Source organism: Shouchella sp. JSM 1781072, from assembly GCF_041949915.1.
Taxonomy (GTDB): Bacteria; Bacillota; Bacilli; order Bacillales; family Bacillaceae_D; genus Shouchella.
In genome coordinates, this window is sequence record NZ_JBHFQE010000001.1 from 1,265,705 (window position 1) to 1,323,375 (window position 57,671).

A 57,671-nucleotide genomic window follows, 5' to 3' on the forward strand; every position below is an offset into this window, starting at 1 on the left:
GACCGATTCAACGGATAATACCTCCGTAATGACGAGAAATGCAACGAGCCCACTTAAAGCTGCTGCTCCATCTTTGTCTTTCGATAAACCAAGGGCAACACCTAGCGCAAATAACATGCCCATATTGCCTATAATTGAATCTCCTGCTGCAATCATAAAGGCCGAAACAACGCTATCCTCTCCCCAAGAAAATTGACCGATCCACGCCCCAACACCAAGAAGAACAGCTGCTGCGGGAAGTACGGCGACCGGAAGCATCAATGACCGTCCGAGCCGCTGTAAATAATTCATCATCTTCTTTCACTCCTTCGTCCAATTTTTATAAAAAAAGACATAAAAAACCCAAACAACAGCTAGCGTTCATCTGAATAAAAGCTAGTTGCTATTTGGGTTATGCCTGTTTTACCAGTAACACGCCAAATGCGTTATAAAAGTAATCGATTAATATGAAGTGTTAAATAAATTTTTTCATTTTGCGTAATATCCCAACTATAGTGCTTATTTAGGATACGAGCAATCTTATTCGCACATCCAAATGCTTTCTGATACTTTGCTTTAATCATTTCAATAAGGTCATCATCCATATCATTTTGATCTAGATTCTCCCCGTGTATTTGGCGCAATAAAAAGTAGCGCAAGTGGGTGAGAAGGCGCAAATAATTTAGCGACTGTTCATTTAATTCCAGCTCATAATGGTACTCAATGACCGTAATCACTTGGTTAATCGCCTCGGTCATTTTCATTGTTTCTGAAAGCTGTGCCGAACGCCCTTGAGCGTTTACAAAATGATACGTTAAAAAGGTTTCTTCGCTTTTCGGCAAAATGATATCAGATGTATCATACACGACGCGAATGGCTTCAACGGCCGCTTGGTGTTCTTTCGGATAAAGCTTTTGCAGCTCCCACCGATTTGTATGCGGATAGTCTACGTTTTCATGAACCCGCTTGACCGCATGATGGACATGATCTGCGAGCGCTAAAAACAATTGTTGATTGAGTGTTGCACCAATCACCGCTTCAGCTGTTTGAATCATTTTTTCCGTTGTTTCAAAGATCGAGATGGGAATTTCTTCAATCATGTCGACAAAAGGACGTCGTGAAGCAGCGATGAATTTCTTCTTTATTTTTTCTTCATTAATTAAAGATCCTTTTTCCTTCCCAAAGCCTACACCGTTCCCCAGAACGACCCACTCTGTTCCAGAAGCATCTTCAACCAATGCAACATTATTATTAAATGACTTAATGAGGTTCATAGCGCGTCCCCTCCGGAAAATCCAAAACCTAGAATTAATGCCTAATCGCGTTAGTAACACCTTCTAATGAGGTCATTATAGTACATGTTTCACAAGGCGTAAATGTTTATTTTGTCGTTCGCGATAAAAACTCTGTCTATGATTTTTAAGATAACGGTTGCTATTTTAAAAAATACAGCTCATCTAGTTTATAGTAAAAAATCTTCAATAATTGTTGCGCCATGTAAACTGTAGAATTCGCGTAATCACTCTTAATCCATTCAATTACTAAACCATAAAGGCCATAAGCTCTGAACTGTACAAATAACTCACGATCAATTTCTTTATGTTTTTGTAATAAAAAGTGCAAATCCTCTTCAAACAGTGCAATAAACTTGGACAACACTCGCTCCCGAAATTCACTCAAGAAGGATGATGTGACCATCAATGAAAAAAATACTTTATTTTCTTCGATGTACGCAAACAGCAAAATGTCATTTGCTGAAACCGACATTAAGTTTTGGTGATGATGATTGCGATAAGGAGTTCGAAAGGCGTAGGTTAACCCTTCGAACATATCTCCAATTAATTCATTCATCACGTCTTCCTTCCCATGAAAATGAAGGTAAAACGTTCCTCGATTATAACCAGCATGTTCAACAATATTCTTTACCGTAATCGTTTCATATGGATTGTTTTCCATTAAAATTAATAAGCTATTCTTCAAATCTTTTTTTGTCCGTACTACTCGTTTATCAACCAAAAGAACGCCTCCACTTACGTTAATCAACATATAGAGATAATCTGTCTATTAAGCACACACTCCACTTAGTTATGCACATTGTTTCGTTCACATAATCGTATTAAGTTGAGAGTATCACATATAAAGGGGTACTGAGAAATGAAACAAGCTAAAATGAAAGCGTATCGCATCACAGAATTAGGGAAAGCACCTCATTTACAAACGATTGATATTCCTCAGCCGAAATATGGTGAAGTACTAATTCGCATGGCTGGCGCAGGAATTTGTCATACCGACTTAGAAGTAATTGATCACGGGTCTCCTGTTCTTCCTTGGGAAGGTCCCTTTACGTTAGGCCATGAAAATGCAGGTTATATTGAAAAACGTGGTGAAGGCGTAACTGATTTTGAAATCGGCGAATCCGTTATCGTTTCAACAATCCATTCTTGCGGCTACTGTGAGTACTGTTTATCAGGTAACGATAACTACTGTGAAAATGTCAGTTCGCGTGGATTAAGAGAAGATGGCGGCATGGCAGAATACATGATTGCTGACCAACGAGAACTTGTCTCATTAGGTGAGCTTAAACCTAGCGATTATGTTGCGATTGCCGATGCAGGTTTAACACCTTATGCTTCCGTTAAATATGCGCGTGAAAAAATTCCTGGCGACGGTTATGCTGTAGTTATTGGCACAGGTGGACTTGGCTTTTTCGCGATTCAATTTCTTAAAAGCTTAACGTCAGCTACCGTCATTGCTTTAGACATTAACGAAGATCGATTGGAAGAAATGAAAACATACGGAGCGGACGTTGTCTTTAAATCCGATGAGCATGCCAAAGACAAGATTAAGGAGCTGACAGATGGAAAAGGCGTTCACGCAGTGTTTGATTTTGTCGGCATTGACGCGACGTTAAAATTAGCTGCAGAAATTACAAAGGGGCTTGGCATTATTAGTTTAGTTGGTTTAGGCGGAGGCTCGCTTCCATTCCAATGGGGTTCGGTTAAACCAGGCGTAGAGTTACGAATTTCTCAAGGCGGGACATTAAGTCATTTACGCGAGATCATTAACTTAGCGAAACGCGGACAAGTGAAGATGCAAACGCAAAAATATGACTTTGAAAACTTGAGTGAAGCATTAGACGATTTACGAAACGGAAACGTCAAAGGACGAGCGGTACTAACATTTAAGTAAAGGAGAAAGAGACCGGGAGAAGCAGACCCAGTCTCTTTTTTTGACTGTGTTACTCACAGTCGCCGTAGCCATACACCGGATTCTAATAACGAAAAGCGCAAGTTCGGAACTAACCCGCTATCCGTTTTCGGCGGCACGAGAATATTCGGGTTTTGCAGGTCGCGCCATAGATTACGTGGCCCTCGGTCAACGCCCCCTGCTCCGTCGCTTCGAATCGGCTGGGGAATGTGACGGTTTTCATTCGCTTGATTGTCCATAGATCTCCTCCTGCAGCTATTAAGCTTCTTTATATCTATTCGTAATTAAAAAGCGAATGACAACTATAAAAAAGCATGCAGCGGTTGGTTGGCGGCATGCTTACGAATTGTTTAGATGATTAGCTTTCTTTATTCGGAATGCTAGATAACCGCCGATACTGAACGGAATTAATTGCAAAAGAGAAAAGAAACCTAAAGCCGACGAGACAGTAAACGGTTTGAAAAACGAATCCCAGTAAGGATCAGCAGGTAACCATACAAGCACGTAGGATAAGAGTAGTGATGGCAGTGGAACAAGAAAAACCCATTTCCACGATAACCAGCTCTTAGCCAAAAAGCCACTGGCGAGTGAAGCAATAATCCATATCCCGTAACCCATTATTGTGCGTCCAACAAAGTCCCAGTACATCGCTAAGAATCCGAATGGAATGAGCGAAAAGAGAATTAAGAGCAGGGTTCGGAAGGGTTGTTTCATCAAGAAGCCTCCTTATGAAATTCCAGTTATCAGAGTTCTCCACATGATCTAGTAAATCAGTAAGCTTTTAATTATATGAAAGATGTGGATTTCCAGCAAAAATCCCTTCAAAAGGATCAGTATTATTACCATGAATTTGAACAATAACTACCTCATTAATGTAGACACCTTTCTTTAAGGGTAACATTGACTTTAAATTCTCATAAGAGGATTTTCATTAATATTTATAAAATAATCTTTAAGTTTTCTTTAAACTCGTCTAATTCTTCAGTTATCGCAACAAAAGGAGCAACAAAATCTCCCCGAACCTACATAATTCTGAAACTCCATGATGTTTAACAATAGTATTTTGATGATGAAAGAGATTGCATGACCGGAAGAAAAATGGATGAACAACGCTTTTCTTTTCACCTTCCGTAAAAAAAAGATTTTCAATCGAGCGTTTTTTTGTTATGCTACCTTCTTATGTATGACTTGGCCATTTTTTCGTCATGCTACAAACTGACAAAAGAATTTGGCTTTTATTTTTAGCTTAGAATCTGCCTCAACGATCACGTTGAGCAAGACTGTTATTAATTTTTATTTAGGGGTGTGCACGCATCAATGATTAAACCGAATCCATGGGCATTAACCCCCTTTCTCATTTTCTTGAGTTTATTTATCGGGGCAGGAATCGTAACCGGGGATTTTTATGCGTTTCCGGTTATTGTCGCCATTGTAATCGCTAGTGCGTTTGCGCTTGCAATGAACCGACAAGAATCTTTTTCAAAAAAAATCGATCATTTTAGTAAGGGCGCCGGGCATCCAAATGTCATGCTGATGGTGCTGATCTTCTTATTAGCTGGCGCCTTTTCTGGCATAACAAATGCCATGGGTGCCGTGGATTCCACTGTTCAGCTTGCGCTAGCAGTCGTTCCTCAAGACTTACTTGCTGTTGGTTTGTTTGTCATCGCTTGTTTTATTTCGTTAGCGATGGGAACATCGGTCGGGACGATTGTCGCATTAGCACCAATCGGCGTTGGCATTAGCGAGATCACAGATATTCCTACAGCGTTAATCATCGCCGCCATTATTGGAGGAGCCATGTTCGGCGACAACCTTTCGTTCATTTCTGACACCACCATAACAGCAGTTCGTTCCCAAGGTGCACAAATGAAGGACAAGTTTAAAGTGAATTTCTGGATTGTCTTGCCAGCTACAATTATCACGTGCATCCTCTTATGGACATTAACTTCCGGCGAAAGCGCGCCAATTGAATACACGAGCTTCAGCTGGTATAAAATCGTGCCATATGTGCTGGTTATCGCTTTTGCGATTGCCGGAATGAACGTCTTTATTGTTTTGACTCTCGGGATTGTATTGGCAGGAATCATCGGCTTAGTAGATGGGAGCTTTCAACTGTTGCAACTCTTGCAAAGCATTGGTGAAGGTATGGAAGGCATGTATGAAATGGCGTTCCTTGCTATTCTAATCGCTGGAATGATGGAATTGATTCGGTTAAACGGAGGCATTGAATTTCTACTGCAACTCGTCACAAAACGAGTAAAATCTAGAAAAAGCGCAGAATTTGGGATTGCCGGTTTAGTTGGCCTTACGAATCTCTCGACTGCCAATAACACAATCGCCATTATGATCGCTGGACCACTTGCGAAAAACATTGCCAATCAATATGAGATTGAGCCTAGGAAATCCGCAAGTGTATTAGATCTATTTTCATGCACTGTCCAAGGACTGATTCCATATGGCGCTCAGCTCTTAATTGCCGCAGGTGTGGCAGGCATTTCGCCAGTGAGCATTGTTCCCTATTCCTTTTATCCGATGCTCATCGCCATTTGCGGAAGTGTTGCGATTTTAATTGGTTATCCGAAAAAGAAAGAAAAGAGTAGACCGTAAAGAGTGGCACCCCAACTGTTAGAGTGAACATCTAGCAGTTGGGGTGTTTTTTATGACAAAGCATATGGATGATTGATGAAATTACTCTTTCTTTTGATGGACTTTTGCAAGCAGCTGCTCAAACGTCTTCAAATCGTTCTCTATGTGAAACAGCTCTTTGACCGCGTACTGCTGATACCACTCGATTGCCTCTTTCACCTCATGATGCAGCTTCGTATCATAACTTTTCCATGTACCTTGTCCTGATTGAAGAATGGTTTCCGCTTGTTTCGTTAAGAATGCAAGGTTGTGAATAATCCCAGTGTACAAACATGACCTGACGCCGTAAGGGATTTGTGGCATGCAGAGGCTCCTTTCGAGTGAATTTGGTTACTTTAGTAATAAAAAATTAGTTATTGTTTACTTTAATAACCATAATATCAATTTATTATCACTTTAGCAACCATTTTTAACGAACAATTTTGTACTTTAGTAACCATGATCAATATAATTATCTTTAGGTGATTTTATATGAGAGCAGAAGAATTTGGTTTATATATTAGAAGTCTCAGAAAAGAAAAACAGATGACAATTAGACAACTTGAATTATATTCAGGTGTCTCCCATTCGTACCTTTCACAATTAGAAAATGGAAAAAAAGACATCCCCTCTGCGAATGTCCTTAACAAAATAAGTAAAGCATTAAAACTTCCTCAAGAGCTATTAATGCAAAAAGCCGGTTATATTGAAGGAGATCAATTGGTTGATCTTAAACAAAATAAATTTCAAGATTTGACTGATGATGAGATTAGATATCTTGAGGAACAGCTGGAGCTTTTTCGGCGGTTGAAGGGGAAGAAATAGAATGTAAAACAACAGAGAGACATTCTCTGTTGTTCACTCTAACAGTCTTTACTTTTCTAACTTCTAAAGAGATATTCAACTCGATAATTGATTGTCAATTAATAGAAGACTAATCTCATTCTAAAATCTCAAGTACAGAAACTAGTTCATTGTAACTATATTTAGACATATTATTAATAGACAATTCTAAAATTATTTCTCTTCTCTCAATTAATAAGTTAATTAGTTGATTCTTATTTTCATAATAAAAATGAAATTGATTCGCGACTTTAGAAATGAAAATTACTATTTCTCTATTGTTAGTAAATGAGCTATGAAGATCAAGCTGTATTTTTTCGCTATAACCATGAGATAAAAAACGTGGCCAACTTAAAATCGATTCACTAAGGGCTTTATCATTCTCCACTAATAGGTTTTCCGCTATTTTTATTATTCCTGTACTTATATTTTGAAAACTGTTTAACACTGTGTTGAATAATCTTAAGACCTTATCCACACTTAAATTCATTTCTAAACTTATCTCTCCATACCAATAACCCTTTAGCCACAAATCTATTATCTTCATAAAGTCTTCTCTTGTAAGGTTACAGTTATTTCTATCATTAAATAGTACAAGTTCAATGTTTATTTGAGGAATATTAAAAACCATTTGGGTTATTAATTCTATCCATTCTCTCATAACAGGTGTATCTGTTGTAAACCAAATATCATTATCAAGATCTAAATAATTTCTAACTTGTTCATAAAACCTAACATTTACGTTACTTTTCTTTAGTATTATATAATCATTAGATTTGACATAATTTTTTATTTTTTTCCCTCTTTCATTAAATACTGTTTTAAGTATTTCTTTTTCGTTTGAATTTAGTCGCAAATAAGCGTAAGTTTGTTTTATAAGCTCATTTATTATATCCTCTAGTTCATCTTCTTTTATTTCCTCAGCTAATATACTAATAATAGACGAATCTATGTCATCTATAATTTTTAAGATATTCTCATTTTGGTTTTCTAGTAATGTATTAGTTAATTTAATCTGCTTAGTGTAAATTGTTCTAGCAATAGCCCTAATTATTTCTGATAATGGTCCATCAGTGTCATCAATTCCTTTATTGAGCATGGTTTCTTCAACGATATCAAAATCTTTATGATTTGGAACAATTATTAACCCTTTTATAGTGATACCTGCTCTTCCAGCTCTTCCAATTAAATTTTTTAAATTCCTTTTAGGAATATTTATATCTTGGTAATATTTACCATTAAAGGATTTTATTCTTGTTGTATGAATTAAGAGAGTTTTAATTGGCAGGTTTACACCTTCAGAGATTGTGCTAGTGCATATCATCATGCTTACATCTTTATTTCTAATGGCTTCTTCTATAAGTTCTCTAACATTTTGAGGTAAATCACCATGGTGATAAACCATTCCGATACTTGTTGATCTTGTCAGTAAATATTCAGAACCAAATATCACCTCAAAAAAAGTACTTAAATTATGCATTTTTTCCATTCTTGCATATTTTGAAGGTTTAGGTAAATTTATAAAATTGTGTCGTAGCTGTTTTTCTAATTCAATCGCAAGGCCTTCAATGCCATTACTCCCTTTTGTTGGTGTGAAAATTGCAACAGGGCCCATATTTAAAGATTTAACAGCAATCGCTATTGTTCTAGATTTAATTGAATTAAATTTATAAGTATTTAGTCTTCCAGTGCTATTATTTAAAAATATAAAATCATTCTTAGTTAGAAGATTACCTACCTGATAATTTAATATTTTATTATTAAACGTTTTTATTTCAAGATTGAAGTTATTAAATTGATTAGGAGTCAGAAACCCAATATCTACTTCTGTTGGTTTATAATTCGAAGTTACCAACGTATTCTGATCACCTCCAAGCCATTGATTTACATTATCAATGTTAGGTAAGATCGCAGAAAGATAGATAAATCTTACTGGGTCTTTTTTATTTTTCATCTTTGATAATAAGAGTTCATATTTTATACCCCGTTGATTGTCTATTAGTAAATGACCCTCATCGCAAATAACTAGATTAATCATGTTTTCAATATCTGGTAACAAGCTACTTATAGATAAGAAGCTCTCTGGTGTTGCGATAATTAAATTTACATCTTCTATAGATTCATAATCACTAGCAATTGAATGACTTCCCCCATAAAGTACTTTACTAATTATGCCTAAATTTTTAATTTTAGGCACTAAATTTTTCTTTAATTCAAATGCTAATGCTCGAAATGGGACAAGAAATAACATTTTTTTATCTTGTTGCTTTAGAAAGTGCTGATAAATAATGATCTCGCAGATAGCAGTTTTTCCAGCGCTAGTTGGCATCTTTAATGTATAAGATTGTTCGTTACTCAAAATACCTTTAGATAAGGCTTCTCTTTGAGAATGAAAAAAAGACCAAATAGAAGGATTTTGAAACAATTTTCTACTAATGTAATTATTCCAAGGGTCTAAATCTTCATCCGGTTTAAGGTTTTGTTTTATATCAGTCCAAATATTATTACATTTAAATTCCCTAATTAAATATAAACTAATTTTAAAATAAACATAATCTTCAGGATCGCTTTGCATCGACAACTCTTTCATCTTTCTAAACACATTGATTAATTCAATTAATCTAGTTTGATTACCAGTGTTTAAATATTCATATAAATAACTGGTGTAAGTATTTTCTATATACATGTTTCTACTAAGGAAACAATAAAGAAATTTTTGAATTTCTGTTTTAAATTGTTTGACTTCAAATAACCTCATAAGGATAAAGGATGTAGTGGGGTAACCTGATATATAATACAAAGATGCTACTAAAAGCATATTTGTAGAATAATCTACTCCTTTAAAAGCGTCTCTAGTATTTTCTAATGAATAAATTTCTAATCCTTTTCCTAAAAGAAAGATTTCTTTTTTATCATTTATATCTAAAGATATATTTTCATCTAACACATCAAATAATTTACTAACTAATGATATATAGAAATCATCAGATCTATCTAAGAAATTATAATTAAATGATTGATCTTTTAATTCAAAATTTATATGTGTGTGCCATGATTCTGAATCAGCTATCCAACTAATTAATTCCTCATCAAGCAAGAAATTCCCCTCCCTTATCATAAATCCCCATGTATGTGTTCTCATAGGTGTCTTTAAGCATATCTATAGAAATTACAATTATTTCCAAACCATTAAATACATCAATCTCTCTTGTTTTTTTAAACTCATCTATTTCAAAGGATTTATCTATAACTGCAATAGCTTTATATAATGTAGTGAATTCGCCAAATTTCACAGGATTTCTAAATCTCTTTAAAGTATTTATTTTTTCAACATTAATTTCTTTTACATATTTGTCATTTAACCAATTCATTGTAATTGCTAATCTTTTTAAATAATCATCTTTCGCACCCTCTACTGCATCTTTTATTGGATCACGGTTACTTTTTGTAGACTTACATTTAACTTCTGCAGAGATAAGAACATCTTCACTGCTAACAACTTCATTTCTATGAAATAAAATGACATCTGTTTTTTGAACAGGTTTATTTTTATCATCCTTCCATAACCATTTTTTAGGACCCCATAAATTTAAATGATGATGTTTCTCTTTTAATAAAAAAAATGAAAGTATCTCCCCAAATTCCCCTGCTTTTACATTACCTTCATCCGGTAAATAAGAGTTCATAATTTCTTTATAATCCAACGAAAGAGCTTTCATAGAATCTAAAAGCTTATCGTCTTCAATATAGCAAGCTCTAAATAAATTTGGTAATGTATCTTTTAAATTTTCAGCAATTGATTCTTTTAGTCTGAAGATCAGATAATCTTCATCACTCTCATCAAAATGGAATAATACACTCATGTAAATATCTCCTTTGTAAACTATAATGTTATTAAAATATAAACAGACTTTAATTATGGTCATTCCTGATTGTATACTGATATTTTATTGGACAACTTATAGCTCACGCTAACGTTCTCACTGTTTCTTGCGCACTTCTTACCTTTAAAATTTATTTGATTTATACAAAGTCAACCTTGAATATTTACTTAAATCATTTCTAAGATGCTCCCAATTATTTTGCGTTTCTGTTACGTAATTATTATAATCTTTACTATTCATGGTTTCTTCTAAACAACTATACTTTGTATAAAAACGCTCATTATATTGATTTTCGGCAAATAAGAATCCTTTAACTATGTATGCTAACAATTTTTCTTTATTGTCACCAGTTCTATAATGTATATTATACACCCCCCCATCAATAATATTTAATATTGTGCCTAGTATTAAAACCCAACGCGCTACACTAGGTAAATGTTTTTTATCGGTACTATATTCTTCGTCATTTAAAATCTTTTGTGTGATTAGAAAATTACTTCTAATTGCAAATGACCACCAATAAAATAACTCTATAGGTTCTATATTTAAATCCTTCTCAACCATATCTTCAAATTTCCCATAAATTAAGAGTAAATTTCTAAAATTATCAGTTGCGGCAAATGCATCTGCATCCATTTCTAAAGTTCTAAAATCTAATGATGAAACATTTTTTATATTTTTACTATTATCTTTTTCAAACATTTGAATATGCTGCATATCATTCTGATCTTTCGAATTTAAATATTCACAATGCCCATTAAATAGATGACCTAGCTCATGGGTAATAATAAAACGAGAAACAAAAATGGTAAGTAATCCAGCTAATTTGTAATCTATAACTTTACTATCGAAATAATTAGGATTACCATGCTTATCAAATTTTATAAACTCATAAGATGATTCTTCCATATCTTCAATATGTAATTTATCCAAGAAATCAGCTGTTTGCATTTTTGTAAATCCATAAAAGTAATCAAAATAATTATCTATCACCCCTTTATTTATTTGAATATTATCTAAATTATCTTTAAACCAGGCTTTTCCTCCTAAGCTTGAATCTTCTTTAATATTAAATTCCAAACTATAGTTTGATGTATTAGTTTTAAGAGATTTTAATACAAGATACTGATATTGTTCATAGATATTCTTTGCCCTATTTTTAATATCAATATAAAAATCCTTTTTATTAACCATTTCAACCAATTAAGTCACCCTCACAACATTATATTATTTTTATTGATTATTTCCCATAAACGTATTTTAACTATTAGAATTGATAAAAGAGCATTTAATCTAATCAGTAGAAATGTACATTCCTTAAAACTCGATTAATAATTCTTGGTAAGAGATCTTTCTAATTATATTCACAAGCTACCTCCATTTACAAAATAAAAATTAAAAATTTTTCTGTGACATATGAGATTACTATTAACTTCTTTTAGGTATCGATTGCTTTATAATAACATAACGAATCACTTCTTTTTAGAGTATAAAAAAAAGGAGAATCTTACAATGATCGTCAGTAATGATGTTTATAAATTAGCACTTACATCAAAAAGCTGTTCACATTGAGGGCTATAAAAGACCTCAATGTGAACAGCTAATTGTACTACTATTCTTTAAATTACTCCCTAAAGAACTTTAATTATAAATTCACCAAAACAAAACTCCCACAAAACCCTAATCTACTAATCCTTCCCTTCCTCACTTCAACGGAATCCAAATCTCCGCATAAGAATCTTCTTTCATAGAATCTTCATCTACATAGACTTCAAGCTCAGGAGTGCCCGCGTGCTCGTAGGGATTTGACGGAAACCATTCTGAAAAAATCTCTTTCCACACTTTTTGAATCGCGCTTGGAGCTGGTCCGTGTACTTCGAATACACCCCACGTTGATGCTGGTAAAACAAGCTTCTCGAACTCATCTGATTCACTCGCAGAGGACTCTGCTGCAATCCAATATTCTACCTTTTCTAGACTTGTATTCACTTGATGGTCTACGCATACGCCCATCAAAGCTTTGATTTCTCCGTTGTTTAACTGGGCCAAGGTTGCGATCGTTCCATCCTTTGCAGCTTGATCCCACATCTTTGGTATTTCCCTCGTATTCTCATCGTTCTTAAGTGAGTATGTCCTCCTTGTTCCAATTACTTGAAATTCGTCTCGTTCTACTACCCGATAGCGCATTGGATTTGCTCCCTTCAATTTTACGTGCACGACAAGCCGATTGTACGCATTTACTTTGCCTAGTCCTTTTCGAATAGCACTTGGTGTAACCCCGTGTTGCTTACGGAAGGATTTTGTAAATGCTTCTGGAGTTTCGTACTGGTATTTGTACGCAAGATCAATGATTTTCAGATCTGAACGGACCAACTCTTGTGCTGCCAGCGTTAAGCGCCGTTTGCGTAAGTAATCTCCAACAGACATATCCGTTAACACGGCAAACAACCGTTGAAAATGAAACGGGGAGACATTGGCTTGTTTCGCGATCTCGCCGATTGTGAGCGGCTCACATAAATGTGTCTCCATATAGTCAATCGTTTCTTGCAATACATCAATCATTGCCATACCCTCAACTCCTTAGCTTTATCTTAAAACGATTCCTCAACATAATCTGGTCTATTTGTGCGCGGTTGTAACCGATTTTTATACAGATTTATTATACCGTAATGCCATAATAAATCGGTCTAGATTCGACTCAAATAACGATTACCTTTACAGACGAGAGAGAAGTAAATGAGGTGCGACCTCTTCTTGTTCTTTTTCTCATCAAATTCTAACTTGTCATGCTTCCTTTTTTTGTGTACGCTACGTTCAACAATAGAACTCCTGAAAGGAACGTTAATATGGAGAAAAAGAGCCATATCCTTGTCGTTGAGGATGAGCAACGAATTGCCCGAGTGCTCCAATTAGAGTTAACTTATGAAGGGTATACGACAACCATTGTTCACGATGGATTAGATGCTTGGCAAACGCTCCAAGCTCAATCGTTTGATTTATTGCTTCTCGATGTCATGCTTCCTAATTTGAGCGGCATCGAATTGTTGCGCCGAGTTCGGAGCCGTGGCGATGCAACGCCTGTTATTATGCTAACAGCAAGAGATGCAACTGTTGATAAGGTGACCGGGCTTGATTTAGGGGCAAATGATTACATGACAAAACCGTTTGAAATTGAAGAATTACTTGCACGCATTCGTGTGTCTCTACGGCAAGCACCCATAGCTAAAAAACACTCATCTCGTTCTCTATTAACCGCTGGCTCTCTGCATGTTGATACCGCATCCCATGATGTACACGTTGAAAACAAGCACGTCGCTCTCACAAATCGTGAATATACACTACTTTGCTATCTGCTTGAACATCCAAATCAAGTGTTGTCACGAGATCAACTATTAGAGAACGTGTGGGGCTATGATTTCTATGGTGAAACAAATGTTGTAGATGTTTACATTCGTTATTTGCGTAACAAGCTAGAAAAACCGTTTGGTTTATCTTTTATTCAAACTGTTCGTGGAGCTGGCTACATGTTCAAGGAGTCAAGCTTATGACGTTGTCTTGGCGTATAACCCTGCTTTCGACTGGTCTTATCACGATCTTGCTTCTCGTCGTTAATCTATCTGTGTATGCGCTGTTCAAAGAAAATCTAACAAACAGTGAATTAGAGCGGCTTTCTACTCAAGCGGTCTCGATTGCGACAGGTCTCGACCAGGCAAATGCGAGTCCTGAGTCACGTAACCAATTTATTAACGCATACGCACCAGAAAGCGGGATGTTACGGCTTGTGGATAAAACGGATACGGTAATCGTAACAGCTACACGAAACGATGATTTGCTTGAATTACCTAGTTCGTTCTCTTCCCAAGAATCAAGTGATCTAGTGAGCATTGACGATGAATCGTATGCAACAGCCTCTACCCCTGTAATTTGGACAGACGGTCGAGTTGTTTCCCTTCAACTTACTCAGCGGCTTGATTATTTGGATGAGACCCTACCTTTATTAGGAATGATTTTACTTCTTGCGTCCCTCATTATTTTGATTCCGACCTTTTTAGCTAGTCGTGCGTTAGGACGCTTTATTTTGAAACCCATTCGCTCTCTAGCGAAAACAATGAATGACATCCGTCAGCGCGGGGTATTAAAAAAAGTGCCCGATGTCTCAACCAAACAAGATGAATTAGCTGAGTTAAGCCGTTCGTTTAATCATATGATTGACTTGTTACAACGGAACGCAGATCAACAGCAACAGTTTGTTTCTGATGCATCTCATGAATTAAAAACCCCCCTAACCGTTATAGAAAGTTATGCGAAAATGCTTGAACGCTGGGGGAAACATGATTCTTCGATGATCGATGAAGCCGTTAATGCCATTCTATCTGAATCGTCAAGAATGAAGGGATTGACAGAGCAAATGTTACTGCTCGCAAATGGACAAATGCCAGCACATGAAACGAAACGTCTACACATAGATAAACTCGTTCAGGAAACATGTGCCAAAATGAGCATTGGCTCCAATCGAGAAATTCACTTTATTAAGCCTGTAAACCCTTTATACGTGCAAGGTTCCGAGCATTTAATCAAACAACTTCTTTTCATTTTACTTGATAATGGCATCAAATATTCAGACGACCCATTAGTTGTAAAAACGATTCAACACGGCGATAACGAATGTGTTGTTTCCGTAATCGATTATGGTATTGGCATTAGTCAGAAGGAGCAAGAAGCCATTTTCAAACGGTTTTATCGTGTTGACAAAGCGCGCTCTCGGGAAACGGGTGGAAGTGGACTCGGTCTTTCGATTGCAAAGAAAATTGTTGAAGAACATGGTGGTTCTATGCAGTTAACGAGTGTTGAAAACCAAGGTTCCACCTTCTCTATCACGATTCCTTTGGTAAGAAAGGAGCATAATGATGACAAGGTTTAAGAAAATGCTTCTTTTCATTGGCGTTTGCGGTGTTATTCTAGTCAGCTTTAGTGCTTATCAGTGGATGCAGCCAGAGCCTTTAACCCATGATGAAGTAACGGTTTTGGTCAACGAGCGTTATGAACCAAGCGAGATTCAATCAAGCACATATCAAAAAGATACGAATGTGTATGAGTTTATGTTTTTAAAAGATACCGGTCAATACGAACTCATTCTTGATGCGACTTCTGGGTCCATCCAATCCTTACAGCTTGTTGAACAACGAGAAGAGCCTCTTTCTGAAGCTGAGATTGAATCGATTCTGCAAGCATCTTATCCTGAACAGATCGTCAACATTTCCAATGTAACGATGCAAGAAAACCGATATGTTGTGGACTATCAAATCGACGATCAGTCTGGAGAAGCGGAGATTGACGCCTACACAGGTAGCATCATTTGGAACAGTTTTGAAGAACAGCAAGCGCTTTTGACGCCTGAAGAAGCTGTGGAGCTTGCTCTTGCAGAAGTACCGGGAACATTTGACGATATTGAACAAGAAAACCTCAATGACCGACTTGTCTATGAAGTTGAAATTGAAGACACAGGACGAGATGATGACGCAATTGTCATTGTAGATGCCTATTCTGGAGAAATCATTTCGGTGATTTGGGATTAATCGTTTTCTCATTAAACGCTCATTTTCCTTTCATGGTCTCTTCATTTGGAGCTGTTATAGTAAAGCTATCAAACAAATGGAGGTAAGACTTATGAAAAAACAAACCGCTATCGTTACAGGTGCTTGTGCACTATTACTTGCTGGAGGCACGACTTGGGGTTTTGCTAGTGCTAAAGAACAAACCTCGGTGAAAGAAGTGACAGCTCCATTAACCGCTGTTGCCGGAGCGACTTCTTCAGCCCTTTCTCTTGAGCAAGCCGTTAAGCAAGCGGAAGACTTTGTTGGCGGCAAAATGGTAAAAGCAAAACAAGATACAGATGATGGCAAAGATGTCTTTGAAATTGATGTTCGGACTAATAAGGAGACATTCGAGTTTACGTTTGATCAACATTCCGGCAACATCACCGAAATTGACGGCAATTTGCTAGTAGCAGAGAGTCAAGCAAAGCCAGCTCTCTCACAAGAAGAAGCTGAAAACCGCGCAAAAGAAGAAAGTGGCTTGACAGATGTAAAAGAGATCGAGTTAGAACTAGAGAATGAGAAACTGATCTATAAAATTGAGTTTACGTTGCACGACGAGGATACGGATATAATTATTGATGCAGAAACAGGCGACGTTCTAAGTATGGATGAGGAAATGGAAACTCCTTCATTAGAGAGCCGTGCGGAATCACAACTCTCACTAGAAGAAGTCAATACAATTCTTCAGTCAGCATTTGGCAACGATGTGAATGTGATTGAGAGTGAGCTTGATTATGATGATGGTGTTGCCGTCTATGAGCTTGAAGCCATCATAGATAACACAGAATATGACATTGACATTCACGCTGAAACAGGAGAGATTTTAAAACAAGAACGTGATTAATGAATCCATTTATACGATCCCAATGACGAAAGAAATCGTTATTGGGGTCGTTTTTTTCTAATTGGATAGCATCAATCTAAGCTACTCTTATTTTTAAACCATGTGCTCTACAAGAGTCATTTATGATGTAAAAAGCATTCTCTATTTAATTTCAATTATTTTTTACGGCATTTTCTTTTATATGAGTAAAGAGCGTAAAGGCCATCTTTTTACACGTTATCGTTTGCCCACTCTCTCCCCTGCAAATCAATCATTCTTTTCACTCTTGCACAGGTACCTCCATTGTAGCTAAATGACCTTCTTCATCGACGATCGAAAACAGAATTGCTTCTCCATCCATCTCGTCTCTTGAGCCGCTTAAATCCATTTCAAACTGACCTTCTTCATCGGCTTCAATGGTGGTGTTAAAATTTCTCGGATTGAGATTTGTGATTGTGATAGAAGCATGCGGAACCGTTTTACCGACAATGATTGGTTCAGTCGCAACAATTTCATCAATGCTGGTTTCGTTTTTAATCGTATTAATGACGGCCCATTCTTCGTCTGTCCAACCTTGTACGTCTTTTTCTACTAACGTAGTCACGCCTTTCGCGACGATGTAAAAGGTTAGCGTATCGCCAGCCGTTAACACATTCTCATCAAAGCTAGTTGAAATTGTATTCTCAAGCTCTACATCCGCTGCAGGCAAATTTAAATCTTCGCTAAAACCGATCTCTGGATGTTCAAGATGAACAGCATCTACATCTTCAACCACGTGTTGCACATGGTAAAATCGAGTATTTTCATAAATGTCGTCTAATTCTACTTCTTCCTGAACTGCAGCTTCAAGTTCTTCTGTATCTGCTTCACTCGGAATATACGCCATCCCCTCTTCTTCCGGATGGATCGGCAAATCGAATGCTTGCTCCTGCGGCAAGAAGCCTGAAACAATAAATCGTATTTGCTCCATGTCATTTAAATCATAGTTACTAAACGACACGGAGAAATGCCCTTCATCGGATACGTGTGGATCTAAGGCATTTTGATAATTAAAACCTGACTCATGTTCATCATCTGGAAATACGAAACGAACCATTTGTCCAGGACTGACGGTTCCATTATAAATGCGTGTATTTTCGTGAATACCTGGCAACTCTAAATGTTCAATCGCTTCCGGTGCTACTTCTCTCGTATCGTCCGTTACCGCTAAGGATTCGTAGTACGCTTCATTACGCTCTTCTTCTGACTCATTTTCATTATCACTATCATTGTTTACAGATTCGGAGTGCTTCTCCTCTTCTTGATTTTCTTTCATTTCTGAATCTAATTCTTGATCCGCTGTCTCATTTTCACCATCATGATTTTGATTTGTTTCGTTCGTTTCACCATCATTTCCGCAACCTGCTACGATCGCTACTACCATCACACTTGCAAAACTTGCTACGATCGACTTGTTCCTCATGTCACACCTCCACAAAAACTTTATGTATACAGCTTATGTAACCGTTTTACAAGATACCGAAACAATCTAACTACTGCGCTCATATTCATTTTCACACAAAAAAAGCCGTCAAAGACGACTTTTTTATAATAGGTTTATTGTAAGTTAAGTTTATGCTTTACCTGTTACTTGATGAAAATCATGTTTACCTGCTAGCTGATGGAAATCATGCTTGCCTTTTTGATGAAAATCATGTTTTCCAGCAATCTTATGAAAATCGTGTTTTCCCAGTTGGTGGAAGTCATGCTTACCTGCAAGTTGATGAAAGTCATGTTTTCCATCCTGATCCACTGTATCGCCTGTCGCAGTGAAATGACCACCTACTAATGCAAATGATGTGAATACAAACGTAGCTGCTAAAGACATTGTCCATTTTTTCATAATAAATCAACCCCCACATTTGATTGTTTTTTACTCATATGGTTTACTAATCTTGCATACTTAAGAGCGTTTGCCAAATCACCTTTTTGTTCGAAGTGTTGCGAAATTTCTTCGCATATTTCCGAGCATTCAAAAAACTTTTCATTTACTTTTAGCATGTCCAACCCTTGCTCTACTTCAGAAAAATTATCTTCTAGATACAGACCTCTACTTACTTTACATTTTGCTTTAATTTCCATTAGTTTTTGAGCTCTTGCGTTGAATTCTAGTTCCTCTAACCCCCCTATGTAAGTTTCATTTCTCAACCTTGCATTAAGCAAATTATACTTCGATTTTAAACCCGTAATGGATTGAGAAAACTCATTAATCGATAACGCTTGCTCAAAAAGCTGTACCGCATCATTAAAACGTTGTTGAGTCATTCTATTTTGACCCAAGTTATGCAAAACAAGCGAATGATAATAAGGGAAAGGTTTCGAAATTTCAATCATTTCTTTATAAATTCTTTCTGCGGATGCTTGCTCGCCTAATTCTGTATCAATGGCAGCTAACACCAATTTACAACGAATTTCATTCACAAGATACATTGGGTTTTTACCGAAAAACTCAAGCGCTTGATCCATATAAGAAGCAGCAAACGTATACTGATCAATGCGATAATAACTCATCCCTAGTTCTTGATAAAATTCTGCTTTTTCCGCTGGATCATTCACTTTTTCAATTAGCCGTTCCGCAACTTTATACATTTGAACAGCCGACTTATAGCGTTCATTCAAAAATTCATTCTGTGCTGAAACGAAATAAAACATGAAGTTAAGATAATCGTCTCTCTCAATTTCAACAGGTGTCGGAAGTGTGGATTCAAACAACTCACCTGTTCCGTATGTTGATAATAATTCATGCTTAAAACTAACAAGCTGGTAGTAGGCAAGAATTTTGTCATTTGATTCCATTTGTTTAATTAGTTCTTTCGTTTCGTTTCTCAAACGTTGAGCGTGCGTAAAATTTTTCGCGATTAGACAGCTATGCCACTCAACAAGTTTTCCTCCAATGATGCTAGCTGATAAAGCGACAATCATTCCACATCCCTCTTTTCCAATTAAATGTTAATTTCTTTTATTATAAATGACTTCGACAAGAACTTATATAGTTTAGACATGTTTCCCAACACAAAGTGACAAATTTATTTGAAAAATACTTTATTTTTAAGAACGTTATGTCCGAAATAAATGAATGAAAATCTACTTCACTGAATGCGTAAATTCCCCAAATTAAAAGCAAAAAACACAATAAATAAGACGATCTCCCCCTATCAATCAAGGATTAATCGTCTTTCGAAATCGCCTATTTACTCTTTCCAAATAATCGTCTCTGAATCAAAAAAGCCGACATACTACATAAAGCAAACGCGACCACTGTAATGGCCATAACAACTTTTAAGGATTGGTCAATTGGAGACTCAAACAACTGTGGGATCAAAATAATTAAAACTGCTCCAGTGATGCTTATGCCAAAAATGAAACCTGCCAACAACTTATGCACCGAATCACCTCACTACACACCTTATTATCTCTTTTATCTAGAAATTCCTTTCATTATAAGGAAAATCAGTCATAAGTCTTTCAAATCTTCTTTTTGAGCATATAATAGAATGATATAAATGTATTATTTTTACAATTTAAACTACAAAATGGAAATCAACTAGATTTCATTAAGTGTTTTTAATCGAAACCCGTGCCATCCGTTTCATTTTCGACAGAACGTTATGTTTGTCCATTCATCTCATTTTGCTTTGCATAAACTACTTTGTAGAGCGACTTTAATAACAGTCTATCAAATGCAAACGATAGTCGTTTTAATTTTTCATAAAGTGAGGAGAGTTAGATGAAAGTAGGAGTAATTGGTGCAGGGAAAATGGGTGAAAACCATATACGCACCTATTTATCTTTAACAAGCGATTGCCAATTCGTTGGATTATACGATGTTGATCCTAATCGCAGGGAATCAGTCGCTGCCATGTACAACGTCAAACCATTTTCTAGTCTTGATGCGCTTCTTCAAGAAGTAGACGCAGTAAGCATTACCGTTCCGACAGTCTATCATTATGAGATTGCCCTTGCTTGTATTGACCAGCACGTCCATATGCTAATTGAAAAACCAATCACATCCTCTGTCAAAGAGGCAAAAGAGCTTGCTGAGCGAGCTAAACAAGCAGGTGTTTTCGTACAAGTAGGTCATATTGAATTGTTTAATCCGCTTATTAAAGCTGTTCAACATGCTGTTATGAATGAAACCATTATTGCCATTGAGACACACCGTATGTCAGCCTTTAGTTCTCGTCTAGAAGGGGTCGATGTGGTTCAAGATTTAATGCTTCACGATTTATATATTTTAGCATCTATTCTTGGTCCTGATTGTCTTAATACCATTTATACAATTGGCCACTTATCAAAAGGATTACCTATTCATGCGGTTGCCATTGCGAAAACCTCTACAGGTGCCGCAATCCAATTAACAGCAAGTTACCAATCAAATAAAAATATACGTTCGATTCATCTATTAACAGAGAACGCTTATATGGTAGCAAATTTATTAACGAATGAGCTTGCGATTACAAGACGATCTGACTCAACAGGACCGTACGCACGTTCAATTACAGAAACGATTCACGCCCCTACAATTCAGCAACCTTTAACACTCGAATTGCAGTCGTTTCTCTCTTGTTTAAAAGAAAAGAAGACACCAGCTGTAACCGCCGACGATGGAATTAAAGCATTGATAGTAGCAAATCAAATTAGTCAGTCTATCGAAAAGCATACAAAATAAAATCAACAGCAAAAACCACTTCTAAAACGAATTAGAAGTGGTTTTCTTTATTATGCGGCTTGCGGAAATCGTACATAGTTAATCGCATCAATGAATATATATTGGTTTGACCCTGCTTCATAACCATCTGTAACATCAATGACAAGGAACGATGGCGTAACGCGAACGATAATTCCTTCAATCAAATTTGTATCTGTTGTCACTTCAACTCGAGCAGTCAGTCTTTTCGATAACTCTTGATATAAAAAGCGTTTAAACAATCGGGTCTCCTCCTTTTTACTAAGCTAATGGTCGAACGGTTTCAATCTTTGCAATGCGTACAAGAACTTGTGCATTAGTCTCATCAAGCAGCACAATGTAGTCATGTTCTACAGCTACTAACGTCCCTGATAAAAAGCCAAATGGTGTTGATCCTTCAATTTCTCTTCCGATTAAACACCAAAGCTGTTCTCGCTTCGTCACAGGATGGTTGCAACAAGCTGGAAAAAATATAGATTGAAACAATGATTTAATGAAAAAGAAAAAACGAGTTATAAACATTCTATCCCTCCTTTGTAAGTCTCTCTTTAGTTAATGTATAAATTGAAAGATTGCTTGTTTAATTGACCTAATTGCTGTTGAATTCCATGAGTGTCTCAGGGTCTTTTGGATATACGAAAATAGGAGGTTTACTATGTTGGTCTCCGTTGTGATTCTTGCTTTTAAGCATAACCACTCATTTATAAAAGTGCTTCAATCTCTTAAGCAAACAAATTTTGAGATTGACGCAGTCTATTATATTCATCCATCCAACTGCCACTTCTCGGAAACAAGTGCAGATGTGATTTCAATCCCCTTACTGGATGATGATTATGGCGCCACGCTTAATCACTTGTTACCGAAAATGAATGCGTCACACACGCTTATTGTTGATTCTCAGGCATCCTTGTCCAAAGATATAGCTATCCATCAACTAACCCAACAAGATACGATCGTCACCGGGAACCATTTTGCCTGCCTCATAACCAATCACGCTATTTTACACTTTCCGTTTCCAGACAAATGGTTGCTTCCCTTTCCAGAATCTTTGCTTCCCTTTTATCTTTGCACGTTGCCAAGTGAAAAAAAGAACCTCGTCACCCAATCCAGCAACTGGGCAACTGCTTCAAATAGAAATAAAAGCACAACATATCGATCAATTGCAGATTGGCAACAACTTTACGAACTTGAGCAAGCGCAAAGCCAAACCATTCCTGTTACAGTCTTAATCGCGAACTATAATCAAGGAAACTATCTGGATACGGCCATTGCTTCTTGTTTAACAGGATCCATCGTACCGGAAGCCATTTTTGTAAGCGATGACGGTTCTACAGATTCATCACCGTATCGATTAACAAATTGGAATCACCCAACAGTTACTACGTCCTTTACTGACCATAACCAAGGGAAAGTACATGCACTGAATGATTTACTTCCATCTGTGCAAACGCCTTTTATTCTCGAACTAGATGCAGACGATTGGCTAGACCCAAATGCCTTTTCGGTTTTAGCAGAAACCCTTAAAATGTGGCCAACTAGTTCTCCCCTCCTTTACGGAAATTTACGCCGTTGGAAACAAATGGGATTGCATCAGCTTATTTACAAAGGAATTGCAAAAGGAAGAGCCGTATCGTCCAGCTCCTCCTTACGCCAATACCGGTTTCCACTTGGACCCCGTATCTACCGAACCGCCTCGTTAAGATGTTTAGGAGGTTTCATCCAGTCTCCATATGAAGAAGGACGCTTATATGAAGATGTTTCCACAATCTATCAATTAGCGAAAATTGGGCCGCTTCACTACGAAGACTTCACCATTTATAATGTTCGGGATCACGCTCAAAGCATTACACAAAAAAACCACTCCAAGTGGAATGGTTTTCTTAAACAGCTCGATCATTAACGATTGGTATCAATAAAATGATTGATATGCGCGATGATCAACTCTTGCTCTTCAATTGATAATTCTGGAGAAATCGGTAAAGCTAAAATTCGATCCGCTGCTGCTTCAGCATGTGGAAAATCACCTTTTTTCAAGCCAAGATAAGCAAACGCTTCCTGTAGGTGCAGTGGAACAGGGTAGTAAACGGCTGATGCGATTCCTTGCTCTTCCAAATAGTCTGCAACGGCATCTCGATCATCAAATTCAATGCAATATTGATGAAAGGTATGACTTCTTGTTTTGTTTATAGCAGGTTTTTTGATTGAATCATCTAATCCTAAAGTGTAACGCTTTGCAATATCATTTCGCTTTAAAAGAAAAAGGTCAAGGAACTTTAACTTCGCAAGTAAAACAGCTGCTTGGATTTCATCAAGGCGACTATTTTGTCCAATTGATGCATGTCGGTATTTACTCGTACTTCCATGGTTACGTAATGCCGTCAATTTTTGATGAACCGCTTCAGAATTGGTGACAACCATGCCAGCATCGCCAAAAGCCCCTAAACTTTTTGATGGAAAAAAGGAAAAACAGCCTACATCGCCTAAAGCACCTACACGCTGACGCTTCCATTCCGTTCCGATTGCTTGGCATGCATCTTCAACAATATAAAGTTCATGCTCATCGGCAATCGCTCGTAACGCGTTCATATTTGCCGCCTGCCCAAAAAGATGAACAACAAGAATCGCTTTTGTTTGATCTGTCACTTTTTTTGCCACTTCTTTAGGGTCGAGGTTGTAGCTGTTTTTTTCAATATCAGCAAAAACAGGCGTAGCGCCAACTTGTGCAATTACTTCACCTGTTGCAAAAAACGTAAAAGGTGTTGTAATGACTTCATCACCTGGTCCAATATCAAGTGCTTTTAACGCCAAATATAAGGCGTCTGTTCCGTTTGCGACTCCACTTGCATAGCTTGCTCCTACGTATTCAGCAATTTGCGCTTCAAGCAATCGCCCTTTTTCCCCTAAAATATAGTGACCACTATTTAAAACATCCATAATGCCTTTAAGCAAATGAGGTTTTAACACGACATACTCTCTTTTCAAATCTACCATTGGGATAAACGATTCTTTTCCTTGTTTACTCATAGGCCTAATCCTTTGTAGCGGATGCCTGTTTTAGATAATTTCTTTGGATCAACCGCATTACGCCCGTCAAATAAAAGTTTACATGAAGGGAATGAGTCAAATTCGATGGTTTGATACTCATCGTGAAAGGCTTGCACAATAATTGCGTCAATCTCTTTAGACGCCTCACTTGTAAAAGAAAACGGTAAAAGCGCTCTTTCTTTTAATTCTTGTTCAGAAAACATTGGATCATGAACAACTACGTTTGCTTGTTTCTTCTTTAATTGATCAAGCAAAAGCCATGTGGTTGATTTCGTTTCTTCTTTCACGTTTTCACGATAAGATAAGCCGAGGATGAGAATGTTTTTGCCATTCAGCCCGTCCAATTCTTGTTCAATTTCTTGAATCGAATAAGCTGCCATGCCATCATTCACGTCTCTTGCTAAATGAGCAAGTCCTTCTGACAAGCCTCTTTTCATAAAAAAGTACGGGTAGATAGGAATACAATGGCCACCAACACCTATTCCTGGTGAGTGAATATGCGAATAAGGTTGGGTATTGCTCGCTTGAATGACTTCACGGATATTTACATGCATTTTAGTTGCATATACGGCAAGTTCATTTGCTAGAGCAATATTAACATCCCGATACACGCATTCTGCTACTTTTGCGAACTCTGCGGTTTCAGATGATTCCACTTCAATAATATCAGCTTGAATGGCTTGCTTATAAAATGCAGAAGCGCGTGTTAAGCTTTTTTCATTCACGCCACCAACAATTTTAGGATATTTTTTCAAATCACTTAAAATTTTATTTGAATAGACGCGCTCAGGACTATACGCTAAAAAGAAGTCTGTGCCTGCTTTTAAGCCAGATACAGCTTCTAATTTGACGCCAAATCGATTTCTCGTATCTCCAGTTGGCAAAGTCGTTTCAAAAATAACCGTCGTGCCTTTCGTCAATCCAGCAGCAATTTCCTCTACTGCTGCATCCATATACGTGTAATCCACATCATTGTCTTCATAAACGAGTACAGGGACAACGACGATCACAATATCAGCTTTTGATACAGCCTCCTTCGTATCGAGGGTTGCGCTTAACACTTGACGTTTATGACCTAATTCGACCAGCTCTTTTAACCCAGGTTCATTCTTAACGTGAGATTCTCCTGCATTGACAGATTGAATCACAGCAGGATTGACATCTGCGCCAATCACTCGAAAACCGTTGCTTGCATAAATTGCTGCCATCGTTAAGCCAATCTTTCCTAACCCAACGACAGCTACTGTTTGTTGCTTCGGATATTCTTCCATAACTTCGCCCCTTCTCTATCAGTTTCAGCTTCATTACATACTGTATGTTCAAGAGAATGAGATGTTATGGACAGCTTGATCAAGAGATTCGTGGAAATTCATGTATTAGACTTGAAAGAGTTGTGCATATCGTGCGTACAAACGGTATTCCATTTGATCCCAGCTATACGTTTTTTCAAGAACATATCTACCTTTTTGACCAGCCAGTAAGAGTTTTGAGCGATCTTGATACAGATCAATTAGCTTCTCTACGTATGCGTCAACAGAACCACTTTTTTCTATGATAAATCCACATTCATACGTATTAATAAAATCTTCCATATCTTTACTGCTAGGAACAATTGGTGGAATGGCACGTTCTAAATAGCTAAAGAATTTATTTGGCATTGAATACATACGGTTTAATGCATTCGATGTGTTCAGCTCAATCCAGCCAACGTCAATTGTGGCACAAGCCATCACGATCTGTTCGTAGGGCAACCAGCCAGTTGAACGGATGTTCTTACGAATGGTGGCTGGAATAGACTCTGTTTCGATTCGATCGCCAATGATGAGAGCTTGCAAAGGAATTGTTTGATTGGCACGTTTCACAATCTCAATAAGTTTGTCAGCATCTCCCTTGTTTTTCGTCAGCTTGCCGATGTAACCGAGAACGAGCGGAGAAGAACGGTGCTTTTCTTCCTGTTTAAAAGGCATTAGAAACGGCGAATTATAAAGAATGTCAATTGGCTTTGTATAGCCCAACTTTTGATAGTAGTTTCTAATAGAAGGAGAGACTGTAAAAATCGTGTCTACTTCCAGAAACAGCTCTTTTAAAAGTGTGCTCATTTGTTGAAACACTCTTTGACTATAAGGTTCTAAAGGGTCAGGAACAAGTTCATGACTGTCATAAACTAGCTTCACTTCTTTCCCTTTCGATTTAAGCGCTCGCTTGACCATCACGCCATCATAGCAAGAAGCAAACTCATGCGCCTGATAAAGATCAGCTTCAACGGAGACAGCAAGATCCACGCAAGGTGAGGGCATTGACTCTAGTTTCCCTGATTTTAAAAGTGCGATTTGTCGAGCGAGTTGTCGCTTTTGTTTTGGTGGATCATAAGCCAAGAAATGAACGCCTTCATATTCAAATGCTTGTTCTAAAAATTGTTCCGTTAGCAAGCGACCGCTTGTATCGAACAAACGACCTTTTTTCTTCGGCACGATTAACGTTACCTTATACCCTCGTCGCACCAGGCTCTTAGCTTCCTTTTGAAAAATTCGTGCGTCTAAAAAAGGATGCTCGGCCACTAAAAAACAAATATGTTTCATTTCATCCCTCTTCCTGCTTAGGTTACGTATCTATTTCCCATTGTCGCCGTGCCATTCTTCTCTTTTTATTCATACATTTACTAGTATCGAATGAAACAATTACGAGATTGGTGCACCTAAAGGAGGAAACAATGAAATTCGTTACAATTATTGGCGCAAGGCCGCAATTTATTAAAGCTTGTATGGTATCGCGACGTTTAAGTCAAGACACTTCGATAAAAGAAGTTCTTGTTCATACTGGTCAACATTATAATGCCAACATGTCTGATGTGTTTTTCAAGCAATTAAACATCCCAAAGCCTGATTATCATCTCGGCATTGGCTCCGGCTCTCACGGTGAACAAACTGGAAAGATGTTAATGGAAATTGAACAAGTCCTTTTAAAAGAAAAGCCTGATGCTGTCTTGGTATATGGTGATACGAATTCAACCATAGCCGGTAGTCTCGCAGCATCGAAGCTTCATATTCCTATCATCCACGTCGAATCTGGATTACGCTCGTTTAACCGCAACATGCCAGAAGAGATTAATCGGATTGTCACCGATCATCTATCAAGCTTGCTGTTTTGCCCTTCTCAATCATCCGTTAAGCAACTAGCGATCGAGGGAATGACGAAAGGGGTTCACGCAACTGGGGACATCATGTATGATGCGGTTCTTTACTATCAAGACAAAGCCAAAAGCCACTCAAGAATTCTCGACCAACTAAAACTGAAACCGAAAGATTATTACGTAGCCACGATTCACCGTGCTGAAAATACAGATTCACCGGTTCGATTACAGGCGATTATGAAAGGGTTCGCTCATTTAGATAAGACCGTCATTCTTCCCCTTCATCCACGTACAAAAAAGCAACTTGAAAACAAGCCAGGATTAAAAGAGTTTGAAGGAAAATCTCTTTTGTTTATTGATCCTCTGGATTATTTTGATATGCTGGCACTCATGAGCCAAGCGCAAACCATTTTAACGGACTCAGGCGGTGTTCAAAAAGAAGCCTACATGCTAGGAATACCGTGCATCACACTCCGTGATGAAACAGAATGGATTGAAACCGTTGATGCCAAATGGAACCAGCTCGTCGATGCAAATGATTCAAGTGCCATTATAAAAGCTGTCCAAACAGCGTATAAACCTTCCGACTATCCAGCTTTATTTGGGGATGGGCATTCTGCAGAACATATTTATCAAATTATAAAAAAGCACTTCTTATTTTAGCTGAAAAGCGATTATGACTCTGCCATAATCGCTTTTTTATGCCCTTAATTAAAAACTTGCGAGCGCCATTATAGCTCTCACAAGTGGTCGTTTTTATTTTTCGATATAGAAAGGCTTTTGTTGATCGTCTAACAGCGCTTCGTACATCTGAATCATCCGTTGCTCCATCTTCTCCCAATTATAGAGTTGTTCCATTGCTTTACGTGCATTTATACTCATTTGCTTTAAGACATCTCGGTTCTGATGCAAATAGAGAATCGCCTCTGCGTAATCATCTCCTGTAGCTTTTTGTTTATTTAAAACAATCCCACACTGGTGCGTCTGAATGAATTGTTCCATATCATGACATTTATTGACGATAACAGGAATGCCGTTGTTTAAATAACTAAAGAATTTATTCGGTAGCGCATACGATCGATTTAAAGAATTACTTAAATCATCAAAATCAATCCAGCCAATATCGACTTCGGCCATTTCATCCGCAATGTTTTCAAACGGCACCCAACCTGTTAACGAAATATTGTCTTTTAACGTGTCTGGAATGTCTAGACTGTGGCCGTGCAACACGCCTCCAATGATTTTAAATGTAAAGTCGTTAATATGTGACTTCGATCGCTCTGTCATCTGATAGATTTTATCGCTACTTCCTTTTTTGTTATCAGCAACATGCCCTTCATAGCCAACCGTTAATTCAGTATCCTTTGGTACTCTTGCTTTAAATTTTTTGTTTAATGGAGGTGAATTATAGAGAATTTCAATTGGTAGTAACGGTTGTTTTGTAATATAGTAGGCTTTAATTGATGGGGAGACCGTAATTAATTGATCAATCTCCTTTAACATATCATCTAGCAATTTACCCATTGCGATAAATTTCGGCTTCTTATCAAACGGATCAGGAATGAGGTCATGGCTATCAAAGATTAATTGAATCGGTTTTCCTTCTTTTTCTCGTTGTCGCTTAATCCCTATGCCAGCAAATAACGAGGCCACTTCATGAGCGTGGTACACATCCGCATCTTCTGCCAATCCTAATTTTACAAGTGGATGATTAAAAGTTAATGATTTTGCGTCAATATGCTCCTGCATATGCTCAACAGTCGGTTTAAACGATTCAAAATCATACGTCACCATTTTAATGCCTTCATACATAAAAGAAGGTTCCAGCAATTCATTGTCAAAGGGCTCTTTATTTACTTTAAATAATTTCCCTTTTATTCTTGGCACAATCATTACAACATCGTAGCCATGTTTTTGTAATGATTTTGCTTCCTTTTGAAAGATGCGCGTGTCTAGAAAGGAATGGGTATGGACGAGCATACACACTTTTGTCATTGTCCTTCCCCCTTCAAAGGACGTGCAGGGACGCCAGCCACAACAACATCATCCCCTGTATCTTTCGTCACAACTGCTCCTGCGCCAACGATGGTCCCTTTCCCTACACAAACACCTGGAAGCAGCGTGGCATTGTTGCCAATCTTTGCGCCCTTTTTAATATACGGCCCTTTCATTTCATACGCTTGCGCGCCCATATATTTATCATTTGACATCGACACACATGGCCCAATAAACACATGATCTTCTATCGTCGTGTCTCCAGTCACATAAGCAGACGTTTGAATGGTACAGCTTTCGCCAATTGTTGTATTTAATTCAACTATGGCAGAACGCCCAATGACCGTTCCTTTTCCGACTTTGACAGATTCTCGAATGCTGGCATGATCGCCAACAAAAACATGTGCTCCAAGTTCCGTTCCAGCATAAATGGAGACAAGAGAGCCTAGCGTTGTGCCTTTTCCAATAATCAATTTACGTTTTGTTCCAAGTGATTTTCTCATCCGCTTGTTGCCACCAACTTGAATACCTAACACACAGTTGGCGCCAATAACCACACCATCACCAAGTTCTGTTCCTGCTAAAATAACCGTGTTGTCCCCAATGACAACATCTTTCCCTACAACAACATCTTCTTCCACGACAACATTGCGTCCAATTTTTTTGGTCATACGTTCAGCCCTTTCTTATGAGAGAATAAATTCTATTTGTTTCAGTATGTCTTCACTCCGCTTTTCCGTTGTATGATAGCGATGAACAAAAGAGAAACCCTTTTCCATAATCCTATACCGCTCTTTTTTCTGGTTGAGATAATAGGTTGCGGCTTCAGCAAGATTTTCCTCATGAACAGAGACAAAATGAGTCCCTGGTATAAACCCGAGCGCCTCTAATTCAGGAAAACTTGGAGCAAGCAATAGACTACGGCAAGCGAGTGCTTCATAATATTTCTTTACTGGATACAGATATGCGGATGGACAAGTAAAAAAGACATGCGCTTTATTAATTTCCATCGCATATCGTGTCCCTACCAACTGTTTCGTTTCTTCATACTGAAACGAATAGCCAGGATGAGATTGGTAATGGAACCCTGGATGATTTTCAAAGGTTTTAAGAATCAATTGCCGGAAAGGGTAAACGTGATTAACTGCACCGAGCAATAGAAAATCATAGTCTTTTGGTAACCCGTAATCTCGAAAGATTGTCGGCTCAACAAAATGAGGTAGCCACCGCATACGTTTTGTAAACGCTGGATAGGTTTCTAAACAAGCATCTCGCGTCACACTGAAAAGATACGTAGTCGGATTGCGCCTTAAAAATTGACGCCGTCTTTCTGTAAAGCGGTGCACATCGTTTACAAATAGAGCCGACGGAATCGAGACAGCACTTAATCCATTAATGTTTGGTTCAAAGCGATCCCCAATATCGTTTACAATTAGAATAAAATCTGGCGTGTGTTTAAGTTTCTTGAGAATAGCTTGGATATGCCCAGAGCTTCGCCAAGTGGTCACGGTGACGCTCTTAGCAAGCGCCTTTTCTAAATGAGCATAGTTTCGGTCCGTAAAGAAATTCGTATCTTTTGAAATGATTAACAAATGAGATAGTCGCTTCAAGATACATGCCCCCTTTCCATACGGCTCATCTCTTTGCCTCTTCCATCCTATGAAAACATTGATTAGACGGCTTCAACGATTGTCCCCGCTAACGTAGACTTGGGTTTTCTCTTTGAGATTTCGTTCAAACGTAATATGTCTATATGCATAAAAAAAGAGCGCTAGAATGCGCTCTTTTAAAAGAGAATCTCTTGTTTATGAAAAGAAGAAACTTAGTCCAAACACGACAAGAAAACCGACACCACCGATAATGGTTTCCATTACCGTCCATGATTTCAACGTATCTTTCTCAGACATTTCAAGGAAACGACTCACTAGCCAGAAACCAGAATCGTTTACGTGAGATAGAACAGTTGCACCACAAGCGATGGCAATGGCAATTAATGCTAAGGAAGGCTGTGATAAGTCGACCATGTCGATGATTGGTGAAACGAGTCCAGCTGCAGTGATCATCGCAACCGTTGCCGAACCTTGCGCCACCCTTACAAAAGTTGCAATTAAGAAGGCTAGTAACACAAGTGGGAAACCAGATGAAGCCATTAATTCACCCATTGCATCGCCAACACCACTCTGAATCAGAACTTCTTTAAAGACGCCACCTGCTCCAGTAATTAGGATGACAATCCCTGCTGGTTCAAGGGCTTTTGTTGTCATCGTTTGAATTTGTTCCTTCGTTGCTCCACGGCGTTTTCCTAAGAAATACATCGCTAGTAACGTCGCCACGATTAAGGCGATAAATGGATGACCTACGAATGTAAGAATTTGATGCGTTGTTGTACCTTCTTCTAAAATCACGTCACCTGCAGTATTTAACAAAATCATGACGAGTGGTAATAAAATAATAAAGCAAATTAAGCCGAAGCTCGGTAATTCTTTTGTTGATTTTTCTTCTTGCTTTGTTGCTTCTACGATGTGTGCCGGTACACCGACATGGACACGCTTCCCAATCCAGCGACCAAATAATGGACCTGCGATAATCATCGCCGGGAGTCCTGCAATAACGCCGAACAACATCATCCAGCCTAAATCTACGCCAAGTACAGATGCGACCGCAATCGGTCCTGGTGTGGGCGGGATAAAGCTATGTGCCACCGCAAGACCTGCTAGTAAAGGAATTGCATAATAAAGTAGTGACTTGCCTGTTCGCATTGCTAAACTATAAACAATTGGAAGTAAAATAACGAGCGCCACATCTAAAAATACAGGAATCGCGACGATAAATCCTGTTAAAGCTAACGCCCACTGAGCTCGATTTTCCCCAAATCGATCGACCAAGGTAAAGGCTAAACGTTCTGCTCCGCCAGACGTTCGCAACATTTCACCAAACATCGCACCAAGCCCGACGACGATGGCGATAAAGCCAAGGGTTCCACCCATCCCTTCTTCCATTGTTTCAATTAACGATGTGGGATCCATCCCAGTAAAGATTCCAATAAAAATACTCGCTATCAATAGCGCGAGGAACGCTTGCATTTTTGAATGCATAATCAAATAAAGTAGAACACCAATCCCAATAATTGTGACGAGGATTAACCCTAATGAAGACATGTTTGCTCCCTCTCTTTCTTTCTATCCATTACCATTCCGCGATACTGTAATCATTGTGTCTCCAGATAGGATTTTTCCAATCATGGCCAATCTTTGCCATCTTTCTTACATGGTCTTCATTGATTTCAATACCAAGCCCCGGCTTATCAGGAATTTCGACGTAACCGTCTTTATATGTAAAGACACTCGCATCTGTAAGATAGTCTAGTAGATCAGATCCTTCATTATAATGAATACCTAAACTTTGTTCTTGAATAAAGGCGTTATGACACGTTGCATCTACTTGTAAGCAAGATGCGAGTGCAATCGGCCCTAATGGACAATGTGGCGCTGCTGCCACATCAAATGCTTCTGCCATGGAGAGGATCTTCTTGTTTTCTGTAATGCCTCCTGCATGAGACAAATCTGGTTGAATAATATCAACATAGCCATCTTTTAAAAGGTTTTTAAAATCCCATTTTGAATACATCCGCTCTCCTGTGGCAATTGGAATAACAGTATGGTTCGCAATCTCTCGCAATGCTTCGTTGTTTTCAGGTAGGACCGGCTCTTCAATGAACATCGGTCGAAATACCTCTAGCTCCTTAGCAAGAATTTTCGCCATTGGTTTATGTACTCTGCCGTGAAAATCAATGCCAATCCCAATATAAGGACCGACTGCCTCACGGATGGCGGCAACATTTTCAAGAACTCGGTCAATCTTTTCATAAGAGTCGATGTACTGGAGTTCATCTGTGCCATTCATTTTAATTGCCTTAAACCCTTTATCGACCACTGCTTTTGCTGCAGCACCTACATCGCTAGGACGATCTCCGCCAATCCACGAATAGACTTTAATTGATTCTCTCGCTTTTCCACCTAATAACTGATGGACAGGCACACCTAAGTGCTTCCCTTTTATATCCCATAAGGCTTGGTCTATTCCTGAGATCGCACTCATTAAAATCGGACCACCGCGGTAGAAACCACCTCGATACATGACATTCCAATGATCTTCTATTTGTAAAGGATCTTTTCCAATTAAAAACTGCATGAGCTCATCAACAGCTGTTTTTACGGTTGCGGCTTTCCCTTCAATGACCGGTTCCCCCCAACCAATCATGCCTTCATCTGTTTCAATTTTTAAGAAAAGCCATCTAGGTGGCACTTGAAAAAGTTCGTAGCTTGTAATTTTCATTCATTCTCATCCTTTCAAATCGTTCGTGCAATCTCAACAAATCGCTTTGCTCTCCTTGTTAACGCTTGTAAAGAATCTGCTGTAACAGCTTCTTTCGTATTTACTAGGGAACTGCCAATTCCACATGCCGAACTGCCAATTTTCAAGAAAGATGCAACATTCTGTTCGTTTACACCACCAGTTGGTACAAGTGGAATATGTGGCAAAGGTCCTTGAATATCTTTTATATAGTCCGGTCCCATCCTCGCTGGAAATACTTTCACGAAGTCTGCGCCGTTTTCATAGGCTGTAAGAATTTCGGTTGGTGTAAAGGCACCTGGAATACTCACTTTTCCGTAGCGCTTCGTCATGTTAATCGTTTCGATGTTAACAGTTGGAGAGAGAATAAAATCTGCTCCTGCTTGAATGGCAGCCCGAGCCGATTCAGGATCCAATACCGTTCCAGCACCAATAAAAAGTTCATCGCCAAATTCTTTTTTTAAGTGTGTAATGCCGTCGAGAGCTTGATTGGAATTGAGTGTTACTTCAACCAGCTGAATCCCACCTTCTTTCAGTGCTTGTCCAATTTGAACAAGATTACCAGCCTCTGCCCCTCTTATAATGGCAATAATTTTCTCCGATTGTATTGCCTGATACGTTCTCATCCGATCCTCTCCTCATCTCGCAACATCGTCAGCAGAATCCGCTTCCATAAACGTTGTTAATTGGTTTCTCGTTGGTAAGCCTTCAATATCTCCGTTTACTTGCGTCACAATCGCTCCAATCGCACAGCCTTGCTTGACCGATTCTTCAATCGACTTTTTTTCTAAAAGTCCGGCTAGCAATCCGGCTGCAAATCCATCTCCTGCTCCGACCGGGTCTACTACACGCGGAACCGAAAATGCAGGGACGTAACCGCTTTCTATTTTCGTTTGAAAATACGCTCCGTCTTCCCCTAACTTCACTACAACTGTATCTGCCCCAAGCTCCATACACGCTTCAGCAATCTGCTTTTCATTTGTCGTACCGAATAAATAGTCTCCTTCTTGGCGTCCTGGCAGCGCAATAGTTGATGCAGCCATGCAGTCCTTCATAAGTTGTTTTCCTATTTCACCATGTAACAGTTTTTTTCTTATGTTCGGGTCAAATACAACCGGTACGCTAGCGGCGATTGCTTTTCTCATTAGTGCATGTACAGCATCCGCACAGGTTTCACTTAAAGCCGGGGTAATACCAGTTAAATAAACGTATTGAAATCGACTGACATCAACGGGTTCCACATCGTTTACTGATAAAAAACTAGCGGCAGATTGATGACGATAATACTGTACAGACGTTAATGCCTCTGTCGTTTTTTCTTTAAAAAATAGCCCAGTTGAGTGGCGATCGTCTATGGTTACAGACTCAGTCCCAATCCCTTCACCTCGAACGGCGTGAATAATTTTCCGACCAAATTCATCATCACCAACTCGGCTAATCCAGCTTGATTTGTATCCTAACTTCGCTAGGCCTATTAACGTATTTGTTTCTGCACCTGCAACTTTGGTCTGAAAATCAGTTTCATAGCGTAGTTGGCCAGATGAACGAGGTGAAAAGAGAACCATCGTTTCACCCATGCTTAAGACATCCATGTTACCCTCCTCTATAGCCAAGCTTACTTGAAATCATATTGGCTGTGTTCTTAACGTGTTGCACTATATTCGCTTCATGCTTTAACATTCTCGCCTTTGGTCCAGCAACACTTATGGCAGCTTCCATTTCTCCTGTACTGTTAAAAATAGGAGCAGCTAAGCAATAAAGCCCTTCTTCATTTTCTTCATCATCGATGGCATAGCCTTGTTTTTGATAATCTATAAGCTTTGTTTTTAATTCTTCTTTATCGGTTATCGTGTGATCTGTAATCGGTTCCAATTCAGTCTGGTGTATATACGTCTCTCGTTTTTCATGAGGCATATAGGCTAAATAAGCCTTACCAAGTCCGGTACAATAAAGAGGTTTTTTCCCTCCTAAAAAGGCGGATGTGCGAATGGAACGGTTGCTGTCAATTTTTGCGATGTAAATGAGTTCATGATCGACCAATGTAGCCATAAATACGGTTTCTTCCACTCTAAGCATAAGCGCTTTCAAATCTTCTACACCTAAATTTGAAAGATTAAATGATTCCATCGCTGCTTGTCCAACTGGAATTAATTTCGCTCCTAAAATAAAATGATTGCTTTCGTTTAATGACAAGTAATTTTCATCTAGCAACGTTTTTATAAGTCCTGATGCACTACTTTGTGGGAGTTTCAAGTAAGTACAAATTTGTTTATTACTTAGACCTTCCTTATGTATGCTTAACAATTCAAATATACGTAAGACGCGAACAGCCGATTTTACGGACATGGCACCCTCCATCACATATGAGATTGTCGATCATATATGTGTAATATTTGATTGCAGTTTAACACGCTTTCATTTACGTGACAATTATAAATGTTATAGAAGATACGAACATTTTAAAGACAACACCAATTACGGCGCTGTCTTTTGCCCTTCTATACTTTTTTTCGGTGGCGTGATGAACAACCCTACTCCACCTATTAGCGCAAACAGCAGAAAGCTGATTGGATAAGACGTCCATTCAATCGTTTTCCCTGCAAAGAAAGAGCCAATCGATTGGCCTATACCTAAAGCGAGAAAGGATATACTGACGCCAACCGCAGGAAGCTTATCAAATAACTTCGTTGCCCACACAATAAATAAGCCGGTTAAAAAAATATATCCACTTCCAAACAGACTGGCTGATAAGTAGATTGTTAGTCTTGATGATACGAGTAGGATCGCAATTGAACTAAGCAACGCGAGTAAAACGAAGCGATAAGACCACTTCATCCCGATCTGTTGGATGAAACCGCCGGCGACCCCACCTAAAATACCTGCTATACCCATCATGACCCAAAAAAGCACACTTTCATTTGCTGAAACACCATGTTCCACCGTTAAAAAACTTCTTGAAAAAGTCCAATAGATTGATGAGCTAATCCCAACAATGATTGAAGCGAGTAGGAGACCTTTTGCTTGATTCAGAATAGAGAGCCAGTTGATTGATCGATCCTTTGGTTCTTCCTTGTTTTCCTCTCTCGGAATAGACACTAGATTCCATACAAGAACAGCTAGAGCAATGATGGCAAACAAACCATATGATAACCGCCAATGTTCTGTAAAAAGTAGTACAATCGGGCCAGTTATAATCATTCCAAAACTAGTTCCACTGTTTATCCACGTATTTCCGCGATCCAATTGATTTTTTGCCAGCATTTGCCGTGCAATTTGACTTAGAGCTGGTGAAGCCAACCCACTTCCAAGACCTGCCACGAATACACTACTAGCTAAAAAGATCGCTGATTGGGCTAAAGCGATTCCGAGCAAGCCAGTGACTGCCGTTAGTCCAGCTAATGCATTCACTTTTCGTTGTCCAAACCACATAATGCCAGCTGAAGAGACAAGCAAAGCAAGAGAGTAGGCAACATAGCCTAACGAGCCAATTAGGCCACTATCACTTTCACTTAACTGCAAATCTACTGCAATATCGGGCAAAAATAAACCAAAGCTTAGTCGTGCGAATGCATACGTGACTGCAATCATCGCCAGTCCAGGTAATACGAACTTCCACATTTACACCACATCCTTTTATATAGAACGATCATTATATTTTTGAACAAAAAAATGCATTGCTTCAACTGCTAAACAATGCTTTCACCGATAATTGTGTTTCTTCTACAACATCATCAAGATCAAATACCTCTGCCATTGCCGTTGCACCTTCAAGAATGAGCACCAGTCGCAGTGCTTCTCGTTTTGCAAAACCTTGCTCGTTAAAAAGCGTCACCAATCGCTGCTTATGTTGTGTTGCAAAAGTGGCAATCTCTTCATTTTCCGACACACCTGCAGAAAATTCTTCTTTTGCACGTAAGAACATACACCCATTTGCTCCATTTTTTTTAATCCAGCTTAAGTGAGTTTCCAAAATTGCCAGCGCATCAACATTTTCATCTAAAAACGATTGCTTTAACAATTGCATATAGCGAATTTCTCGTCGTTGTAAAATCGCCAAAATCAGTTGTTCTTTTGAATCAAAATGGTTGTACAACGTCATTAGAGAAACATCTGCTTCTTTAATCAGTTGTTTAATTCCTACTGCATGAAAGCCATTAGTCTCAAACAAACGTTCAGAACGTTCGAGAAGCTGCTCCCTTTTTTTACTCATTTCATCACCCTTCGTTTTTGATAGAACGATCACTCTATTCACTATACATCACTTGCTTCTTTTTCGCAATTATAAAATGTTTTGATTGAACCGAACAATATTTTTTTGTACCATTGTGCTAATAAGATGGACCATATAAGTGAGGTTAGAATGATTAACTTAGACGCTGCTTTTTTCTCAAACAGTCTTGACTACACAGGTATTGGAATTGCGATTACAGACCCCAGTATAAAAGACAACCCGATTATTTTTATTAACCAAGGGTTTACTGACATTACTCAGTATGAACTAGAAGAAGTAATGGGACAAAATTGTCGTTTTCTACAAGGCAAGGACACCGATATGGAGGAGGTAGAACGAATTTCCACATCCTTACGGCAAAAAGGCAGCTTTAAGTCGGAAATTCTTAACTACAAAAAAGACGGAACTCCTTTTTGGAATGAACTATCCATCGATCCAGCAAAGAACGGAAGAGATGATAAGATCTATTTTGTTGGTGTGCAAAAAGACATTACAAAACGAAAAATGATTGAACTAGCCTACATGGAAACGATTAAAGAATATGAATTGTTGACTCTCCCAGTGATACCGCTCATGAACGACGTTGCAGTCATGTCCATTGTAGGTACGTTCACAAAAGAAAGAATGAAAAATCAAACGGCACACATTAAGAAAACATTAGCAGATAATGGTATTTCTACCCTTGCCGCTGATGTTTCGAGTTTACATACGTTTACTGAATTTACGCTTGAAAACCTCTTACTATTAAAAGAAGAACTTGAATCTGTAGGTACTACATTGGTTCTTACAGGACTCTCAAACCGAGCAATCGCAGCGCCACTGAATGAGCAAATCATTCATTCCAGTAACCTTTCGATACGCTCAACAACTCAGGCGTTAGTAGAATCCTCTTTTTAAGCGAGCAATGGTCAATCATCGACCATTGCTCTTTTTTTAACGCTGAGTAACCGACCCATTTTTTTGTCTGCCACCACTTTCCCATCTTCAAACACAACTTGTCCATTCACCATTGTTTTTGTCACACGGCACCCAATTCGACGACCACTATAAGGAGTGTAGGGATTTTTATAATACAGCGCTTCTTGATCTAATGTATATGTCTCGTTTTCGTCCAAAAAAAACAAATCGGCATCTTTGCCAATGGCAATCTCGCCTTTTGCATAAAGCCCCATTCGTTTTGCTGGTGTGCTTGAAATAAGCTTAGCAAACGTAACCGCTGACATCCCTCTTTTATTCACTGCTTCATCGTACATAACATCAATCATATTTTGGCAACCTGTAATTCCGCCCCATGCCGTAAAAAAATTCCCTGCCTTTAAATCGATTGTACAAGGAGAGTGGTCGGATGTAAGCCAATCAATTTCACCACGCATTAAACATGCCCATAACTTTTCGACTTCTTCTTGAGGGCGCAACGGCGGTTGGCATTTAGCAAGCGTTCCTAAATGCGCTAATTGTTCTGAGGAAAATACAAAGTAATGTGGGCATGATTCAACCGTCACATCAATTCCTTCCCGTTTTGCTCGTTGAATCGAGTCAATCGCTGCGGCCGAAGAAATATGTACAAAATGGATCGCACATCCTGTTTCTCTAGCAGCCGCAATCGCTTTATCTACAGCAAGCACTTCTGCTTTTATAGGACGTGATTCGACATAGGCTTGTGCGTCTGCGCTTCCTGCGTCACGTTTTTCTTGCTCAAGAGTGTCCGTAAGATCCGCATCCTCTGCATGGATACAAAGAAGCTTGCCTTTTCGAGCTAATATACGCATACCTGCTTGTAAGGTTTGCTCATCTACATTAGAGAAATCTTCTGGATGATCAGAACCACAAGTAGATAAAAAACATTTAAATGCAACAACATCGCTGTCTGCCAACTCTTCTAACTCCGTTAAATTAGAAGACGTTAGCCCACCGTAAAAGCTATAATTGACGCTATTTTTCGATTTTGCTAAGTCGAGTTTCAACTGCAAATGCGCACGATTCGTTGTGGCTGGGAGAGCGTTAAGCGGCATTTCAATGTACGATGTCACGCCACCAGCTGCTAGTGCCTGACTTCCTGTTTCAAACCCTTCCCAATCCGTTCGACCAGGTTCTGAGAAGTGAACATGTGTATCAATGCCACCTGGAAAAACAAGTTGACCGTGGGCATCAATCGTTTCTTTTGCTTTAGCTACTTTTCCTATTGTGACAATGATTCCGTCTTTTATGCCAATGTCTGTTTCAACAACTTGACCAGGCAATACAATGCGACCGCCACTAATTCGAGTATCCATTCTCTCGTCTCCTCTCTATTACCCCGTCCAGCCTGTCACTTGCGCATAAATAAGAAAGATCACCCCAATAAACATATAAATGATAAACAATGGTGTAAAAAATTTAATCCATTTTGTCCAGCTAATCCCTGCAATAACAAGGGCGGCCATAAAATAACCTGAAGTTGGGTACAAAATATGAGCAAAGCCATCACCAAATTGGAAGGCTAGAATAGCTGTTTGACGAGTCACACCTAACATGTCAGCCAGTGGAGCCATAATAGGCATTGTCACTAACGCTTGACCACTCCCTGAAGGAATGAAAAAATTGATGAACAATTGAACCGTCATCATTCCAATAGCGCTTAACGTACTTGGTAATTGCCCGACAAGATTCCCTAAGCCATAAACAATCGTATCCATAATTTGTCCCTCTTCAAGAACAACTGCTACGGAGCGTGCAATGCCAATAATGATCGCTCCCATTAACACCTCTCGAAACCCTTCCGTAAATGCTTCGCACACTCTTGTTAGTGAAAGCCCCGCAATCATCCCGACTAAAATGCCCATAAAAATAAATAGTCCAGACATTTCGAGCATAAACCATCCTAATTGTGTGACGCCGTAAACAAGGACACCGAAAAAAATAGGTAATGTTGCAATTGCAAGCAACTGTCTCTTAGTCGCTTGCTTGGCTGGTTGCTTAAGCGCATCTTTGTATTTTACACGCTTTAATTCATCTTCATCTCTCGTATAGCTTTTAAAGGGATCCTGCTTCACTTTTTTTGCATAGCGCATGATATACAAACTGCCAACTAGAATGATGACTACTAGAACAACGACCCGTAAGCCAAAACCAGAATACGTTTCTAATCCTGAGATTTGTTGTGATATTCCAACAGTACCTGGATTCATTACGCCTGCAGTAAAACCAAGCGCTGTCGAGATAAGCGCAATGCCTGCTGCAGTCATCGAGTCATAGCCAAGTGAAATAAATAACGGAATTAAAACAGGAATATAAACTAAAGAAAGTTCTGGTGTCCCAATCGTTGTCGCAACTACTGCAAAAAGAGTGAGCAAAACCGGAATGACCGCAATACTTTTATGTTCAAATTTTCTGGCTAATCGATCAACACCAATTTCAATGATCTCCGTTCGTCTTAATACCATGAACATGCCGCCAATAATAAAGGTAAAAAAGATAATTTCACTTGCGCTCGCCATCCCGACAGGAATAGCTAGCATAAAATCCATAAATGAAACAGGTGGCGCATCAATCGTGGTAAACGAATTGGGATCGATCGATTCACGTCCATTTGGACCAGGAACCCGCTCAAATGAACCAGCCGGTATAACGTATGTAAGTACAGCTGCAAGTCCACTAATAACAAACAAGAGTACATAAATATGTGGCATCCGTTCTTTCTTTTGCGATGGTGGACTTGGTGTACTAGATTTCTGATTTTGCAGTTGTTCCATGTATGAATCCCTCACTTTTTCGCCTCAGTTATTTTCACTATCTTACTAACGCGATAAAGGAAGGTCATTGGTTACAATGTATAAATTAAAACTAGCAAACTATTCATTTTGTACAATGAAACAAAGAGCGAGCATTAAATCTGTGGCTCAAAACTTTCATAGCGAATGCGATTGTCATCAACATCACAGGCTTTTAAAGACGTGTACATATCATCTATAAATTGTTTGGAACCACCAATGATAATTTCTGGATCATTAAGCGGGGAAATAATTCCTGCTATCGCCTCTTGATTTAATTCCCCTACTTTCGTATACGTATCATTTTTTAACGGGTTCTTATAGAAAATATACTGTTGAACTTGAGAATGGGTTTGTCCTACATCTTCAACCTCTTCTTTAAAGACATGCGTTTCACTATTCGCTGTGCCATAAACAAAATGAACGTCACGCTCAGGCTGTTCTGTTGTGACCTTTTTTAACATCGAAATCATTGGCGTAACACCTGAACCTGCACTTATAAACACAAGCGGATTTTCACTCTCGTGATCATAACGGACCGTTCCTGCAGGTGCACTTACGTGAAGATTATCGCCTACATTGACATGATCATGCATGTACTGAGACACAATCCCGCTAGGACCATCTGCTGGCTGCTCACGTTTCACACTAATTCGATACGCTTGCTGATTATTGCCATTAGAAAGACTGTATTGACGAATGTGATCATAGCCATTTACGTGAACCTTCACACTAACGTATTGACCGGATAGAAAAGAACGATTTTCAGCCTGCAAGTAAAACGACGTTATGTCCCTTGTTTCACGTACTTTTCTTGTGATTTTTAAAGGAAGAAAACCTGACCACTTTGCTTCCTTTTCAAGTGCTGATTCAATTTTGATAAATTGTTGCGAAAGTACGTCATACACTTCTTCCCAGGCACCTATCACTTCTTTACTTGCCCCTTCACCGAGAACGTCCTTCATCGCAATGATCAAAAAATGACCAACAATCGGATAGTGTTCAGCTTTTACTCCAACACTGCGATGTTTGTGCGCAATCTTATTCACAGCTGGTGCGATCGTTTCAATTTGCTCAATATGGCTAGCAGCTGCATGTAAAGCTTTTGCTAGCGCTTCTTGCTGCGTAAAACGCATTTGGTTAGCATGGTTAAAGACGTTCCATAGTTCAGGCTGATTCGAAAATAAAAGTTCGTAAAATCTCGTTGTAATGGTAAGACCATGCTCTTCTAAAACAGGCACAGTCGCCTTAATTGTATGTATCGTTGTTTGACTTAACATGAGTAGCCTCCCTTTCCACTTATTATAGAAGAAACTCCGGATTCTTCCATCGGACTAAAATCCGTCTTTACATTGTTTGTAAAGTATGCTGAATTCGCAAGGCTAGGCGTAAATGTAGGGTTGTATCTGGATCTTTTAAATTTTTTCCAAGTAATTCTTCAATTTTCTCCAGTCGATAAATAATCGTGTTGCGATGAACATAAAGTCGTTTTGCGGTTTCAGAAATTTGACAATGCGTTTCAAGGTAAACGGCTAATGTTTGGATGAGCCCCATTTCGTTTACGCTCGGCTCTGTTAATTTTTTTAAATTATAATCGCAGAATTCATTTAAATCTTCTCTCGGAATCATACGTAATAACTTTACTAGATCCTTCGCCTGATAGGTCTGAACGAATTGTCGACTTCCTGAAAGCCGTCCGGAATGAAGGGCGTTTGTTGCCTCTTGGTGCGCTTCTCGAACATCCCAAAACTGCCGACAAAGATGACTAACTCCAAAGGAGATCGATCGTTTAAAATGGAGAAATACGTGCTCTTGAATCATTTCGAGCGCAAAATCTACTGCTTGAAGGGAATCGCCAATCGTATCATCTTTTTCCCCTTCCAATAGTACAAAACAAATGTCTCCTTTTATAAACAAATGGGATTGAAAAGGAAAAATTGATAACTCTTCTTCAACAAAGTCAAATACTTTTTCAATTTCAATATGATTCTCTTTAAACCCTAAACTAGTCTCCTCTTGATCCAGCCTACCCGCTACACATTTATACGGTCGATCGTTATAAAGGCCAAATTCTTGTGCCCGATTAATTGTCTCATCTTTCGTCGCATACTGCCCATTTATGTAATGGAGAAAAAATTCATTTTTTGCTCGGCGCGTATACTGCTTTAAAGCATTTTCTTTCATTAATTCAAACGCAATCACGTTGGTCGCTTGTTCAATCAGTAAATAGGCTTGTCGATCATGAGACGGTAGCGAATTAAGAATAACGAGAATACTCTTTTTTGCTTTATCTGTGTACACAGGAAATGCTGTTACTGTTTTTGGTTGATTCATTAGCAACGTAAAGCTCGTATATGGACTTCCTTCCGGAAAAAAAGCATAGCCCATCCGATACAAATATTCCATACCATTTCCAACGGGGTTCGCTGAATTTGAAGCCGATATTACTTGACAGCGCTCATTCATAAGTAAAATCGGAGCCCCGACTAATTGAGCCACATTCTCTACTAGATGTAGCAACCCTTTGCCACTCACAATATGCTCTGAAAATGCTCGGTGAGCGTCAAGAGCGGTCGTTAATTCGTGGGTTCTTTGATCAAGAATTGTGCTTAATACTTGATTAGCGACGTAACTTAACCCCAATTGCTCAGGCAAAGCAATGATTGGAAAATCGACTTGCTTAGCATACGCTAAGACACTTTTAGGAATTTGTCCAAGAAAGCGTTCTTGTTTAATACCTAGACCTGCACAGCCTATCCGCTTCATTTCTTTGATCAAATCAAGTAGTAACTCTGGTTTGCCGACATAATGATAAGCGGTTGTAACGAGTAAATCATCTTGGGTTAAGTAATGAATAATATCCGGTGCATCCATCATTTTCACATTGCCAATTCGACGATCGATCCCTTTTTCACCGGCAATCAATCGTGCTTCTCTTAAATCTGATAACTGTAAAAATGCTGCAATATCCATCTAATCCCTCCAATTTAGACAATGTGCACAACAATTATATTAAAAAACAATAAATCATCTAATGAAATCTGAATAGTTTAACCGTACACTTAAACTTACAGTTGTTCAATCAAAACATTTTGACAAAAGTGAGGGTATGACGATGAAAACGCAACAATCCTTAGCACCCATAACGTCCGTTATTGAAGAATTAGCGCGCATAGGTAAAACAAAAGATGGTGGTGTCACGCGACTTTTATATACGCCTGTTTGGTTTCAAGCCCAACAAACCATCCATCAACTGTTTAAACAACATGGGTTTGCTCCATTTTATGATGATATCGGAAACGTATACGGACGTGTAGAGGGCACAAACCAAGAAGAGCCCGTTGTTTTAACAGGTTCACACATCGATACGGTTGTCAACGGCGGAAAATACGATGGTGCGTATGGCGTACTTGCTAGTTTACTCGCTGTCTCTGAGCTTGTTCATACACACGGTCAGCCGAAGCGTACAATTGATGTCGTATCATTTTGCGAAGAAGAAGGCAGTCGCTTTCCTTTAAATTTTTGGGGATCTGGTAACCTCACTGGCATACATCAAGATAAGAACTATCGTGAAACAAAAGATACAAACGGCAAATCTTTTTACGATGAAATGAATGAATATGGGTTTGGTCTCGGTCATTATCAAAATCCTCTCCGTCACGATTTAGGACACTTTGTGGAATTACATATTGAGCAAGGTTCAATTTTAGAAGATGCAGGAGAGTCTCTTGGTATTGTGAAAGGAATTGTAGGCCAAAAACGATTTATTTTTACCGTAACAGGTGAAAGCAATCATGCTGGAACAACGCCAATGAATAAACGGCGTGATGCGATGGATACAGCTACGACACTTGTTCAAAAATTAATTCAAGCTGGCCATTCGATGGATGATTCATTTGTCGCCACAGTCGGCCAATTTAACGTTCTACCAAACACACCAAATGTCATTCCTGGTCAAATTACCTTCACGTTAGATATCCGTCACTCTCACTCAGAGACATTAGATGTTTATCATGAACGGATCTACTCGTTTGTTAATGAACTCGGCTCATCTGACATCGCTGTGTCCGTTCAACAATATTCCGATGTCTCGCCTGTTTCAATGTCAGAAGACTTGACCACTCTTGCTTATGACTATGCACAACAGTCCAACTTAAAAAGCCGCTATATGTATAGTGGTGCAGGACACGATGCGCAAATTCTAGGTTCTGCGATTCCTACGTGTTTATTGTTTGTCCCAAGTGTGAAAGGGATTAGTCACTCTCCCCATGAATATACGAAACAAGAAGATTTGCAAGTAGGTTTAGACGCTTTAAAACATGTTCTTTACCAACTTGCTTATGAATAAGGAGGATTGCATCGTGAGCGATTTAACGAAACGCACTATTATGACTCCCGGTCCTGTCGAAGCAGAGCCACGTGTCCTCCGCGCAATGAGCGCTCCTATTTTAGGACAGTTCGATCCTGCATTTACAGAGATGATGAATGAAACAATGGCGATGCTAAGAGATTTATTTCAAACAAAGAATCAATGGGCATTTCCCATTGATGGTACATCTCGATCAGGGTTAGAGGCTGTGCTAACGAGTTTAATTGAACCAGGAGATCGGGTGTTTATTCCGATTTACGGTAGATTTGGGCATTTATTAGTTGAGATTTGCGAAAGGCTTGATGCAGACGTTCATTCGATTGAATGCGAATGGGGAACGGTTTTTTCTGAAGACGAAATAATTGATGAAATGAACGCTGTGAACCCTAAAATTGTTGCATGTGTGCACGGTGAAACGTCTACTGGCTGTATGATGCCGTTACAAAACATCGGAAAAACGTGTCGTGAGAAGGATATATTATTTGTAGTAGATGCTGTAGCTACAATTGGCGGCGTCGATGTTAAAGTGGATGACTGGTACATTGATGCGGCGATTGGCGGAACGCAAAAATGCCTATCAATCCCAGCTGGAATGGCTCCCATTACGTATAATGACAGAGTTGAAGCCGTCATTAATCGACGTAAAAAAGTTGAGCGCGGCATCGCAACGGAACACGATCCATCCGAACCTTTTTCTGGTTCCGTAATTCGAAGCAATTATTTTGATTTAAGTCAACTCCAAGATTACTGGAGTCCAAGGCGCCTCAATCATCATACTGAAGCAACATCAATGATTTATGGCTTGCACGAAGGACTTCGTATTTTACTAAAAGAAGGGCTAGACGAGCGCTTTAACCGCCACAAGTATCATGAAAAGGCACTAAAAGCAGGCATCAAAGCAATGGGACTCGATCTCTACGTTGAACACGAGCATAAACTACCGGTTGTTACGTGCATTTCAGTCCCTCCTGGCGTCAACGCTGATGAAATTAGAGCATTCATGTTAACCCATTTTGGTGTTGAAATTGCGAGTTCATTCGGCCCTTTACATGGAAAAATTTGGCGCATTGGCTCAATGGGCTATAGCTGTCGGAAAGAGAATGTCTTATTTGTACTTGCTGCTTTAGAAGCAGCCCTGCTTTTTAAAGGAACAACGATTGAAACAGGTAAAGCCATTCAAGCAGCGCTTGCATACTACGAATCAAATGCGGTTCCCTTGACTATATAATTATGAAAAGAGCGCTAAACCAGTATACAAATCACTGTTTAGCGCTCCTTTTATTAGGATGATATACGGTCTTCTACAATTTCGTTAAACATTTCCCCTTCTCCATTTTCATTAATGGAAATAATCTTCAAGCGTCCCTCGTCTTTAACGAGCACGGATTTGTATTGAGGACCTTCTTCATCCGTGTAATAGAGAATAACACGGCTTCCACCTTTATCGTTTGTGAGTTCAATCCTTGACACATCATCGCTAATCTCTTCTAATACAAGTGGAACTTCTGTCCAGTCCTCATTAATGCCGTCAATGGATTCTTCAGTCACTTGATTATTCTGATCGTTTTGGTCCTCATTCCCATTGTCCGCATTACAAGCAGATACTAAAACAGTCATCAAAACAACAACACTTATTTGTTTCCATTTTTTCATTCTCGCTTCTTTCCTTTCTCATGATGTACACAGTTTTATACCCATCTATTTTAGCAAGAAACCATTTGTTCGAGAAGCTTAACGCGCAACCTATGATTAAAACGCGAAACAATGTATAAAAAAAGGCGACGACCCTCTGTACAAGGGTCTTTCGCCTTTTCATCCGATTTAAAACTTATTATTTATTAGCTTGTAGTTGCTTTTTAAATTCTTTAAACCCTAGCGCAACTCTTTCATCGTTTTTCGTTAGCTTACTTACAACAAAAATCATGATTGTCGCTACAATAAAACCTGGAAGAAGTTCATATACACGTTCGTTCATACCAAACACTTGATAAAGACTCGTGTTGGCCCAAACAATAACAACGATTGCTCCAGATAACATCCCAGCAAGTGCGCCCCATCTTGTCATGCCTTTCCAATACAAGCTGATTAGCATAACTGGACCAAATGCCGCTCCAAAACCTGCCCAAGCATAACTAACTAGCTCAAGAATCGAACTATCTGGATTCCATGACAGCGCTAATGCAATAAGCGCAACAACTAGTACTGCTGCTCGACCTAGGAAGACTAATTCTCGATCTCCTGGCTTACGCTTAAGGAATGTCTTATATAAGTCTTCTGTTAGTGAACTAGATGTGACAAGCAGTTGAGAAGAGATTGTACTCATAACAGCCGCCAAAATCGCACTAAAAATAATTCCAATAACAAACGGGTGGAACAACATTTCACCTAATACAACAAACACGGTTTCATGTTGACTGTCATTATCTGGATTTAAGAAGACTCCTTCATTACTCAAATACGCTCGACCAACAAGACCTGTAAACATCGCACCAATAATCGAGATAATCATCCATGCCATTCCAATTCTTCTAGCTGGCTTCGCTTCTTTCGCGGTACGTAGCGCCATAAACCGAACAATAATGTGCGGTTGACCAAAATACCCTAGACCCCATGCTAATGAACCAATAATGGTAATAACCGTAACCCCACGAAAAATATCTAATAACTGTGGATCAATGCTTCGAATTTGATCAAATGATGAAGACACTCCGCCCACTTCTGCTAAAGCAAAAATTGGGACGATGAGTAAAGCAAGCATCATAACGCCACCTTGGACGACGTCTGTCCAGCTTACTGCTAAAAAACCACCAAATAACGTATAAAGAATGGTGACGCCAGCAACAATTAACAAACTCGTATGATAGTCAATACCTAATAACGAATCAAAAACCCGTCCACCGGACACCATCCCTGAAGACACGTAAATCGTAAAGAAGAAAATAATAATAATCCCAGATAAAATACGTAAAAGTTTAGTCGAATCAATAAAACGATTTTCTAAAAACGATGGAATTGTAATTGAATCATTCGCTGTTTCTGTATACGTTCTTAACCGCGGTGCTAAGAAAACCCAATTTAAATACGCACCAATAATAAGTCCGAGCGCTAACCAACCAGCACCAAGTCCTGTTAAATACATAGAGCCCGGTAAAGCAAGCATGAGCCATCCACTCATGTCAGAAGCTCCAGCACTTAACGCCGCAACAGTTGGTGAAAGTCCTCTCCCACCAAGAGTGTAGTCAGAGTGACTAGCCGTTTTCTTATAACCATACCAGCCAATCATGACCATAATTAATAAATAAATAATAATGGCTGCAATAATTTGCGTTGACATATAAATCAACATCCTTTCTGTACAAAAAAACTACCTAAATACGGCAAGTTTTTTACTATTTCTTTGTTATCGAGCAAATCAATCTGAGATTCTACAAAATTTAATTCAAGCGGGTGTGTCCGTACGGTTGTTTTTAGCACTGCATTATCATAGCATTTCTTCTGAATAAAAATCGACCGCAACTATTAAACTTTAAATTGTATAACAATTACTCACTCACCTTTACACCTCCTCAGCTCTTTCATTCTAGTAAAAGATCCCTTTTCCTCTTATTTTCAGCTGATTTGAATCTCTACCCACAAAAATTAAACACCTCGTTTATGTAAAAAATATTTTTATTATGATAATATGACAGTAACATCTTTAATTCATAGGAGCTAAATGATGCAAAAACAATCGCTTGTATTAGGAGAAAGATTACGATCTATTCGGAAAATGAGAGGCTATACGCAAAACGAGTTAGCAGCTGGCATTTGCACACAAGGTGTCATTAGTAATATTGAAGGAAAAAACGGCAAGGAAAACCCATCATCTAGTATCTTGTTTCAGTTAAGTGAACGTCTTGGTGTGAGTATGAGTTACCTCTATGGTCAAGACGATAATGGCGAATTAATAACGAATAAAGATATTCGCGATACCGAGGTTAGCGAAATTATCAAAAATTTAAAACAAAGAAGAGATTACTCGGCTTTAAGATACATAATTGAAAGTGAAAAAAATAAAAACCTTCACTTAACGAACGCCGAGAAACAATTTTTACTATGGCATGAAGCGATTTGTACGTATTATGACACGTCAAACTCTACTCTAACAAAAGAAATCTTCCAAAAAGCTTTAAAGCTTGACGTAGAGAACAATGATAAAAACAATCTCCAGTTAATAGAGATTAACTTAAGTCTCGGTATTATTGAGTATGAAGAAAACAATTATAATGAAAGTAAAGAAATACTTCTAAAATGTATAGAAGCAATTATGAATAACAAAACTATTAAAGCTCCAGAAATATTAGCGAAAATATATTACAACCTCTCTAATGTTTGTAGTTCAATGAAAGAGTTTGATCAATCTCTTCAATATAGTTTTGACGCTATCGAAACTTGTGTTCAAAATAATATTTTGTCTGTAATTGGTGATAGTCTGTATCAAATAGGTTATTGTTATCACTTAAAAGGTAAAGAAAACCTTTCTATCAATTATATGGAAAAAGCTTTAGTTATATTTACTATTCAAAAGAACGATCTTATGGTTAAAAATATTCAAAAAAGCATTAATTCGGTAGATACATAAATCATGTATTTAGAAATTATTAAACCACCCTCACTTCATGACATTAACCTGGATTAATAAAAAAAAAAGACAGCTTACTCACAAGCTGTCTTTTAAACAGTAAACCTTTCTCGGCCTTCCTCGTCTTCCAGATTGCTCTTCTCCGACTTGCTGAATCACGTTTCCTTTTTCCAGCTCGAATAAAATTCGCCGCGCGTGTCGCTCGGTTCCTTCCAACCAAATCGCCACGTCTTGTGCAGAGAAGTGGGCTTGTTTTTGTTGAGCTACTTTTGCGTAAATGCGTGCAATTGTGCCTGGTCCAACTGCTACATGTGCCGACTTGTCTCCTAAAAAAACTTGACGATAGTGAAATGGTTCTTCATGTCGCTTCGCTTCAGAAACATTGTTTTCCTCATCGACAAGCACAATCATTTGTTCTCTTGCTTGCTTACTAAAATCGAGCGCACTTTGAACATGTTTGGACGCTGCCAGAGCCGTCCTACCGTAACCAATTCCTAAATAAATGGTTAGATTTGTGCTCGTTTTCACGTCATCAATGACTTCATAAGGCCAGCTCTGCGCTTCAATTTCTCCTCTTGTTGTAAAGATTTCAAAATAGCCGTTCCCTATTTCGATAAATGATCCCTGAAGCGATTCAGCGTAATCTAACAGTCTTTTTCTAATAACTAGTTCTTGGTGCTTTCGCTTATAGGAATAAACCATCTCTTTTTGTTCTGTTTGCGAAAACGAAATAAGCGCTCCAACGACACCAATTTGAGCTTTTTTATAATAAAGAGAATTCATCCGATCTTGTATTCGCCCTAAAATATTTCGTGTTACTGGCTCCGCTGGCTTCACACGGTAACAAGGGATGCCAAGTTGTATAAGTGCTTGGTAAACCCCTCTTAAACAAGTCAATGCAAAAGCTGTTTTTCCTGATTGAAATGCTTGTTTGTGAAACGCAATCAATTTTTCTTCTTCAACGTAATCAGGATAATCAAACAAATGTATGGTTAAATGAGCTAGTGAAAATTCATTAATAAGCCAGTTGGTATATTGAGGTGAAATTGTATCCAAACTTATCTCTAGTTTTTTTTGATCTGTGTGGTAAAATGCCTCCAAAAATGTTCCTAATAAACTGGAGCCCTCAAGAGGAACAAACCAAGAGTGATCTTTTGAGACAATGTTCATTTCCGTACAGAGTGAGTACGGAGCTTGACCGGAGAAAAGCCATTGATCAACATGTTGGGTAGTTTGTTTAATTTTGGCAGGAGCTTGTTCTACTTTTTCATAGATGATCGGAATCGCTTTAAATGAAGGATACTCTTCGACCACTTTGGTTAGTGTACCAACTGAATCTTCCGGCCCAACGACTCCTAAATTAATCGTCATTCTTTCCCTCTTTTCATATGTAAATGAATTTCCTTTATACGTGAGTCAATTTGATGCAAAAAAAGAGCTAGCGTCATATTTTCTAACACTTGAAGCTCTTTTTATAAATAATCTAGTTATGAACAACGATATGTGCAAGTGCGCTTACGGCAACATAAAGCGCGCCTTCTTCAAAATCAAACTGTTTATGATGATGGCCTGCTGCTAACTGGCTACCAAAAATCATATAGCTAGCTTTACCACCATGATTTTGAACGTGACGCATCATGTAGGTTACATCTTCAGACCCATTTAGCGCCATCGATTCTTTTACAGTTTGAACATAGCGACTTGAGCTTGTGACAACTGGAATTTTTTCAATATAATAAGCGTCTGTCTCTGCAGCAAGTCCTTCGCCAACAATTTGATAGTCTAAAGTCACATCGTACATATGCGCAGCGCCCTCTAGCCGTCGAATCGCCTCGGTTTTCATGTAGGCATTTTCATTTGTAGACTCGCCCCGGGTTTCTAATTGTAAAACTGCATCTCCCGGAACAATGTTGCGACCGCTCCCCGCTTCAAAACGGCCAACATTTATGCGCGTCTCGCCATCACTATGAGGAGAAATGCCGTGCAAATTTAATACAGCTGTGGAAGCAGCAAGCATGGCATTTTTGCCTTTATGTGGTTCCATTCCAGCATGAGCTGTTGTTCCCGTAAATGTTGCATCGATTTTTGTTGTCGCCAAAATCGATGTCGCATCAGAGATGAGTGTTCCTACTGGCTGGGATCGAATGCCTAAGTGACCACTAAGAAAATAATCGACGCCGTCGAGCCAGCCTTTTTCTACGATCGCTTTCGCTCCTCGGCTCCCTTCTTCAGCTGGCTGAAAGATTAGCGTGTATGTACCTGATAAGTGCTCTTTCCATGTAGCTAAAAAATGTGCCATCGCCAGACCAATTGCTGTGTGACCATCGTGACCACATGCATGCATCATTCCATTATGTAGGGAACGAAATCCCGCTTTCGCAGGTAGATGGTCTTCCGTTATGTCTTCTTCTATCGGCAATGCATCAATATCAAACCTCATGGCAGTATGGCTACCAGGTCTTCCCGTCTCTAGAACGGCTACAACCCCAGTAAAGCCACCTTTCATTTTCTCCATTAACGTTTTCGGAACACCATGTTCGAGCGCTCGTTGCTCGTGTATTCGTAATTGATCTGCATGAGGCACACCAAATCGTGCTCCATCATCCATTACCGAACGACCAGTGTGAAGGTTAAAAGGAAGAGGTTCAAGTTGTTGGATGATGTAATGCGTTGTTTCATATTCACAAAATCCCACCTCAGCGATTTGATGAAGCTCGCGACGCCACGTTTGAATGTTCTCTTCTTGTTCTGAAATCCAGTCATCAATTCGAGTCTCCATGTATTAATTCCCCTCTCTATTTACTTGCTGTAATGCCGTCACAGCAGTTGTTGCCATGATGTTGACGCCGTAAACAAGGGCCTCTTCATCAATGTCAAATGTTGAGTCATGTAGTGGACTTTGAACAGGTCGTTCTTTTATAGCGGTTCCTAACCAAAAGTAAGCACCAGGATAGTGCTGTAGGAAGCGGCCAAAATCTTCACCAGCTAAACTAGGGTTCACATCAGGCGCCCCGTGCTCACCAAATAATGTGCGCGCTTGCTGTTTTACGTGCTCTGCCCATTTTTCAGTATTCAGCGTAGCAACATATCCTTTTTGATAATGAACCGAGGTACGTGCGCCCATCGCTTCAGCTACTTGTTCTGCCAATTGGATTAAGCGCTTTTCAACCTGCTCGCGTACGTCTAGAGAAAATGTTCGTACTGTTCCTTCAAGGGTAACTTCACTTGCGACAACATTGTAGCGGTCTCCTCCTGAAATTTTTCCAACTGTAATGACTGCTGATTCCAGTGGATCAATATTACGGCTCACAATCGTTTGTAAACTCGACATTAGTTGATTTGCTACTACAATCGCATCAACTGCTTGGTGAGGCATACTAGCATGGCCTGCTTTTCCGTTAATGACGATGGAGAAACGATCGGAATTCCCCATCATTGCCCCTGATCGAACGCCAATTTGTCCAACTGGTAAGTCTGGCCAAACATGTTGACCAAACACCACATCAGGCTCGTATTCTAGAAAAGTCGGATCTTCCATCATTGCCTGTGCGCCACCAATTGGTGCATCTTCTTCAGCAGGCTGAAATAAAAGTAAAACGGTCCCAGCAATCTCATCTCTTCTTTTCTGAAGCGTAACTCCAGCTCCGAGCAGCATCGCTGTATGTGCATCATGACCGCACGCATGCATGATCCGTTCTTTCGTTGAACGATAAGGGACGTCATTTTTTTCCTCAATCGGCAGTGCATCCATATCTGCCCGTAAAGCGACAATTTTACCCGGCTGCTCCCCCTTAATCATGCCAATGACACCATAGCTTTTCTGCATCACTTCATACGCAATCCCTGCTTCTTCTAACGTGTCGCAAACAAACTGCTGGGTTTGTCGTTCTTCATGACTTAATTCAGGGTTTCGATGAAGTTGTCGTCTCCATTTGACCACTTGATCATGATTGCTTGTTGCTTCTTTAAAAAACATGTTACCCTCTCCCTTTTGTTCCATTAACCTTTGTAATCTGTTACGCCAGGTCCAATTGGCAACTCAAATCCAGTCCAGATTAAAAATAAAACAATCCATAATGCTAAAATTACGAGCGTATAGGGGAGCATTATAGAGAACAATGTGCCAAATCCAGCTCGTGAATCGTATTTTTTCATAAACGCTAAAACCATCGGAACATATGGATTCATTGGTGTAATTACACTTGTTGATGAGTCACCAATCCGGTACGCTAACTGCACGAGTGCAGGATGATAATCAAGTAACATAAATAACGGTATAAATACTGGAGCCATTAATGCCCACTGGGCAGACCCACTAAAGATAAACAAGTTTAATAATGTCGTTAAAAAGATAAAAGCGACAATGACACCCATTCCTGTCATGTTCACACTTTCTAAAAACTCTGCGCCGCTCACTGCAATCCATACGCCGATATTACTCCAGTCAAAGTACGCAATAAATTGCGCCGCCGCAAAGATTAACACAATATAGCCCGCCATACTTTTAATTGCTTCGGCCATCATCTCCGGGACATCCCGAGTTGATTTAATGACACCAGCAGCGATACCGTACGCAATTGATATCGTTAAAAATAAAAATAATAAAATTGGTACAATATTACTAATAAACGGAGAAGGAACGATACTTCCACCTTCACCTCGCAATATTCCACTTTCAGGAACAATAAAAAATGAAATAATCACTAAATACACAAAGCCAGCAGCTAAAGAAACCAGTAATGCTTTGCTTTCTTTAGGTCCGACCGTATCCAGTTCTTGCTCCACATATTCTTTTGCGCCGTATTTAGCGTTAAATTTCCCTAAACGCGGCTCAATGACTCGTTCCGTAATAACTGTACAAATGATAATAAGCATAATAGAAGAGACAATCATAAAGTAATAGTTGTCGGTCATATGGACAATCATACCAGGTTCCATCGTTTGTACGACTTCAGTCGAAATACCTGAAAGCAGAACATCCGTCCCGGCAGGAATGAAGTTTGCTGTAAAACCTGCCCCTACACCTGCAAATCCAGCAGCCATTCCGGCAAGCGGGTGACGACCAAGCGCATAGAAAATCATCGCTCCAAGTGGCGGAATCAGAACGTAAGCTGCGTCTGATGCGATATTACCGACGATACCAGTCGTCACAACTGCAATCGTCACTAGCTTTGTTGGCGCTCTCAAAATGGTACTTTTAATAAAGGTTTCAACTAGTCCAACCTGCTGAGCTAAACCAATCCCAAGCATCATCGTTAAAACAAGCCCAAGTGGCGTAAAGCCAATAAAATTGGAAATCATTGAATCAAGTATGTACATAAATCCTTCAGCTGAAACCAAGCTTCGAACAGCTGTCTCTTCGCCAGTGCCTGGATGTGTAAACGAAACACCGAAACTTGCAATAATACCTGAGAATACAATTACAGCAATCGCTAAATATAAGAATAACATAAACGGATGCGGTAATTTGTTTCCGACACGTTCCACAGTATCGAGGATGCGTGTACCCATTTTCTTGTTTTGTCTTAAATCATTCATTCTTCCCACCACCATTTTCGGACATGTCTCTTAATATTCCTTAAAATATAAGAATGAAAAGAATATAGCATGTTTTAGCAAGCTTGTCTTTAAAAATATGAGAAAATCTATCAAACAAATGCAAAAAGACAAGCGATTCACACAAAATCGCTCGTCTCCACATCCACCTATGAAAATTGCATTTCTTTAAAAATGTGATGCAGCGCGAGTCTAGCTGCACCAAGAGAAGGTCCTTTTTCTTTCCAATACGATTTCTCTAAACAGATCGAAATAGTCGTTGTTTTTTCTAATTCGTCTAGCACATGTAACATATATGCAAAAAAAGACTGTTGTTCAGCTACCCAACCATTCACCAACACTTTTTCCGGCTTCAGCAATAATGCATAATTACTTAAGAGGATTACAATGTCTTCCGCCATTCGCTTTGCTTCCGTAAAAAAAGGTTCTTTCTTTTGCTGAAATGCTAGAAGAAAGAAACGATCAATTATGGCATAATGATCCGATACTTCATGAAAAGTCTCTGGATGTCGATCTTTTATCCCTTTTGCGAGGTTATAAATCGAATACACATTTAATGGATGAAAAACTGTCTGCTCCTGATCAAACGTTCTTGCTGTAATCGAATTGCCTGTATGCCCAGTATCATAAATTTCATTTCTTAAAATGACACCTGTCCCAACCCCTCGACTAAGCAACGTGTACACTAAACTATGACTGCCTATCGCATTACCACTGCACTGCTCAGCAAAAGCTGCAGCATTTACGTCATTAACGAGGTGAATCGGCACTTGAAAAGCTTCTTCTACAACTGCATGTAGAGGATAGTTTCGGACATTTAAATTATAGGAAAAAACAATCTTCTTTCGATCTTCATCAAGAATTCCAGGTAACGAGATCCCAATTCCTTTTACTTCTTCTTGATGAATGTTTTGCTTGGTCAAAAAGGTTTTCAATAA

The 57,671-nt window shown here is 38.9% G+C and carries 53 protein-coding genes and 1 pseudogene (2 of these 54 running past the window's edge); 14 read left to right on the forward strand and 40 right to left on the reverse strand.

Annotation, left to right across the window (positions count from 1 at the left end):
* From nagE to ACE1TH_RS06720, 3 genes are all read right to left on the reverse strand, one after another.
* Positions 1 to 294, reverse strand: partial view of an N-acetylglucosamine-specific PTS transporter subunit IIBC gene (gene nagE, locus ACE1TH_RS06710; RefSeq protein WP_375078611.1) — the 5' end (the start) only. The gene continues 1,161 nt to the left of window position 1, outside the view; 294 of the gene's 1,455 nt are visible here — the first part of the coding sequence; the start codon lies at positions 292 to 294; the stop codon falls past the left edge of the window.
* Positions 295 to 425: 131 nt separating this feature from the next.
* A complete protein-coding gene (locus tag ACE1TH_RS06715) occupies positions 426 to 1,253 on the reverse strand; it encodes a PRD domain-containing protein (protein WP_375078612.1) in 828 nt (275 codons plus the stop codon).
* A 160-nt stretch (positions 1,254 to 1,413) separates the two neighbouring features.
* On the reverse strand, positions 1,414 to 1,995 hold the full coding sequence (locus tag ACE1TH_RS06720) for a TetR/AcrR family transcriptional regulator (RefSeq protein WP_375078613.1): 582 nt from the start codon (positions 1,993 to 1,995) through the stop codon (positions 1,414 to 1,416).
* 138 nt (positions 1,996 to 2,133) lie between these two features.
* On the opposite strand from ACE1TH_RS06720, the gene ACE1TH_RS06725 reads away from it, so the two are divergent.
* Complete coding sequence (locus ACE1TH_RS06725; protein WP_375078614.1) at positions 2,134 to 3,168, forward strand: NAD(P)-dependent alcohol dehydrogenase; 1,035 nt, start codon at positions 2,134 to 2,136, stop codon at positions 3,166 to 3,168.
* Positions 3,169 to 3,224: 56 nt separating this feature from the next.
* On the opposite strand, the pseudogene ACE1TH_RS06730 reads toward ACE1TH_RS06725, so the two are convergent.
* Both ACE1TH_RS06730 and ACE1TH_RS06735 read right to left on the reverse strand, forming a co-directional pair.
* Positions 3,225 to 3,425, reverse strand: a pseudogene (locus ACE1TH_RS06730) (oxalate decarboxylase); the annotation flags it as partial.
* A gap of 100 nt (positions 3,426 to 3,525) precedes the next feature.
* Positions 3,526 to 3,900 carry a hypothetical protein gene (locus ACE1TH_RS06735; RefSeq protein ID WP_375078615.1) on the reverse strand — a complete coding sequence of 125 codons (375 nt, stop codon included), beginning with the start codon at positions 3,898 to 3,900 and terminating at the stop codon, positions 3,526 to 3,528.
* 603 nt (positions 3,901 to 4,503) lie between these two features.
* Between ACE1TH_RS06735 and ACE1TH_RS06740 the strand changes: the two genes are divergently transcribed.
* A complete protein-coding gene (locus tag ACE1TH_RS06740) occupies positions 4,504 to 5,793 on the forward strand; it encodes a Na+/H+ antiporter NhaC family protein (protein WP_375078616.1) in 1,290 nt (429 codons plus the stop codon).
* An 81-nt stretch (positions 5,794 to 5,874) separates the two neighbouring features.
* On the opposite strand, the gene ACE1TH_RS06745 is transcribed toward ACE1TH_RS06740, so the two are convergent.
* Positions 5,875 to 6,135, reverse strand: a complete 261-nt coding sequence (locus tag ACE1TH_RS06745; RefSeq protein ID WP_375078617.1) for a hypothetical protein — start codon at positions 6,133 to 6,135, stop codon at positions 5,875 to 5,877.
* A gap of 168 nt (positions 6,136 to 6,303) precedes the next feature.
* Between ACE1TH_RS06745 and ACE1TH_RS06750 the strand changes: the two genes are divergently transcribed.
* Complete coding sequence (locus tag ACE1TH_RS06750; protein ID WP_375078618.1) at positions 6,304 to 6,636, forward strand: helix-turn-helix domain-containing protein; 333 nt, start codon at positions 6,304 to 6,306, stop codon at positions 6,634 to 6,636.
* Between the two features lie 115 nt (positions 6,637 to 6,751).
* Here ACE1TH_RS06750 and ACE1TH_RS06755 read toward each other — a convergent pair whose 3' ends face one another.
* The 4 genes from ACE1TH_RS06755 to ACE1TH_RS06770 form a co-directional block, all read right to left on the reverse strand.
* Positions 6,752 to 9,751 carry a DEAD/DEAH box helicase gene (locus ACE1TH_RS06755; RefSeq protein WP_375078619.1) on the reverse strand — a complete coding sequence of 1,000 codons (3,000 nt, stop codon included), beginning with the start codon at positions 9,749 to 9,751 and terminating at the stop codon, positions 6,752 to 6,754.
* On the reverse strand, positions 9,744 to 10,517 hold the full coding sequence (locus tag ACE1TH_RS06760) for a Hachiman antiphage defense system protein HamA (protein ID WP_375078620.1): 774 nt from the start codon (positions 10,515 to 10,517) through the stop codon (positions 9,744 to 9,746). Before ACE1TH_RS06760 ends, ACE1TH_RS06755 begins: the two co-directional genes overlap by 8 nt.
* 144 nt (positions 10,518 to 10,661) lie before the next feature.
* Positions 10,662 to 11,732 carry a hypothetical protein gene (locus ACE1TH_RS06765; RefSeq protein WP_375078800.1) on the reverse strand — a complete coding sequence of 357 codons (1,071 nt, stop codon included), beginning with the start codon at positions 11,730 to 11,732 and terminating at the stop codon, positions 10,662 to 10,664.
* A gap of 510 nt (positions 11,733 to 12,242) precedes the next feature.
* Entirely contained in the window at positions 12,243 to 13,106 is an 864-nt protein-coding gene (locus tag ACE1TH_RS06770) for an AraC family transcriptional regulator (RefSeq protein ID WP_375078621.1), read from the reverse strand.
* A gap of 278 nt (positions 13,107 to 13,384) precedes the next feature.
* On the opposite strand from ACE1TH_RS06770, the gene ACE1TH_RS06775 reads away from it, so the two are divergent.
* The 4 genes from ACE1TH_RS06775 to ACE1TH_RS06790 all read left to right on the forward strand — a co-directional run bounded on the left by ACE1TH_RS06775 (position 13,385) and on the right by ACE1TH_RS06790 (position 16,979).
* Entirely contained in the window at positions 13,385 to 14,086 is a 702-nt protein-coding gene (locus ACE1TH_RS06775) for a response regulator transcription factor (RefSeq protein WP_099300637.1), read from the forward strand.
* Positions 14,083 to 15,459: a sensor histidine kinase gene (locus ACE1TH_RS06780; RefSeq protein ID WP_375078622.1), complete on the forward strand. Its 1,377-nt coding sequence runs from the start codon at positions 14,083 to 14,085 to the stop codon at positions 15,457 to 15,459. The genes ACE1TH_RS06775 and ACE1TH_RS06780 overlap by 4 nt, the downstream gene beginning before the upstream one ends.
* Positions 15,443 to 16,114, forward strand: coding sequence for a PepSY domain-containing protein (locus ACE1TH_RS06785; protein WP_099300635.1), 672 nt, complete (start codon positions 15,443 to 15,445; stop codon positions 16,112 to 16,114). Before ACE1TH_RS06780 ends, ACE1TH_RS06785 begins: the two co-directional genes overlap by 17 nt.
* A gap of 91 nt (positions 16,115 to 16,205) precedes the next feature.
* Complete coding sequence (locus ACE1TH_RS06790; protein ID WP_176554213.1) at positions 16,206 to 16,979, forward strand: PepSY domain-containing protein; 774 nt, start codon at positions 16,206 to 16,208, stop codon at positions 16,977 to 16,979.
* 259 nt (positions 16,980 to 17,238) lie between these two features.
* On the opposite strand, the gene ACE1TH_RS06795 is transcribed toward ACE1TH_RS06790, so the two are convergent.
* The 4 genes from ACE1TH_RS06795 to ACE1TH_RS06810 form a co-directional block, all read right to left on the reverse strand.
* Positions 17,239 to 18,420: a hypothetical protein gene (locus ACE1TH_RS06795; protein ID WP_375078623.1), complete on the reverse strand. Its 1,182-nt coding sequence runs from the start codon at positions 18,418 to 18,420 to the stop codon at positions 17,239 to 17,241.
* Positions 18,421 to 18,570: 150 nt separating this feature from the next.
* A complete protein-coding gene (locus ACE1TH_RS06800) occupies positions 18,571 to 18,840 on the reverse strand; it encodes a hypothetical protein (protein WP_099300632.1) in 270 nt (89 codons plus the stop codon).
* Positions 18,837 to 19,919: a response regulator aspartate phosphatase gene (locus tag ACE1TH_RS06805; RefSeq protein WP_099300631.1), complete on the reverse strand. Its 1,083-nt coding sequence runs from the start codon at positions 19,917 to 19,919 to the stop codon at positions 18,837 to 18,839. The genes ACE1TH_RS06800 and ACE1TH_RS06805 overlap by 4 nt, the downstream gene beginning before the upstream one ends.
* Positions 19,920 to 20,184: 265 nt before the next feature.
* On the reverse strand, positions 20,185 to 20,382 hold the full coding sequence (locus tag ACE1TH_RS06810; RefSeq protein ID WP_099300630.1) for a hypothetical protein: 198 nt from the start codon (positions 20,380 to 20,382) through the stop codon (positions 20,185 to 20,187).
* 342 nt (positions 20,383 to 20,724) lie between these two features.
* On the opposite strand from ACE1TH_RS06810, the gene ACE1TH_RS06815 reads away from it, so the two are divergent.
* The gene (locus ACE1TH_RS06815; protein ID WP_375078624.1) at positions 20,725 to 21,666 is read left to right on the forward strand and encodes a Gfo/Idh/MocA family protein; all 942 of its coding nucleotides are present in this window, start codon (positions 20,725 to 20,727) and stop codon (positions 21,664 to 21,666) included.
* 50 nt (positions 21,667 to 21,716) lie between these two features.
* Here ACE1TH_RS06815 and ACE1TH_RS06820 read toward each other — a convergent pair whose 3' ends face one another.
* Positions 21,717 to 21,926 carry a DUF2642 domain-containing protein gene (locus ACE1TH_RS06820; protein WP_375078625.1) on the reverse strand — a complete coding sequence of 70 codons (210 nt, stop codon included), beginning with the start codon at positions 21,924 to 21,926 and terminating at the stop codon, positions 21,717 to 21,719.
* A 19-nt stretch (positions 21,927 to 21,945) separates the two neighbouring features.
* Positions 21,946 to 22,206, reverse strand: coding sequence for a DUF2642 domain-containing protein (locus ACE1TH_RS06825; RefSeq protein WP_099300627.1), 261 nt, complete (start codon positions 22,204 to 22,206; stop codon positions 21,946 to 21,948).
* A 133-nt stretch (positions 22,207 to 22,339) separates the two neighbouring features.
* On the opposite strand from ACE1TH_RS06825, the gene ACE1TH_RS06830 reads away from it, so the two are divergent.
* Complete coding sequence (locus tag ACE1TH_RS06830; RefSeq protein WP_375078626.1) at positions 22,340 to 23,584, forward strand: glycosyltransferase family 2 protein; 1,245 nt, start codon at positions 22,340 to 22,342, stop codon at positions 23,582 to 23,584.
* Here ACE1TH_RS06830 and ACE1TH_RS06835 read toward each other — a convergent pair.
* The 3 genes from ACE1TH_RS06835 to ACE1TH_RS06845 all read right to left on the reverse strand — a co-directional run bounded on the left by ACE1TH_RS06835 (position 23,581) and on the right by ACE1TH_RS06845 (position 27,308).
* Entirely contained in the window at positions 23,581 to 24,708 is a 1,128-nt protein-coding gene (locus ACE1TH_RS06835) for a DegT/DnrJ/EryC1/StrS family aminotransferase (protein WP_099300625.1), read from the reverse strand. The two genes, ACE1TH_RS06830 and ACE1TH_RS06835, sit on opposite strands and share 4 nt — an antisense overlap.
* Positions 24,705 to 26,000 carry a nucleotide sugar dehydrogenase gene (locus tag ACE1TH_RS06840; RefSeq protein ID WP_255225185.1) on the reverse strand — a complete coding sequence of 432 codons (1,296 nt, stop codon included), beginning with the start codon at positions 25,998 to 26,000 and terminating at the stop codon, positions 24,705 to 24,707. Before ACE1TH_RS06840 ends, ACE1TH_RS06835 begins: the two co-directional genes overlap by 4 nt.
* A 105-nt stretch (positions 26,001 to 26,105) precedes the next feature.
* The gene (locus ACE1TH_RS06845) at positions 26,106 to 27,308 is read right to left on the reverse strand and encodes a glycosyltransferase (RefSeq protein WP_099300623.1); all 1,203 of its coding nucleotides are present in this window, start codon (positions 27,306 to 27,308) and stop codon (positions 26,106 to 26,108) included.
* Between the two features lie 131 nt (positions 27,309 to 27,439).
* Here ACE1TH_RS06845 and wecB point away from each other — a divergent pair, with 131 nt between their 5' ends.
* Complete coding sequence (wecB, locus tag ACE1TH_RS06850) at positions 27,440 to 28,522, forward strand: non-hydrolyzing UDP-N-acetylglucosamine 2-epimerase (RefSeq protein WP_375078627.1); 1,083 nt, start codon at positions 27,440 to 27,442, stop codon at positions 28,520 to 28,522.
* 93 nt (positions 28,523 to 28,615) lie between these two features.
* On the opposite strand, the gene ACE1TH_RS06855 is transcribed toward wecB, so the two are convergent.
* The 10 genes from ACE1TH_RS06855 to ACE1TH_RS06900 all read right to left on the reverse strand — a co-directional run bounded on the left by ACE1TH_RS06855 (position 28,616) and on the right by ACE1TH_RS06900 (position 38,417).
* Positions 28,616 to 29,854: a glycosyltransferase gene (locus ACE1TH_RS06855; protein ID WP_375078628.1), complete on the reverse strand. Its 1,239-nt coding sequence runs from the start codon at positions 29,852 to 29,854 to the stop codon at positions 28,616 to 28,618.
* Complete coding sequence (locus ACE1TH_RS06860; protein WP_099300620.1) at positions 29,851 to 30,525, reverse strand: acyltransferase; 675 nt, start codon at positions 30,523 to 30,525, stop codon at positions 29,851 to 29,853. Before ACE1TH_RS06860 ends, ACE1TH_RS06855 begins: the two co-directional genes overlap by 4 nt.
* Before the next feature lie 15 nt (positions 30,526 to 30,540).
* A complete protein-coding gene (locus ACE1TH_RS06865; protein ID WP_375078629.1) occupies positions 30,541 to 31,464 on the reverse strand; it encodes a glycosyltransferase in 924 nt (307 codons plus the stop codon).
* A gap of 195 nt (positions 31,465 to 31,659) precedes the next feature.
* Positions 31,660 to 33,012: a GntP family permease gene (locus ACE1TH_RS06870; protein ID WP_099300618.1), complete on the reverse strand. Its 1,353-nt coding sequence runs from the start codon at positions 33,010 to 33,012 to the stop codon at positions 31,660 to 31,662.
* Positions 33,013 to 33,040: 28 nt separating this feature from the next.
* A complete protein-coding gene (dgoD, locus tag ACE1TH_RS06875) occupies positions 33,041 to 34,189 on the reverse strand; it encodes a galactonate dehydratase (RefSeq protein WP_099300617.1) in 1,149 nt (382 codons plus the stop codon).
* A gap of 14 nt (positions 34,190 to 34,203) precedes the next feature.
* Positions 34,204 to 34,833, reverse strand: coding sequence for a bifunctional 4-hydroxy-2-oxoglutarate aldolase/2-dehydro-3-deoxy-phosphogluconate aldolase (locus ACE1TH_RS06880; protein ID WP_255225181.1), 630 nt, complete (start codon positions 34,831 to 34,833; stop codon positions 34,204 to 34,206).
* Positions 34,834 to 34,845: 12 nt separating this feature from the next.
* Entirely contained in the window at positions 34,846 to 35,799 is a 954-nt protein-coding gene (locus ACE1TH_RS06885; RefSeq protein WP_375078630.1) for a sugar kinase, read from the reverse strand.
* Position 35,800: 1 nt separating this feature from the next.
* Entirely contained in the window at positions 35,801 to 36,553 is a 753-nt protein-coding gene (locus ACE1TH_RS06890; protein WP_099300614.1) for an IclR family transcriptional regulator, read from the reverse strand.
* A gap of 129 nt (positions 36,554 to 36,682) precedes the next feature.
* Complete coding sequence (locus ACE1TH_RS06895; protein WP_099300613.1) at positions 36,683 to 37,825, reverse strand: MFS transporter; 1,143 nt, start codon at positions 37,823 to 37,825, stop codon at positions 36,683 to 36,685.
* A 61-nt stretch (positions 37,826 to 37,886) separates the two neighbouring features.
* Positions 37,887 to 38,417, reverse strand: coding sequence for a TetR/AcrR family transcriptional regulator (locus ACE1TH_RS06900; RefSeq protein ID WP_099300612.1), 531 nt, complete (start codon positions 38,415 to 38,417; stop codon positions 37,887 to 37,889).
* 150 nt (positions 38,418 to 38,567) lie between these two features.
* Here ACE1TH_RS06900 and ytvA point away from each other — a divergent pair, with 150 nt between their 5' ends.
* Complete coding sequence (gene ytvA, locus ACE1TH_RS06905; RefSeq protein ID WP_176554212.1) at positions 38,568 to 39,335, forward strand: YtvA family blue-light photoreceptor; 768 nt, start codon at positions 38,568 to 38,570, stop codon at positions 39,333 to 39,335.
* Positions 39,336 to 39,346: 11 nt separating this feature from the next.
* Here the strand turns inward: ytvA and allB are convergent, their stop codons facing one another.
* The 4 genes from allB to ACE1TH_RS06925 form a co-directional block, all read right to left on the reverse strand.
* Positions 39,347 to 40,711 (reverse strand): allantoinase AllB, encoded by a 1,365-nt coding sequence (allB, locus tag ACE1TH_RS06910; RefSeq protein WP_375078631.1) that lies wholly within the window; start codon positions 40,709 to 40,711, stop codon positions 39,347 to 39,349.
* 18 nt (positions 40,712 to 40,729) lie between these two features.
* Positions 40,730 to 42,169 (reverse strand): YfcC family protein, encoded by a 1,440-nt coding sequence (locus ACE1TH_RS06915; protein ID WP_375078632.1) that lies wholly within the window; start codon positions 42,167 to 42,169, stop codon positions 40,730 to 40,732.
* 134 nt (positions 42,170 to 42,303) lie between these two features.
* A complete protein-coding gene (locus ACE1TH_RS06920) occupies positions 42,304 to 43,467 on the reverse strand; it encodes a globin domain-containing protein (protein ID WP_375078633.1) in 1,164 nt (387 codons plus the stop codon).
* 67 nt (positions 43,468 to 43,534) lie between these two features.
* Positions 43,535 to 45,160: a PucR family transcriptional regulator gene (locus tag ACE1TH_RS06925; RefSeq protein ID WP_375078634.1), complete on the reverse strand. Its 1,626-nt coding sequence runs from the start codon at positions 45,158 to 45,160 to the stop codon at positions 43,535 to 43,537.
* Between the two features lie 142 nt (positions 45,161 to 45,302).
* Between ACE1TH_RS06925 and ACE1TH_RS06930 the strand changes: the two genes are divergently transcribed.
* Both ACE1TH_RS06930 and ACE1TH_RS06935 read left to right on the forward strand, forming a co-directional pair.
* The gene (locus tag ACE1TH_RS06930; protein ID WP_375078635.1) at positions 45,303 to 46,535 is read left to right on the forward strand and encodes a M20 family metallo-hydrolase; all 1,233 of its coding nucleotides are present in this window, start codon (positions 45,303 to 45,305) and stop codon (positions 46,533 to 46,535) included.
* Positions 46,528 to 47,784, forward strand: a complete 1,257-nt coding sequence (locus tag ACE1TH_RS06935; RefSeq protein WP_375078636.1) for a pyridoxal-phosphate-dependent aminotransferase family protein — start codon at positions 46,528 to 46,530, stop codon at positions 47,782 to 47,784. The genes ACE1TH_RS06930 and ACE1TH_RS06935 overlap by 8 nt, the downstream gene beginning before the upstream one ends.
* A 53-nt stretch (positions 47,785 to 47,837) precedes the next feature.
* On the opposite strand, the gene ACE1TH_RS06940 is transcribed toward ACE1TH_RS06935, so the two are convergent.
* Together ACE1TH_RS06940 and putP are read right to left on the reverse strand one after the other, a co-directional pair.
* Positions 47,838 to 48,209 carry a hypothetical protein gene (locus ACE1TH_RS06940; protein ID WP_375078637.1) on the reverse strand — a complete coding sequence of 124 codons (372 nt, stop codon included), beginning with the start codon at positions 48,207 to 48,209 and terminating at the stop codon, positions 47,838 to 47,840.
* 178 nt (positions 48,210 to 48,387) lie between these two features.
* A complete protein-coding gene (gene putP / locus ACE1TH_RS06945) occupies positions 48,388 to 49,890 on the reverse strand; it encodes a sodium/proline symporter PutP (protein ID WP_099300604.1) in 1,503 nt (500 codons plus the stop codon).
* A gap of 381 nt (positions 49,891 to 50,271) precedes the next feature.
* On the opposite strand from putP, the gene ACE1TH_RS06950 reads away from it, so the two are divergent.
* Positions 50,272 to 51,177, forward strand: a complete 906-nt coding sequence (locus ACE1TH_RS06950; RefSeq protein WP_375078638.1) for a helix-turn-helix domain-containing protein — start codon at positions 50,272 to 50,274, stop codon at positions 51,175 to 51,177.
* A 78-nt stretch (positions 51,178 to 51,255) separates the two neighbouring features.
* Here ACE1TH_RS06950 and ACE1TH_RS06955 read toward each other — a convergent pair whose 3' ends face one another.
* From ACE1TH_RS06955 to ACE1TH_RS06975, 5 genes are all read right to left on the reverse strand, one after another.
* The gene (locus ACE1TH_RS06955) at positions 51,256 to 52,548 is read right to left on the reverse strand and encodes a hypothetical protein (protein WP_099300603.1); all 1,293 of its coding nucleotides are present in this window, start codon (positions 52,546 to 52,548) and stop codon (positions 51,256 to 51,258) included.
* Positions 52,549 to 52,660: 112 nt separating this feature from the next.
* Positions 52,661 to 53,956: an amidohydrolase gene (locus tag ACE1TH_RS06960; RefSeq protein WP_375078639.1), complete on the reverse strand. Its 1,296-nt coding sequence runs from the start codon at positions 53,954 to 53,956 to the stop codon at positions 52,661 to 52,663.
* Between the two features lie 3 nt (positions 53,957 to 53,959).
* Positions 53,960 to 55,153: a M20 metallopeptidase family protein gene (locus ACE1TH_RS06965; protein WP_375078640.1), complete on the reverse strand. Its 1,194-nt coding sequence runs from the start codon at positions 55,151 to 55,153 to the stop codon at positions 53,960 to 53,962.
* 23 nt (positions 55,154 to 55,176) lie between these two features.
* A complete protein-coding gene (locus tag ACE1TH_RS06970) occupies positions 55,177 to 56,715 on the reverse strand; it encodes an AbgT family transporter (RefSeq protein ID WP_375078641.1) in 1,539 nt (512 codons plus the stop codon).
* Positions 56,716 to 56,882: 167 nt separating this feature from the next.
* Positions 56,883 to 57,671 carry the 3' portion of an ROK family protein gene (locus ACE1TH_RS06975; protein ID WP_099300599.1) on the reverse strand. Its footprint extends 369 nt past the window's final position, so 789 of the gene's 1,158 nt are visible here — the last part of the coding sequence; the start codon falls outside the window, past its right edge — the gene reads right to left on this strand; its stop codon occupies positions 56,883 to 56,885.

Bases quoted from the DNA above. Each gene is read 5' to 3' on its own strand.
- ACE1TH_RS06715 (WP_375078612.1), bottom strand. From the start codon at position 1,253: ATGAACCTCATTAAGTCATTTAATAATAATGTTGCATTGGTTGAAGAT.
- ACE1TH_RS06725 (WP_375078614.1), top strand. From the start codon at position 2,134: ATGAAACAAGCTAAAATGAAAGCGTATCGCATCACAGAATTAGGGAAA.
- ACE1TH_RS06735 (WP_375078615.1), bottom strand. From the start codon at position 3,900: ATGAAACAACCCTTCCGAACCCTGCTCTTAATTCTCTTTTCGCTCATT.
- ACE1TH_RS06740 (WP_375078616.1), top strand. From the start codon at position 4,504: ATGATTAAACCGAATCCATGGGCATTAACCCCCTTTCTCATTTTCTTG.
- ACE1TH_RS06745 (WP_375078617.1), bottom strand. From the start codon at position 6,135: ATGCCACAAATCCCTTACGGCGTCAGGTCATGTTTGTACACTGGGATT.
- ACE1TH_RS06750 (WP_375078618.1), top strand. From the start codon at position 6,304: ATGAGAGCAGAAGAATTTGGTTTATATATTAGAAGTCTCAGAAAAGAA.
- ACE1TH_RS06760 (WP_375078620.1), bottom strand. From the start codon at position 10,517: ATGAGTGTATTATTCCATTTTGATGAGAGTGATGAAGATTATCTGATC.
- ACE1TH_RS06765 (WP_375078800.1), bottom strand. From the start codon at position 11,732: ATGGTTAATAAAAAGGATTTTTATATTGATATTAAAAATAGGGCAAAG.
- ACE1TH_RS06770 (WP_375078621.1), bottom strand. From the start codon at position 13,106: ATGGCAATGATTGATGTATTGCAAGAAACGATTGACTATATGGAGACA.
- ACE1TH_RS06775 (WP_099300637.1), top strand. From the start codon at position 13,385: ATGGAGAAAAAGAGCCATATCCTTGTCGTTGAGGATGAGCAACGAATT.
- ACE1TH_RS06780 (WP_375078622.1), top strand. From the start codon at position 14,083: ATGACGTTGTCTTGGCGTATAACCCTGCTTTCGACTGGTCTTATCACG.
- ACE1TH_RS06785 (WP_099300635.1), top strand. From the start codon at position 15,443: ATGATGACAAGGTTTAAGAAAATGCTTCTTTTCATTGGCGTTTGCGGT.
- ACE1TH_RS06790 (WP_176554213.1), top strand. From the start codon at position 16,206: ATGAAAAAACAAACCGCTATCGTTACAGGTGCTTGTGCACTATTACTT.
- ACE1TH_RS06795 (WP_375078623.1), bottom strand. From the start codon at position 18,420: ATGAGGAACAAGTCGATCGTAGCAAGTTTTGCAAGTGTGATGGTAGTA.
- ACE1TH_RS06800 (WP_099300632.1), bottom strand. From the start codon at position 18,840: ATGAAAAAATGGACAATGTCTTTAGCAGCTACGTTTGTATTCACATCA.
- ACE1TH_RS06805 (WP_099300631.1), bottom strand. From the start codon at position 19,919: ATGATTGTCGCTTTATCAGCTAGCATCATTGGAGGAAAACTTGTTGAG.
- ACE1TH_RS06815 (WP_375078624.1), top strand. From the start codon at position 20,725: ATGAAAGTAGGAGTAATTGGTGCAGGGAAAATGGGTGAAAACCATATA.
- ACE1TH_RS06825 (WP_099300627.1), bottom strand. From the start codon at position 22,206: ATGTTTATAACTCGTTTTTTCTTTTTCATTAAATCATTGTTTCAATCT.
- ACE1TH_RS06830 (WP_375078626.1), top strand. From the start codon at position 22,340: ATGTTGGTCTCCGTTGTGATTCTTGCTTTTAAGCATAACCACTCATTT.
- ACE1TH_RS06835 (WP_099300625.1), bottom strand. From the start codon at position 24,708: ATGAGTAAACAAGGAAAAGAATCGTTTATCCCAATGGTAGATTTGAAA.
- ACE1TH_RS06840 (WP_255225185.1), bottom strand. From the start codon at position 26,000: ATGGAAGAATATCCGAAGCAACAAACAGTAGCTGTCGTTGGGTTAGGA.
- ACE1TH_RS06845 (WP_099300623.1), bottom strand. From the start codon at position 27,308: ATGAAACATATTTGTTTTTTAGTGGCCGAGCATCCTTTTTTAGACGCA.
- wecB (WP_375078627.1), top strand. From the start codon at position 27,440: ATGAAATTCGTTACAATTATTGGCGCAAGGCCGCAATTTATTAAAGCT.
- ACE1TH_RS06855 (WP_375078628.1), bottom strand. From the start codon at position 29,854: ATGACAAAAGTGTGTATGCTCGTCCATACCCATTCCTTTCTAGACACG.
- ACE1TH_RS06860 (WP_099300620.1), bottom strand. From the start codon at position 30,525: ATGACCAAAAAAATTGGACGCAATGTTGTCGTGGAAGAAGATGTTGTT.
- ACE1TH_RS06870 (WP_099300618.1), bottom strand. From the start codon at position 33,012: ATGTCTTCATTAGGGTTAATCCTCGTCACAATTATTGGGATTGGTGTT.
- dgoD (WP_099300617.1), bottom strand. From the start codon at position 34,189: ATGAAAATTACAAGCTACGAACTTTTTCAAGTGCCACCTAGATGGCTT.
- ACE1TH_RS06880 (WP_255225181.1), bottom strand. From the start codon at position 34,833: ATGAGAACGTATCAGGCAATACAATCGGAGAAAATTATTGCCATTATA.
- ACE1TH_RS06885 (WP_375078630.1), bottom strand. From the start codon at position 35,799: ATGGATGTCTTAAGCATGGGTGAAACGATGGTTCTCTTTTCACCTCGT.
- ACE1TH_RS06890 (WP_099300614.1), bottom strand. From the start codon at position 36,553: ATGTCCGTAAAATCGGCTGTTCGCGTCTTACGTATATTTGAATTGTTA.
- ACE1TH_RS06895 (WP_099300613.1), bottom strand. From the start codon at position 37,825: ATGTGGAAGTTCGTATTACCTGGACTGGCGATGATTGCAGTCACGTAT.
- ACE1TH_RS06900 (WP_099300612.1), bottom strand. From the start codon at position 38,417: ATGAGTAAAAAAAGGGAGCAGCTTCTCGAACGTTCTGAACGTTTGTTT.
- ytvA (WP_176554212.1), top strand. From the start codon at position 38,568: ATGATTAACTTAGACGCTGCTTTTTTCTCAAACAGTCTTGACTACACA.
- allB (WP_375078631.1), bottom strand. From the start codon at position 40,711: ATGGATACTCGAATTAGTGGCGGTCGCATTGTATTGCCTGGTCAAGTT.
- ACE1TH_RS06915 (WP_375078632.1), bottom strand. From the start codon at position 42,169: ATGGAACAACTGCAAAATCAGAAATCTAGTACACCAAGTCCACCATCG.
- ACE1TH_RS06920 (WP_375078633.1), bottom strand. From the start codon at position 43,467: ATGTTAAGTCAAACAACGATACATACAATTAAGGCGACTGTGCCTGTT.
- ACE1TH_RS06925 (WP_375078634.1), bottom strand. From the start codon at position 45,160: ATGGATATTGCAGCATTTTTACAGTTATCAGATTTAAGAGAAGCACGA.
- ACE1TH_RS06930 (WP_375078635.1), top strand. From the start codon at position 45,303: ATGAAAACGCAACAATCCTTAGCACCCATAACGTCCGTTATTGAAGAA.
- ACE1TH_RS06935 (WP_375078636.1), top strand. From the start codon at position 46,528: ATGAATAAGGAGGATTGCATCGTGAGCGATTTAACGAAACGCACTATT.
- ACE1TH_RS06940 (WP_375078637.1), bottom strand. From the start codon at position 48,209: ATGAAAAAATGGAAACAAATAAGTGTTGTTGTTTTGATGACTGTTTTA.
- putP (WP_099300604.1), bottom strand. From the start codon at position 49,890: ATGTCAACGCAAATTATTGCAGCCATTATTATTTATTTATTAATTATG.
- ACE1TH_RS06950 (WP_375078638.1), top strand. From the start codon at position 50,272: ATGATGCAAAAACAATCGCTTGTATTAGGAGAAAGATTACGATCTATT.
- ACE1TH_RS06955 (WP_099300603.1), bottom strand. From the start codon at position 52,548: ATGACGATTAATTTAGGAGTCGTTGGGCCGGAAGATTCAGTTGGTACA.
- ACE1TH_RS06960 (WP_375078639.1), bottom strand. From the start codon at position 53,956: ATGGAGACTCGAATTGATGACTGGATTTCAGAACAAGAAGAGAACATT.
- ACE1TH_RS06965 (WP_375078640.1), bottom strand. From the start codon at position 55,153: ATGTTTTTTAAAGAAGCAACAAGCAATCATGATCAAGTGGTCAAATGG.
- ACE1TH_RS06970 (WP_375078641.1), bottom strand. From the start codon at position 56,715: ATGAATGATTTAAGACAAAACAAGAAAATGGGTACACGCATCCTCGAT.